The organism is Gordonia sp. CNJ-863 (genome assembly GCF_001942325.1).
Lineage (GTDB): Bacteria > Actinomycetota > Actinomycetes > Mycobacteriales > Mycobacteriaceae > Gordonia > Gordonia alkanivorans.
Map to the genome: position 1 here is coordinate 115344 of NZ_MKKG01000033.1, position 56436 is coordinate 171779.

The following is a 56436-nucleotide window of genomic DNA, read 5'->3' on the forward strand; positions in this document are numbered from 1 at the left end:
CGGCACCTCAGCGGCGCAGTGCTTCAGCCGCCCACTCCGCGAAGGTCTGCCATCCGACGTCGGGGAACCGGCGGTGCAGTTCGGGGATGTCGACCTCGTAGCCGCGTTCGCCGAGGAAGGTGAACATCGCACTCATGTCGGGCGACGGGATGCGTTCGGGATCATAGGATTCCGCGCTGACCGTCGTTCCGAGTGCGTCGCCGACGATCTCCGCCATCTCCAGGGGCGTCGGCTGGTCGGAGGCGATGTCGATCCGTTCGCCGGTGTACGCACCCGGGTTCCGGAACAGCGTCGCGACAAACCGGCCGAGATCGCGGCGTGAGAGTTGTTGCAGCGGTTGGTCCGCAGGCATCGCGATCGGCATGACGCCGGCGGCGAGCGCGTCGGACCCGGCGAGCAGGTTGTCGTAGAAGTAGGCCGGCCCGACGATCGTGTGCGGGATGTCGGTGGCGGCGAGCATCCGCTCGACCTCGAACTTGGAGTCGAAGTGGGGGACGGCGGTGTCGCGGTCGGCGGAGGCCACCGACGAGAAGACGAGGTAGGGGAGCGCGGCCGCGGTCGCCGACTCGATCAGCGCGGTGCCCTGGGCGACCTCTGCGTCGACGCCGGACTCGAAGGGCGTCGTCAGCGCGAAGGCTCCCGCCGCGCCGGTGAACGCATCGGTGAGTCCTACGCCACTCACGATGTCGCCGACGGCGAGTTCGACACCGCGGTCGGCGAGCGCCGCGGCCTTCGACGACACGGCGTCGCGGACGAGGGCGCGCACCGCGAAACCGGCGTCGAGCAGCGCGTCGAGGACGGCACCGCCCTGTCCGCCGGTCGCTCCGATCACGACGATGGGGGAGGAATCGGACATGCCCCGACCCTAGTGCCGACCGAGCGGCCGGCAAGCGGGTTTGGGTGTGGGAGTCCCCGGCGGCTATCATCTCGACGTTGGAGGATTCGCCTAGTGGCCTATGGCGCTCGCCTGGAACGCGGGTTGGGTTAACAGCCCTCAGGGGTTCGAATCCCCTATCCTCCGCCACCGAAGGTCCGTGGTGCACGACCCGCAAGGGAGCGCACCCCGGACCTTCGTCGTATCCGGGAGACGATCACCCGCCTCGCCTGCACGGACCGAGGCCGTCGCGGGGGTGGTGACCACCCGGTGTCACCCGGCTGTGAACCCTCGCTACACTGGACGACGGATCCCGCGCGGCGTGCATCCTGTGAACTCCCCCAGGGCCGGAAGGCAGCAAGGGTCAACGGGCTCTCTCGGGTGCGCGGGGTCCCCTATATCCCCGATTTCCATTTCCAGGTCTGCGTCGTCGGACACTCGCGCCGGCGTCGAGCGCGAGAGGTCTAACGTTGAATTTCCACTCGATGAGTGTCGACCAACTACGAGACACCCAGGCGGATCTGAAGAAGCGTTACGACGAGCTGGCCGCTCTGGGTCTGAAGCTCGACCTCACCCGCGGCAAGCCCGCTCCCGAGCAGCTCGATCTCTCCAACGCGCTGCTGTCGCTCCCCGGCGACGAGTACCGCGACGGCAAAGGCACCGACACCCGCAACTACGGCGGCCTCAACGGCCTGCCCGAGCTGCGCGAGGTCTTCGGCGAGCTGCTCGCCGTCGACCCCGCGAACCTGATCGCGTTCGGCAACTCGAGCCTCGAGCTCATGCACGATCTCACCGTCTTCGGCCTGCTGCACGGCACCGCCGACTCCGACGAGCCGTGGGGCCGCCAGAAGATCAAGTTCCTGTGCCCGTCGCCCGGATACGACCGGCACTTCGCGATCACCGAGAGCTTCGGCATCGAGATGATCCCGGTGCCGATGCTCCCCGACGGTCCGGACGTGCGCCTCTGCGCCGAACTCGTCGCCAACGACCCGAGCATCAAGGGCCTCTGGGCGGTACCCACCTACTCCAACCCGACCGGCGTCACCTTCTCCGAGGCGGTGACCCGCGGACTGCTCGAGATGCCCGCGGCACCCGACTTCCGCATCTACTGGGACAACGCCTACGCGGTGCACACCCTCGTGGAGGCCCCACCGACGCCGCTGCGCGTCCTCGAGATGGCCGCCGAGGCCGGTCATCCCAACCGTGTGTACGTCCTCGGCTCGACGTCGAAGATCACCTTCGCCGGCGGCGGGGTGGCGTTCTTCGGGTCGTCGGACGAGAACCTCGCGTGGTTCAGCAAGTACCTCGGCCTCAAGACCATCGGCCCGGACAAGGTCAACCAGCTGCGTCACCTCAAGTTCTTCGGCGACGCCGACGGCGTGCGCGCCCACATGGCCCGCCACCGCGAGATCCTGGCGCCGAAGTTCAAGCTGGTGCTCGACATCCTCGAAGACCGGCTGGTCGAGTCGAAGGTCGCCTCGTGGTCGGAGCCCGAGGGTGGGTACTTCATCAGTCTCGACGTCGTCGACGGCGCCGCCCGACGCACCATCGAACTGGCGAAGGAAGCCGGAATCGCGCTGACCGGCGCAGGTTCCGCGTTCCCGTACAAGACCGATCCGCACGACCGGAACATCCGTCTCGCACCGACCTTCCCGAACACCGACGACCTGCGGGCCGCGATGGACGGGGTCGCGACGTGCGTGCTCCTCGCCTCGGCCGAGACCCTCCTGGCGGAGCGCAGCTGAGCCACTCGTCTCGCCGACACGCCGCTGTCAAACGCCGGATCGGCGTTAGATAGCTCTCATTCGGCGATGAGTAGCCGGTATGTGCCGACTCTTATGCCACTCTTGTAAATCGTGAATCTGCCCAGGCCGGTTCTTCTCGCATCCGGTTTCGCCATCGTGGGGGTCATCGCTCTTGTCCTCCAGGATGTCGTCGTGCCCTGGGGAGCCCAGTTCTGGGGTCTGCTGAACAACCAGATCGACCTGGCCGTCTATCGGCAGGGTGCTCAAGCGGTCACCGAAGGCGCCAGCCTCTACGACGTCAAGATGATCGGCGACCTCGACTACACGTACTCACCGTTCTCGGCGTTGCTCTTCACTCCGCTCGCGTTGATCTCCTTCGACGTGGCGCGATGGTTGTGGACCGCGGGCATCGTGGTCGCCCTCTATCTCGTCGTCATGCTCAGCTTCCGCAGTCTCGGCCGGCCGGTGACGTGGCCGCTGCGGGTCATCGCGATGTCGCTCGTCGCGGTCGCGATGCTGCTCGAGCCCGTCCGCACCACCATCTGGTACGGCCAGATCAACGTCTTCCTGATGCTCCTCATCCTGGCCGACCTGACCCGTCCCGACACCAGCAGGACCAAGGGCGTGGGCGCCGGCATCGCCGCCGGGATCAAGCTCACGCCGCTGATCTTCGCCGGTTACTACGCGGTGCAACGCAACTGGCGCGCGTTCTTCGGTGTCATCGGCGGCTTCGTCATGACCGTCGCGATCGGGTTCATCGTCCTGCCGCGTGACTCCTGGGCCTACTGGACCGGCAAGCTGTTCCAGTCCGAACGTGTCGGTTCGGCGCAACTGCGCGGCAACCAATCGATCCGCGGAATGCTCGCCAACCACCTCGACACCGACCACCCGTCGACACTCCTGTGGGGAGCCCTGGCACTGACCGCGCTCGTCGCCGGATTCGCGGTCGCCACCTATGCCCACCGCAGGGGCCAGGAACTGCTCGCGATCAGCATCGTCGGCATGACCGCATGCGTGGTGTCGCCGATGTCGTGGGGGCACCACTGGGTCTGGTTCGTGCCGATCGTGGTGATCGGGGTCCACCTGGCCCTCGACCTGAGGCGAACCCAGCTCGAGCGGGGCCTGGCGGCGGTGGGTGTTGCGGCGCTCGTGTTGCTCGCGTTCGCGTGGCCGACGCACGTCCCCGCGCTCGTTCCCGATGGCTACTACACCGGGCTCTACGTGAAGACGCGGGTCACCTGGCTCAACTGGTTCACCGTCAGCCCCTATCTGTTCGCGTTCGTGGGAATCCTGATCGCGACGGTCGTCGCCCTGCGGGTTTTCGGCTCCCGTTCGACCACCGCGGCCGAGCCGGCTGCGGTCATCGCCCCGGGGGTCGCGGCAGCGGTCATCGCCGACGGCGGACTGGCCGGCGAGCCGGCCGAGGGCGGGAGTCCGCGGGTCGTCGAACCGTCGGCACGAGCCGACGCCGAGCGGGTGAACGTGTCCGACGACATGGCCGATGACCTGGTCGGAACCGCCGGTGAGTCGATGGGTGAAGCACCCGAGACGGGGGCGTCGCCCGCAGTGTGAGGCAGGCGCATCCGATGTCACGGGTCGCCGGTACTCTCGACGCGTGGCTCTGTATCGCACCTATCGCCCGGCTACCTTCGCCGACGTCGTGGGGCAGGAGCACGTCACCGATCCGTTGAGCCGTGCCCTCGACTCGGGGCGCATCAACCACGCGTACCTGTTCTCCGGTCCGCGCGGGTGTGGCAAGACGTCGTCGGCGCGAATCCTGGCGCGGTCGCTGAACTGTGTCGAGGGCCCCACCTCGCGTCCCTGTGGCACCTGCACGTCGTGCGTGGCTCTCGCTCCCGGCGGTCCCGGCAACCTCGACGTCATCGAACTCGACGCAGCCAGCCATGGCGGCGTCGACGACACCCGCGAGCTGCGCGACCGCGCGTTCTATGCGCCGGCCGAGTCGCGTTATCGCGTGTTCATCGTCGACGAGGCGCACATGGTGACCAACGCCGGCTTCAACGCGCTGCTCAAGATCGTGGAGGAGCCGCCGGAGCACCTGATCTTCGTGTTCGCGACGACCGAACCCGAGAAGGTGCTGCCGACGATCCGTTCGCGTACGCACCACTACCCGTTCCGTCTGCTCGCCCCGCCGGTCATGCGCGGGCTGCTGGAGAAGATCTGTGAGCGGGAGGGCGTGACCGTCGCGCCCGAGGTCTACCCGCTGGTCATCCGTGCCGGTGGTGGTTCGCCGCGTGACTCGCTGTCGATCCTCGATCAGCTCCTCGCCGGCGCCGACGACCAGGGCGTCGCCTACGAGCGCGCACTCGCGCTGCTCGGCGTCACCGACGTCGCACTCATCGACACCGCCGTCGACGCGCTGGCGTCGGCCGACGGCGCGGCTCTGTTCGGGGCCGTCGAGAAGGTCGTCGACGCGGGGCACGACCCACGACGCTTCGCGGTCGATCTCCTCGAACGGCTCCGCGACCTGATCCTGCTGCAGGCCGTTCCCGATGCCGCCGACCGCGGCCTGGTCGAGGCGCCCGGTGATCAGCTCGCACGCATGCAAAGCCAGATCGAGACGCTCGGCCCCGCCTCGTTGACGCGCTTCGCCGAGATCGTGCACGACGCCCTCGGCGAGATGCGCGGAACCACGTCACCGCGCCTCCTGCTCGAGGTGATGTGCGCGCGCATGCTGCTGCCCGGCGTGTCGAACGACGACGCCGCTCTGCTGCAGCGGCTCGAGCGTCTGGAGTCGGGAATCGGCACCACGTCGATCCCGGTGCCCGCGAAACCCGCTGAGCCCGAACCGGAACCGAAGTTCGTGCGTCCGTCGCAGCGCAAGGTGATGGAAGAGGCGAAGGCGGCCGAGGAGGCACGCCGCACTGCGGCCGAGGTTGCCGAGGCCGACACCCCGGTCGCCGCGCCCGCTCCGGAACCCACCGCGCCCGAACCGCCTGTGCCGGCGGTGAAGCCCGCGGCGGTCGAACCGGCGCCGGCCGAACCCGCCTCTGCACCTGCGGTTTCCGAGCCCGACCCGGCGCCGCCCGACCCGGCGCCGCCCGCCGCGGAGCCGGTCGCTGCCGCACCGCCGGTGGACGTGGTTGCCGCCGTCGAGACCGACGACGCGGACATGCTCGAGGAGCTGGGTGTCGAGCAGCCCGCGCTCGACGCCATCCCCGATCCCGACGCGCTTCCCGACCCCGACGCCCTGCTGGAACCCGAGGCGCTCGATCTCGGGGATCTCGACGCCGCCGACGCCGACACTCCCGACACCGAGACCCTCGACGCCGAGGCTCTCGAAGTCGACGCTGCGGCACCGACTCTCGACCTTCCCGGGGCAGAGCCCGAGGCAGAGAACATCGCGCCGGCCCCGGTCTCGGAACCCGTACGCCCTGGCGTCCGGAACGGCGGCACCCCGACGGCACCGGAACCGCCCTCGCGGGCACCGGTGGCCGAACCGGCTCCGGAGCCGGCCCGGGAACCCGCTGCCGAGCCGGCCCAGCCGTCCTACACCGACGACATCCCGCTGCCGGACGAGCCGGTCGACGAGTACTCGGTCCCGCCGCCCGACGCGATGCCGGTCCGGGCGAAGCGCCCCGAACCGGAGCCAGAACCGGAACCGGAACCAGAACCGGCTCCCTCGGGCGGGCTCGACGCCGACGCGATCCGCAAACGCTATCCGGAGATCCGGGCCGCGGTGCGGGAGCGGTCGAAGAGTCTCGAGCCGATGTTGTCTGCGGCGGTCATCGCCGATCTCGAGGGCACCACGGTGGTGATCGGCCACCCGGTCGAGGTGCTCGTCGGACGACTCTCGGCACCGCACGCGGTGACGATCATCCGGGAGGCGCTTTCCGAGGTCTTCGGCACACCGCTCGACGTGCGCACCGTGCACCAGGCGCCGGGCACTGCGGTCGCGTCGTCGGCGGCCGGTGGCGCACAGTCCGCGAAGCAGCAGGCCAAGCCCCGGCAGTCGTATTCACGCCCGAGCCGGTCTCGTGACCAGTCGGCGGCTGCGCCTCCGCCGCCCGAACCGGTGGCCGAGCCGGAGGAGCCCGAGCCGCCACGCGCGGACGAGGACATCCCCGACGAGGAGCGGGCCGAGATGGTCGCCGACGCACGCACCGGAGCCCCCGAACAACGTCTCGATCCCGATCAGGTCGCGCTCGAACTTCTCAAGTCCGAGCTCGGGGCACGACCGATCGAGTGACCGTCGAGACGAAGGGCTGGTAGAACGCAGAGATGCAGATCCGATCGGTCCTACGTCTGACCACGGCGCCGGCAGCAATGGCTGCGGCGCTGACGTTGTCGATGGCATGTGCCGAGGCGGCTCCCGTCGACTCGCCGTCGCCGACGCCGAGGCACTCCGTCGACCGGCAGACACGCGCGGTCGGCCTCGTCGACGTGAAGAGCGTCGTCGCGGACGCAGTGCTGGATCTGCGCTACGCGACGACCGACAACTTCGTCGGTGAGCGGCTGTATCCGCCGGATGCTCGCTGTCTGGTGCACGAGTCGATGGCGCCGGGTCTGAGGACCGCGGCCCAGAAACTTCGGGCCGGGGGTCAGACGCTGGTGTTCTGGGATTGCTACCGGCCGCATTCGGTGCAGCAGAAGATGTTCCAGAAGGTCCCCGACCCGGCGTGGGTCGCAGCCCCGGGTCCGTACTCGACCAGCCATGAGACCGGTCGTTCGGTCGACGTCACCCTGGCGGTCCGCAGTCCGGGCTGTCCGGCCCCGCGCAAGATCGGCAACCTCTGTCGCGTCGACATGGGCACCGACTTCGACTCGTTTACCCCGCGTGCGAACGCATATGCGACACAGGGGGTCTCGGCGCCGGCGCAGGCTGCTCGGGCGCGATTGCGCCAGGCGATGGCCGACGGAGGACTGACCGTCTATTCCGGCGAATGGTGGCACTTCGACGGCCCGGGCGCGGACGTGCGCCGGCCGATCGTCGACGTCCCCCTGGTCTGAGCCGCCCTGGCCTGAACAATCCCGGGACCTCGACGACGAGACCCCGCCGGGCATCCGACGGGGTCTCGTTGGTCGAGCAGGCTCAGGCGTTCCACCAGGGCCGCAGGGGGACCTGATGGCCGCCGCGGTCGTCGAGCTTGGTCGCCAGCACGTGATGGAGCTGGATGATGTTGCGGTCGAAGCCGATCCGGCATCCCGCCATGTACAGGCCCCACAGGCGGGCGGTGCCCTCGCCGACCTCGGCCACGGCCTCGTCCCAGTGCTCGACGAGGTTGGCGTTCCAGTCGCGCAGGGTCATCGCGTAGTGCTCGCGGAAGTTCTCCTCGTGGAGCACTTCCATGCCGCCGATGTCCTGGAGCTTGGAGATGATCTTGCCCGAGCCGGTGAGCTCCCCGTCGGGGAAGACGTAGCGGTCGATGAACGAACCCGCCTTGCTGCGGCTCGCGTTGTCGGGCCGGGTGATGCAATGGTTCAACAGCATTCCGCCCGGTCGCAGCTTGTCGCGCATGAAACCGAAGTAGGCCGGGTAGTTGCCGACGCCGATGTGCTCGGTCAGGCCGATCGACGAGACCGCGTCGAAACCGGATTCGGTGATGTCGCGGTAGTCGCTGTGACGCACCTCGGCGAAGTCCGAGAGTCCTTCGTCGACGATGGCCTTCTGGGCCCACTCCGCCTGCTCGGCCGACAGCGTCGCGCCGATCGCGTGCACCCCGCGCTTGGCGGCGTAGCGGACCATTCCGCCCCAGCCGCAACCGATGTCGAGGAGCCGGTCACCGGGCTTGAGGCGCAGCTTCTCGAAGATGAGGCGGTACTTGTTGTCCTGGGCGATCTCGAGCGACGCGTCGTGGTCGGGGTACACCGCACACGTGTAGGTCATCGACGGGCCGAGGACCCACTCGTAGAAGGTGTTCGAGACGTCGTAGTGGTAGTGGATGACCTCGGCGTCACGAGCTTTGCTGTGGCGCAGGCCCTCCGCGAAACGGCGCCAGCGCGGTACGGCCTCCTGCGGCGGCGGGGCGATCGGCTTGAAGTGTTCGATGCCGAGCGAGCGCGCGATCTGTGCCAGGGCCAGCGGCGACGGACGGTGGAAGTCCAGATCGCTCGCGAGCGCCTTCAGCGCGGGGTACGGATCGCCGGGGTGTGCGCCGATGAGTTCGAGGTCACCGGCGATATAGGCGCGGGCCAGACCGAGATCGCCGGGCGCCGTGACGAGGTAGGTGGTGCCGCGCGGAGTCTTCAGGTTGAGGCCGTACTGGGCGTCGGCCGGGCCTGCGCTGCTGCCGTCGTACGCCGAGATCCGGATGGACAGGTTGCCGCCCAGGAGGGTCTCGAAGATCTCCGACAGGGACATCTTCCCCGAATGGGAGTCCGCACCGATCGGTGCGTCTTTGAATGTCGTCATTGGCGTTTCACCGCTTTCGCATAGAGGTCCAGAAGGCGGCCGCGGGGGTCGTACCGCTTCTTCAGGAGCCGATAACTCTCTCCGCCGTAGAGTTCGTCGAACTCTTCCGGCTCGTAGAAACTTTCCGAGTACAGCGACTTGTGGCCGTCGAGTTCGGCGACCTTGCGTTCGATGATCTTGTTGGTGTGCCCGGGATCGCCCGGGGTGACCGGCACGGCCGACCAGAAGCCGACGTTGACGTAGGCGCGTTGCGGTTCGAGCGGGTAGAGCGGCCACGGGCGCACCGGATCCGAACCCGGCAGGGCCGGTTCGCGAAGGCGCAGCGGGCACAGCCAGATCGGTTCGATCGGAATGTTGTCCAGGAACCATTCGACGTAGTCGGTGGTGTGCTCGATCGGCACCTCGATGTCCTGCACGACCCGTTCGCCCGGCGGGAGGCCCTTGCGGGCGTTGAGGCGGTCGCCGATGTCCCAGCGCTGGTCGAGTCCGATCAGCTTCCAGTAGAAGCTGCTGCGCAGGTAGCGCTTCGGCCACCAGCGGCGGATCTTCGGATTCTGTGCCCCGAACGCCCGTGAGCACCAGAACCAGTCGGTGTCCCAGCGCCAGAGGTAGTCGTGGATGGTGAGACGGTCGGTGGTCTTGTTCTGAACCGACCGGTAGTAGATGTCCATCCCGGTGTAGTCGCTGACCGGGCCTTTCTCGTCGGTCTGGCGTCCGAGCGTGAGGTAGGACTCGTGGGCGGAGAACACGACTCCGTCGAGGTAGTCGACCTGTTCGCCGTCGTAGGTCTTCTCGGTGACGATCGTCTCCATCGTCGCCTGCAGCTCGGCGATCGAGGTGAATCGCACGTGCCGCAACGCGACGTAGGGCTTCACCGGTTCGAGCTCGATGCGCAGACGGACCGAATAGCCCAGCGTGCCATAGGAGTTCGGGAAGCCGAAGAACAGGTCGGCGTGCTCGTTGGTGGGCGTCGCGGTGATGATCTCGCCGTCGCCGGTCAGGATGTCGATCTCCGACACCGACTCATGCGGCAGTCCGGAACGGAACGACGTGCTCTCGATACCCAGGCCGGTCACCGCGCCGCCGAGGGTGATCGTCTTGAGTTGCGGGACCACCAGTGGTGCCAGACCGTAGGGCAGGGTCGCCGCGACCAGGTTCTCGTAGGTGCACATCCCGGCGACGTCGGCGGTGCGGGCATCGGGATCGACCGAGATCACCCGGTCGAGTCCGGAGACGTCCAGTCCGGGATGTGGATTGGCTGCGCGCTTACGGAAGAGGTTCGACGTCTTCTTCGCAAGGCGCACGGTCGCGTTCGGGGGGATGGCACGATAGCTGGCCAGTAGGGCGGACACCCCCTGGTCAAATGCCTGTCCCCCCATCTCCAAGCCAGAGCTCACCCGGTTAGCCTAGGACTTGATCAGTTCGCCCGCCAATCGTTTCGTCCCGAGGAGTGTTCCATCGTGGGTCAGGTTTCCGCATCGCAGTCGATCGACATCACCGCCGCCCCGGACGCCGTCATCGGAGCCCTCGCCGACTACACCGAGGTGCGTCCGGCGATCCTCCCGGCCCACTACCGCGACTACAAGGTCATCAGCGGCGGCAACGGCGACGGCACCGTCGTGCACTGGATCCTGCAGGCCACCGAGAAGCGGCAGCGTGACGTCCAGGTCACCGTCAGCGTGACCCCGGACACCGTGACCGAGCGCGACGCCAACTCCACGATGGTGACGACCTACACGGTCGCCCCGTCGGGCAGCGGTTCGCGCGTCACGACCACCACCACCTGGAAGGGTGCCGGTGGCATCGGCGGCTTCTTCGAGAAGACCTTCGCGCCCAAGGGGCTCAACCGCATTCAGGCCGAGGTGCTCGGCAATCTCAAGAAGCGCCTCGAGAACTGACCCCGCGCAGGAGGGGGCGGGCGCGGCCTTCGCCGCTCCCGATCCGGGACGGCGTCGACTCGACACGGGTGGTGCTGCGGTCCGGGCCGGAATGCACCGTCGCCGAGGCACTGCTGGCGTCGCCGAGCCTCGCGGATCTCGGGATCGAGGAGTTGCACGCGCGTGCCGCGGCCGGCGAGATCGTCGACGCCGACGGGCAGCCCGTCGACCTCGACGCGCCGTCGCGGGTGAACGTCTCGCTCTACCTGTACCGCGACCTGCCCGACGAGGTCCCGATCCCGTTCGACGTCCCGGTGCTCTACCGCGACGAGAACATCGTCGTCGTGGACAAGCCGCATTTCCTGTCCACCATGCCGCGGGGTCGTCACGTGACGCAGACCGCGCTGGTACGACTCCGCCGCGAACTGGGCAGCGACACGATCTCGCCGGCCCACCGCTTGGACCGGCTCACCGCCGGTGTTCTGCTCTTCACGCTGCGGCCCGAGGTCCGGGCGGCGTATCAAGACCTGTTCGCCTCCCGGCTGGCGCGCAAGGAGTACCGCGCGCTGGCGCCGGTCGACGAGAGACTCACCGAGACCGTCACCGTGCGCGACCGGATCGAAAAAACCGCCGGTGACCTGCGGGCCCGCGTCGTCGACGGGCCGGTCAACGCCATCAGCGACGTCACCCTCGTCGAACAGACCGACCGTGGCGGCGTCTACCGGCTGGTGCCGCACACCGGACGCACGCACCAGCTGCGGCTGCACATGTCGTCCCTGGGTGTGCCCATCGTCGACGATCCGCTGTATCCCGACGTACGCCCCGAGCTCGCGGAACGGGCCGATCACGGGGACTTCTCTTCCCCTCTGCGGCTCGTCGCACACGCCCTCGAGTTCACGGACCCGCTCGACGGGACGGAGCGCCGGTTCGTGAGCCGTCGCTCGGTGGTGTCCTGAAATGCCGCCCCTGGTGGATTTCGGCGGCTGACCTCGGGGCGGGCGGCAGAAGTACCCTGGCGACCGTGACCATCCGCGCGTCGTACGAACGACACCCCGACCTGGGCTGCGAGGCCGTCGTGTTCATCGACGACGAGTCGCTGGCGTGTTTCCAGATCCAGCGAGATCTCACCGGCGGCCCCCGGGCCGACGAACACTGCGTCACCACCGGGGCGAGTGCGCCCATCTACGGCGGGATCGTCGAGTGGCGGCGGGTCGAGGACCGTTTCGAGTTCTCTCTCACACGACGAGCCGGTCATCTGTTCGGCGACGAGGTGCTGTCCTTCGAGATCAGCCCGGTCGACGAGGTGAGCGTCGACGACATCGCCGCGCATGTCGATCGATTGTTGCGCTGACCCGGGGGCTACCCTGGACGGCGTGACGCAACCATTCGATCCCAGCGCATTGTTCGGCGGCGGCCAGGGCGGCGAGAACCCGATGGCGGGTCTGCTGGCCCAGGCGCAGCAGATGCAGGAGAAGCTCCTGTCGGCACAGAACGAGATCGCCGCGGCGGAGATCGTCGGGAGCGCGGGCAACGGCCTGGTCACCGTGACCGGCAACGGCACCGGCGAGGTGACCGCGGTGTCCATCGACCCCAAGGTCGTCGACCCCGAGGATGTGGAGACCCTGCAGGATCTGCTGCTCGGCGCGCTCGCCGACCTGTCGCAGAAGCGTGAGCAGCTCACGAGCGAGAAGATGGGTCCGCTGGCCGGAGGCCTCGGCGGCGGCATCCCCGGGCTCGGCGGCTGATCGCGCCCGCCGCGCGATCCTTCCCACCACACCAGAGAACCCGGGCACGCGATGTATGAAGGACCGATCCAGGATCTGATCGACGAACTGGCCAAACAGCCGGGGCTCGGTCCCAAGGGTGCGCAGCGGATCGCCTTCCATCTGCTCGCGGGGGAGAAGTCCGACATCGACCGGCTGATCGCCGCGCTCGGACGCGTGCGCGACGACGTCGTGTTCTGCGCCGAATGCGGAAACGTGTCGGCGAACCGGCTGTGCCGGATCTGCTCGGATGCGCGACGCGATGCCACCAAGATCTGCGTCGTCGAAGAACCCAAGGATGTGCACGCGATCGAGCGGACCAAGGAGTTCACCGGTCGCTACCACGTGCTCGGCGGGGCCCTTGATCCGTTGTCGGGGATCGGGCCCGACCAACTCCGTATCCGCGAGCTGCTGCGTCGGCTCGCCAATCAGGAGGACGGCGTCGACGTCAGCGAGGTGATCGTCGCGACCGACCCCAACACCGAGGGCGAGGCCACCGCCACCTACCTGCAGCGCATGCTCAAGGATTTCCCCGGGCTGTCGGTGACGCGCCTGGCGTCGGGTCTGCCGATGGGCGGCGACCTCGAGTTCGCCGACGAACTGACCCTCGGCCGGGCCCTGTCCGGGCGCCGGATTCTCGCCTGAGGAACCGAACGCGGGCGTACCTCGTGAGCCCGGCTAAGGTCGGGGAGTGATATCGCTGAAGCGGGGGCGTCGACGAGTCCGGGTGATCGCGGCGGGGGTGGCCGCTGTCGCCGTCGCCGGCCTGGCGGACACGGCACGGGTCGTGGCTCCCGCCGGGGCTGCGGTGCCCGAGCTGGAATGGACGTCATGTCCCGCCGTGCACGGCGTGCCGGCGAGCGTCCGGTGTGCCGCGGTCGAGGTCCCGCTGAATCACGCCAAGCCGAACGGGCCCACCATCGAGCTGTTGGTGAGCCGTGTTCCCGCACGCGATCGGGCGCAGCGCCGCGGTGTCCTGATGGGCAACCCGGGAGGCCCCGGCGGCGACGGGATCGCGATGTTCAGCCAGTTGCGTGTGCCGGACGAGGTGCGCGATCAGTGGGATCTCGTTGCGGTGCAGCCGCGTGGGCTGGTGTCGGGCACTCCGCTCAAGTGTGACCCGATCACCGGATCGGAGCCCGAAACCTTCACCGCCGCAGGGAAACTCAATCGAGATCGGTGCGAACGGCAAACGCCGGGTGTCGGGTCGACCCTCACCACGGAGAACACCGCACGCGACATCGAGGTGGTCCGTCGGACGCTGGGCGAGTCCGCGATCAGCCTGTACGGCATCTCCTACGGGACGTTGCTCTTCGCGACCTACGCGACGCTGTTCCCCCAGCGGGTGGATCGCATGGTCCTCGATTCCGGCTTCGATCCCGGCGTCGTGTGGAACGCACTCCTGGATACGCAGACCCCCGGTTACAAGGCCCGCGTCCACGCCATGATGGCCTGGATCGCCCGGAACGATCGCATCTACCATCTCGGTGCCACTCCGCTTGCCGTGTACCGGAAGTGGAGCAACCGTGTCAGCGCCGAGGCGGGCGTCCCGCCGTCTCTGGTCGCGCCACCGGCACGGGTCGGGGACGTTCCGCCGGGGCTTCGCGCCGTCGCCGACCAGTACATCGCCGGGACCGACCTGACCGCGGATGCGCGTGCACGGTTCGAGAACTTCGTTGCGACGCTGCTGACACCCGGTTCGGTGCAGGCGAACTCGGGACTCCTGATCCTGACGCGGGCGTTTGCGCCCGATCGGAACCTCTGGCCGGTCATCGCGATGATGACGGCCGGTACCGCCCGGAAGTTCGCCGAGCCCCCACCCACGGTTCTCGAAGCTGCGACGGTCTCACAGGACATGCAGGGGATCGTCCTGTGCAACGAGAACCAGGTGCCGGCCGACCCGTCGATGAGCCTCCCGGCGTTCATCACCGGCTACGTCACCGCCGACCCGTTCGAGGCGCCGGGATTCGTCTACCGGTCGGGGATGGCCTGTGCGGGAGCGGCTCCGGTCACCCGCCCGATCCAGATCCGGAATCGGGGCCTCGCCGTACGGCCGTTGCAGATCCAGAGCATCGGCGATCCCCAGACGCCGTACCGCGGAAGCCTGGTCATGCGGCGGCAGATGGACAGCCACCTGATCACCGTCGGCGGGGGAGACCACGGTCAGTTGGGCCGTGCGAACCGGCCGCTCGACGCCGCCATCGCCGAGTACCTGCGGACCGGGCGGACCGCGGTCACCCGTGTCCCGGAGGCGCCGATCACCGCACCACTGACCACGTTCCCGCCGGGTCTGTCCGCGGGTGTGGCGGTGCGGTGACGGCGGCCGACCGCGTCGCCCCCGAGATCGGTGCGCGGGTCGCCGAACTCGCCGGGCAGCTCGACTCGGGCATCGTCGCCATCGACGGACCGTCGGGAGCGGGCAAGTCGACGGTCGCGGATCTACTGGTCGCGCAACTGCGTGAGCGGGGCGCCGGGGTGACGCTGGTGCGCACCGACGACTTCGCCTCCTGGGACGACCCGGTCGCCTGGTGGCCCGAACTGGAAGCCGATGTGCTGCATTCCTTCGTCCGGCGATGGGACTACCGCTATCGGCCTCGGGTGTGGCGCGACGGTGTCGCGACGCCCGGGCCGCCGGTGTGGATCGAGTGGCAGCCGCTGCTGATCATCGAAGGGGTGTCGTCGGCGCGGCGTCGCATCGCCGACCGGTTGACCCACGCCCTGTGGCTCGACGGCGGAACCGAGGCCGAGCGTCTGGAGCGGGCCGTCGCACGGGACGGCGAGGGGTCGCGCGCCCACCTGCAGCAATGGCAGGAGTTCGAACGCGGCTGGTTCGCGGTCGACCGCACGCGCGAACGCTGCGTCGTACTGGACTGATCGCTCCACCGCCGCTCGCGGTTACTGTCGGATATGGGCACCCGACGGCACTCTCGTGATCCGGGATTCCGTGACCTCGCGGAGCTCGATGCGCTGCTGATCGACTGTCGCGCATGCCCGCGGCTCGTCGAGTGGCGCGAACAGGTGGCCCGTGAGAAGCGTCGGGCGTTCGCCGACCAGGAGTACTGGGGACGGCCGGTCCCGGGCATCGGACCGGCGGATGCGCGGTTGCTGATCGTGGGTCTCGCGCCGGCCGCCCACGGCGGCAATCGCACCGGCCGGATGTTCACCGGCGACCAGTCCGGTGACTTCCTGTTCTCCGCCATGTATCTCGCGGGCCTGGTGAGTCAGCCGCACTCGGTGTCGATGGACGACGGGCTGGAACTGTTCGACACCCGGATCACCGCGCCCGTGCACTGCGCTCCGCCGCAGAACAAGCCGACGGTCGAGGAGCGGGACCGGTGCTCGCACTGGCTGCACGGTGAGCTCGAATTGCTCGCTCCGACGGCGCGATCCGTGATCACGCTGGGCGCCTTCGGTTGGCAGTCGACGCTGCGCACGTTCGGCGCGCTCGGCTGGACGGTGCCGCGGCCGGCGCCGAAGTTCGGGCACGGCGCGTCGACGATCCTGACCCGCGGCGACGCGGTCCTCGAGGTGTTCGGGTGCTACCACGTGAGTCAGCACAACACCTTCACCGGACGGCTGACCGTCGAGATGCTCGTGGACGTGCTGAAAGCCGCGGCGGAGTCCGCGGGGATCGTGCCGGGGGAGTGAGTGCCTACCGCCGCCGGCCGGCGGCGAGGCGTTCCTTGCGCAACCGGCTGACCTCCGGGAGGTCCAGCGGCGCAAGCGATTCGACGCCCATCGCGGTCGCGAGTAGGTGGTCGGCGAGCTCCGGGTTGCGAGCCAGCGCCGGACCGTGCATGTAGGTGCCGAGCGCGCTGCCCTGCACGACGCCCTCGGTGCCGTCGCCGACGCCGTTGCCGACGCCGTGCTTCACACGTCCGAGCGGCTTGGCATCGGAGCCCAACGTTGTTCCGCCGCGGTGGTTCTCGAAGCCGGTGAGCGGCTGCGTGAGCGCGGCGAGCGTCGGTTCGGTGACCAGTTCGCCGATGCTGCGCTTCTCCTGCGGTGCGGTGGTCAGGTCGAACAGCGAGATGCCGTCGACCCGTTCACCGGCCGAGGTCTCGTACCAGTGGCCGAGCACCTGGATGGCCGCGCAGATCGCGAGGACCGGGCGTCCCGCCGCCGCGGCCTGCTGCAGGCCGGGGTAGCGGGTCAGGTGTCGGGTGGCCAGACGCTGGGCGTAGTCCTCGGCGCCACCGAGGGTGTAGACGTCGAGGGAGTCCGGTACCGGGTCGTCGAGCGTGATGTGCACGACCTCGGCGTCGATTCCGCGCATGATGGCGCGACGCTTGAGGACGAGGGCGTTGCCGCCGTCGCCGTAGGTGCCCATGACGTCGGGCAGGACCAGCCCGATCCGCAGCGTCGACTCGCTCACTGTTCGGCCTTTCGTGCACGTGCCGCGCGTTCCATGGCGATACCCAGATCGCGGAAGGCGGTGTAGTTGGCGAGCACCTCGACGCGTCCCGGCGGACACGAGGCGATCGCCGCCATCGGGTCTGGGATGGTGGTGTGCTCGGCGCCCGCGTAGAGCAGGCGCACCGACAGGTCGGCGGCCCGCTCGCCGGCGGCGACCACCTGCATCGTCTCGAAGGCCTCGAATCGCACGTCCCACAGCCAGGAGAGGTCCTCGCCATCGGGAACCTGTCCGTTGACCGCGATGACCAGGCCGTCGGCGTCCTGGTCGATCATCGACAGGGCCTCCTGCCAGCCGGCCGGGTTCTTCGCGAGAAGCGTACGGACGGAGTGGTTCCCGACCTGGTGGACGCCGTAACGACCGGCGACCTCGCCGACCGTCCCGACCGCGGCGACGGCTTTGCCCGGGTCCGCGCCCATCGCGACGGCGGCGGCCACCGCCTGCGTTGCGTTACCGCGGTTGGCCCGGCCGGGGACGGCCAGGGTCAGGGGAGCGGAGAAGCCGCCGGGGCCGTAGATGTTCTCGTCGTCGAACCACCAGTCGGGCGTGGGTCGACGGAAGTTCTCGTCTCCGGTCGACTGCCAACCGTCGCCGGACCGCACGATCGGTTCGCCGGTGCGGGGACAGCTCACCGAGTCGCCGACCCAGCCGGCGCCCGCGGCCACCCACACCACGTCGGGCGCGTCGAAGGCGGCCGAGGTGACCAGGACGTCGTCGCAGTTCGCGACCACGGTGGTCGACGGGTGACGGGCGATGCCCTCGCGAAGCCTGCGCTCGATCAGGTTGATCTCGCCGACCCGGTCGAGCTGGTCGCGCGACAGGTTCAGCAGGACCAGCACCTCGGGATCGACCGCGTCGCTGACGTGCGGTACGTGGAGTTCGTCGACCTCCAGCGCGCACAGTGGCGCGGTGCGGCTGAGGGTGAGGGTCGCGATGATGCCGGCGTCCATGTTGGCGCCGTCGGCCTGCGTGGCGACCTCGCCGAGCTCGGCCATCGCGGCGGCGGTCATCCGGGTGGTCGTCGACTTGCCGTTGGTGCCGGTGATGATCGCGGAGCGTTTGCCGGCGGCGAGACGACGCATGATGTCGGGATCGATCTTGGCGGCGACGAGGCCGCCGATCATCGAACCCTTGCCGCGGCCCGCGGTGCGCGATGCCCAGCGAGCCGCTGCGGCCGCGGCCAGCGCGACCGAGGTGCGGGCGGGCACACGGGTGCTCGGGCGAGATGCGGATCCGGCAGACGATGGACGGTCGGGCATGGCCACGAGTGTTCCACAGGGCGGATGCCCGGGTTGCTCGTGCCGACAGGCGACCAGCAAGTAGGCTCGGCGACTGTGAGCCGCGACACTTATCTCCGCCTGTCCCTGCCCGCACGAATCCAACGTGGCGTGCTACTCGCCGCGGCGAGGATTCCCGACGCCGCGATGGCGGTTCTCGGCCGGCGTGCGCCCGTCAACTCCGATGGTGAGCGGGTGGCACCGGAATTCGTCGCGGTCGGCTGGTCCACCGAGCACGTCCCGGGGTCGAATCCGTTCGCGGGTGAGGTCCACCAGTCGCGCGCCAGTACGGATGAGCTCGGCGCCGCGATGGCCGAGAAACTGCCGCCGATGGCCGTCGAGGAAGACCTGGTCATCGACGGTCCGGCCGGTCCGATCCCGGCCACGCGCTACCGCTCGTCGACCGAGTCGGACGGGCTCGTCGTCTACTTCCACGGCGGTGGGTTCGTCACCGGCAGCCGGATCAGCCACGACACCTTCGTGCGTCGGCTCGCGCACGGCACCGGACTCGACGTGCTGTCGGTCGAGTACCGGCTCGCACCCGAGAATCCGTTCCCTGCCGGAGTCGACGACGCCGTCGCGGCCTGGCATTTCGCCGTGGACACGGCACCGCGGTGGGGTCTCGATCCCGCGCGGATCGTCGTCTCCGGGGACAGCGCGGGCGGAAACCTCGCGACCGTGGTCTCCCGACTCGTCCGCGACGAGCCGGTCACACCGGTCTTCCAGCTGCTCATCTACCCGGTCACCGACGCCACCGCGGAGACCCCCTCGCGTCGTGAGTTCGCGAACGGGTACTTCCTGACCCTGGACGGAATCCACTGGTTCAACGACCGCTACGTGCCGGATGTCGCACAACGCAAGGACCCGCGTTGTTCGCCGCTGCTCGCCGACGACCTCAGCGGCCTTCCGCCGGCACACGTCATCGTCGCCGGGTTCGACCCACTCCGCGACGAGGGCCTCGCCTACGCGAAGAAGCTGGAGGAGGCGGGTGTACCCGTGACGCTGCGCCGAGAGGGATCGCTGATCCACGGCTTCATCAACATGACCCTGATCAGCTCCGGCGCCCGCGCGGCGGTGGACCGGATGTGCGCCGAGGTCCGGCGAGCCCTCGACGAGTCGCCCCGCGCTGACCAGGGGTCGATTGCCGGCTAGCGGTCGCGGGCTGCAGTCGCCGCGCACGCCAGGTCGACGTCGGCCGCCGAGTCCGTGTTCGTGGTCGCCGTGCTCGTGGTGGCTGTAGTCGTGGTCGGCGGCTTCGTGGATGCGGCCTCGGCCGCAACCCGCTGACGTCTGCGCGACCGCGGCCGGGCCATCACGCCGACCGCGCAGCCGCCGACGACGATCACCGCACCGACGATCTCACCGACGGTCGGGACCTCGCCGAGGAAGGCGAACGACGCGCTGATCCCCACGACGGGCACCAGCAGCGACATCGGCGACACCCGGCTCGCGTCGTTGCGGCTCAGGAGCACAGTCCACAGGCCCGCGCCGACGAGGGTTCCCAGGGCGGCCAGGTACACGAGTCCGCCGAGGGCGCGCAGGCCGGTCTCCGTGCCGATCGTCATCAGCGCGTCGAAGCCGGCGGACGGTCCCTCGATGATCAGGCTCGCCAGGTAGAGCGGCGGAGTCGCGACGACGGCCATCCACATGGTCATGCGGAAGGAGTCGTCGGGCTGGGCGAGACGGCCACCGATGTTGCCGATCGCCCAGCTGAGGCCACCGAGGATGGTGAGGCCGATCGGGAGGAGCGCGGCCACGCCGATGTCGCTGCCGGTCGCGCGGTCGACGGCGATCAGGCCCATGCCGCCGACTGCGACGATCAGGCCCACCACCTGTGCGACCGTCATCCGTTCACGCAGGAACAGCACGCCGAGAACCACGGTGAAGGGCGCCGACGTCTGCAACACCAGCGAGGCCAGTCCGGCCGGCATCCCCAGGCTCATCGCCAGGAACAGGAACATGAACTGCACGGTCCCGAACCCCGCCACGTAGACGAGGAACCACTTGAGGCGGACCTTGGGAAAACGCACGAACAGGATGACCGGGATCGCCATGACGGCGAAGCGCAGCGCTGCCAGAAAGAACGGCGGGAAGTGTTCGAGACTGAAGTGGATCGCGACGAAGTTCAGTCCCCACAAGAACACGACGCAGAGGGCGAGCAACCGGTCACGAGTGGACATGACCACCATCGTCCGAGGCGGCGCGATGAAGGACAATCGAATTTAAGCGGAAGGATTGTTCAGATCATCTGAACAATCCGTCCCACGTGCATCGTGGGTCACTGCTGTGCTGCGGCGACCTTCGCCCGGACGTCGTCCATGTCGAGAGCCTCGACCGCGCCGATGAGCTCCTCGAGCTGTGCGGCGGGGAGCGCTCCGGGCTGGTTGAACACGAGGATGCCGTCACGGAAGGCCATCAGCGTCGGAATCGACTGGATGCCGAGGCTACCGGCGAGCTGCTGCTCGGCCTCGGTGTCGATCTTGCCGAAGAAGATGTCGGTGTGGGACTCGGAGGCCTTCTCGAACACGGGGCCGAACATGCGGCACGGGCCGCACCAGCTCGCCCAGAAGTCGAGAAGCACGATGCCGTCGGCCTCGATGGTGGGTTGAAAGGTTTCCAGGGTCACGTCTTGTGTTGCCATGATCGGCACAACCGATTCGGGGGCGGAGACATTCCTTGTCGGCGGCTCGGCTCACCTCGCACCTGAGCAGGACCCGACCGGTTTGTCGGTACCTTTGGCCCATGGAGGTCCGCCGACTGCGATTGCTGCGTGAGTTCGCCGATCGTGAGTCGATCGGTGCGGTCGCCGACGCGATGCACATGACGCCGTCGGCGGTGTCACAGCAACTGAAGGTCCTCGCCGACGAGGCCGGCGTCCCGCTGTTCGAACCCGACGGTCGGCGCATCCGGCTGACCGAGGCGGGCCGCGCGCTGGTCTTGCGCGCCGACGAGGTGATCGCCGCCGTCGAACGGGCCCAGGAGGAGATGGCGTCATATCGGTCGGGCCGGGCCCGCGTACGGCTCGCGATGTTCCCGTCGGGTTCGACACTGTTGCTGCCGACCGTCCTCGATCGCGCCGCCGAATCCGGGATCGAGGTGCACGCTTTCCACCTCGACGTCGGATATCCGGATGCGGCACCTGCTCTCGCCGACTTCGACGTCGTCGTGACGCACCGGGACGAGCGGACACCTGCGGTCAACCAGTCGCGCGTGTGGGTTGCCGAGCTGATGCGCGAACCGGTCGACGTGATCGTCCCCGTCGACAGTCCGCTCGCCGATGCCGACGAGGTGGCGGTGTCCGAGCTCGCCGAACACGATTGGATCAGCGTCGAGGGCGGATTCCCGGTCGACGATGTGCTGCAGTCGATCTCGGCGGTGACCGGGGTCGCGCCCCGGGTCACCCAACGCATGCTGGACTTCACCACCATCGAGGCCCTCGTCGCCGGCGGCCACGGGATCGCGTTGATGCCGCGGTTCGCGGTCCGTCACCCGGGTGTGAAGCGGCTGGAACTCAAGGGCGTTCGCGCGGCACGCGTGTACGAGGCCCTCTCGCGGCCCCGCTCCCGGACGGCGGTTGCGCAGGTCGTCGAGCTTCTGATGGCCACGGGCGCCGACCACGGTCAGTGATCGAAAAAGACCGGTGGCCCACGCATTTCGCGTGAGCCACCGGCCTGGTTCGTGTCCTGAGGATCAGACGCCCAGGCTCTTGCCGACGATGTCCTTCATGATCTCGGTGGTGCCACCGAAGATCGTCTGGATGCGGGCATCGGTGTAGGCGCGGGCCACGCGGTACTCGTTCATGTAGCCGTAGCCGCCGTGCAGCTGCAGGCAGCTGTCGATGACACGCTTGGCGAGCTCGGTGCACCACCACTTGTTCTTGGAGGCGTCGATGGCGTCGAGTTCACCGTCGAGCACACCCTGGAGGCAGCGGTCGATGTAGACCTCGGCGATGTCCAGCTCGGTGGCCATCTCGGCGAGCGTGAAGCGGTTCGCCTGGAAGGTGCCGATGGGACGACCGAATGCCTTGCGGTCCTTGGTGTACTGCAGGGTCTCCTCGAAGATCGCGCGTGCGCCGGCGATCGCGCCGATGCCGATCGACAGACGCTCGGACGGGAGGTTCTGCATGAGGTGGTAGAAGCCCATGCCCTCCTGGCCGAGCAGGTTCTCGACCGGGACGCGCACGTTGTTGAAGTGCAGCTCGGCGGTGTCCTGCGCCTTGAGGCCCATCTTGTCGAGCTTGCGACCGCGCTCGAAGCCCTCCATGCCGCGCTCGACGACCAGCAGCGAGAACGCCTTGTGGCCGGCCGCGGGGTCCGGGTTGGTGCGGCACACGACCACCACGAGGTCGGAGTTGATACCCGACGAGATGAAGGTCTTGTTGCCGTTGAGGACGTAGTGATCACCCTCCAGCTTCGCCGAGGTCTTGATGCCGGCGAGGTCCGAACCGGCACCGGGTTCGGTCATCGCTACGGCGAGGATCGTCTCACCGGTGGCGATACCCGGCATCCAACGCTTCTTCTGCTCGTCGTTGGCAAGGTGCACGAAGTACGGTGCGACGACGTCGTTCTGGAGGCTCATGCCGGGTGCAGCGCCGTCGAACTTGGCGAACTCCTCGACGACGACCGCGTTGAAGCGGAAGTCGTCCATCGCGCCGCCGCCGCCGTACTCCTCCGGGATGTTGAAGCCCAGGAGGCCCGCGTCGCCGGCCTTCTTGAAGATCTCACGGTCGACCTGACCGGCCTTGGTCCATTCCTCGTTGTACGGACCGCACTCGCGGATCAAGAAGTTGCGCGCGGTTACCCGCAGGGCCTCGTGCTCGTCTTCGAAGATCTTGCGTTTCATGGACTTTCTCCCTTTCGTGGACCGGAAACAGTGGTGTCAGTCGTCGTTCTTCGTACTCTGCGCACCCACGACCCGCAGTGCGATCAGGGCGTAGGATGCCGCGACCTCTGCGGGTGTGCGAGCACCGGACGGGCGGTACCAGGTGGTGACTGCCTGGCAGGCGCCGAACAGGTAGCGCAGGACGTCCTTGACGTCCTGGTCGAATCGGAACTCGCCCGAGTCCAGGCCTGCCTGGATGACGTCGGCGAGCATGTTCTCGGTCTCGGTCCGCATCGCGATGTAGGGCTCGCGCCGCGGGTCCTCCGGATCGAGATGACGGAACTCGCTTGCGACACTGGCCAACTCGAGATCGCTGGTCATGTGCAGGACGATGGACTCGATCGCGTTCGACAGCTTCTCGCTCGGCGTACGTCCTTCCTCGATCGCTGCTCCGACCCAGGCGAGGACCGACGTCATCGCCGCTTCGAGCAACTCCACGAGGATGCCGAGTTTGTTGTCGTGGTGGTAGTAGAGCGTCGGTAGTGAAACCCCGGCGCGCGACGCGATGTCGCGGATCGAGGTGCCGTGGAACCCGCGCTCGTAGAAGGCGCGCTTCGCCGCGTCCAGGGTGGTCGGCAGTGGCACGTTGTCGCGCCGTCGCCAGTCCAGTCCCTCGGTGTCGACCGTGAACCGTTTCCCGGCAGCGGCTTTCGCTGCGTCAGACACGTTCGATGATGGTGGCGTTGGCCATTCCCGCGCCCTCGCACATGGTCTGGAGACCGTAGCGGCCGCCGGTGACCTCGAGATGGTTGACCAGGGTGCTCAGCAGGCGGGTGCCGGAGGAGCCGAGTGCGTGACCCAGCGAGATGGCGCCACCGCGCGGGTTCAGCTTGGCCGGATCGGCGCCGAACTCCTGGGCCCAGGCCATCGGCACCGACGCGAACGCCTCGTTGACCTCGTAGGCGTCGATGTCGTCGATGGACAGGCCTGAACGTTCGAGGATCTTGTGGGTCGCGGGAATCGGCGCGGTCAGCATGAAGATCGGGTCGTCGCCGGCAACCGAGAACGAGTGGAAGCGGGCGCGTGGGGTCAGTCCCAACTTCGACGCCATCGTGTCGCTCATGATCAGGGCGCCCGACGCGCCGTCGGTGAGCGGCGAGGAGTTGCCCGGCGTGATGTGCCAGTTGATCTCGGGGAACCGCTCGGCCAGCGCCTCGTTGTAGAACGACGGCTTCAGGCCGGAGAGGCCGTCGGCGGTGGTGGAGGCGCGCACGGTCTCGTCGACCTTGTGGGTGAACGTCTTGCCCTCGGCGTCGACCACATCGATCGGCAGGACCTCACGGTCGAAGAAGCCGTCGGCGGCGGCGGCCGCGGCGCGCTGATGCGACCGGGCGGCGAAGGCGTCGAGTTCCGCACGGTCGAATTTCCACTTGGCGGCGACCAGTTCGGCCGAGATGCCCTGGTTGACAAGCCCTTCGGGGTAACGGGCCGCGATGCTGGGACCGTACGGGCTGCGGCCTGCGGTGGAGAAGCCCATCGGCACGCGACTCATCGACTCGACACCGGCGGCGATGACGACGTCGTACGCGCCGGCGATGATGCCCTGCGCGGCGAAGTGTGCCGCCTGCTGGCTCGAACCGCACTGGCGGTCGACGGTCGTCGCGGGGACGGACTCGGGGAAACCGGCCGACAGCAGGGCCGAACGCGAGATGTTGAGAGCCTGCTCGCCGGCCTGGCCGACGCAGCCGCCGATCACGTCGTCGACGATCGCGGGGTCGATGTCGTTGCGCTCGACGAGTGAACGCAGCACGTGGGCGAGCAGCTCGACCGGCTTGGTCTCCGACAGGGCGCCGCCCGGCTTGCCCCTCCCGGATGCAAGGCGGACGACGTCGACGATGACGGCTTCGGGCATAGAGGTTTCCTCCCCGTGTGGTGTCGCGAACCAGTGCGGACCCGGCATGGCGCCCATCACTTTATCTAACGATCGTTATACAGGTCTAGCACGCACCTGTCCGCTGAATCAACAGGCGCGAAGATGCGAACGCCCTCGCCCGGTCGGGATCGGGGGCGAGGGCGTCGTCGGTTCAGCGGGTCAGATCGCGCCCTTGTCGGCGTCACCTGCGGGAACGGCGGAGAACGTCTTCACGTCGAGCGGGCCGGCCAGCAGCGGCCCGATTTTCTTGCCGAGCTCGGTCAGCGCCGGTGCGCCGCCGTGGGTGGCCAGCGCCTCGAAGGATTCCCAGCGCTCGATCATGACCAGATCGGTGGAGTCGCCAGTGGCTTCGTGCAGTGCGTACTTGCCGCAGCCGGGCTCGCTGTGCACCTCGGGGATGGCGGCCAGCACCGCCTCCCGGACGGCCTGTTCCTCGCCGGCCTTGGGCGAGATGGTGGCGACGACGATCACTTCGGACATGGGTGGTTCTCCTCGGGGTGGGGGATGTGCTCGTGACGTTAGGGGAGTGTGGCGGGTTCGCGCGGCGGTTTGGCCGAGGGGTGCCGGGTGCCCCGGGGTGCGCTGTGGAGGGGTCGGCGGCGCTCACCTGGCTGGTTTCGGTGAGCCGAACCCACGGTCACGCGGAAATGAGACAGAGAACACAGTCAAGGGCTCGATGTGACTACACGTGATGTCGGATTTCGGTGACGTGGCGCCCGTGGCCTGGTGATGAACCCGCAGGCCAGGGCCCGTGGGCGCCGAAAAACCGTGTCTCCAAGGCGGTTTGAACGGATGGACGTCCATACCTACTCGATGGTCAGTTTTGGCGGCCAGTGGTTGCGGCACGTGACTCATGTGGTTTGCCCGAAGGAATCACGGCTCCCTATGCTTCGTGCGTTCGGTCACATTTCGTGCCGAGAGAGTGTCATAACGCAGGGTGGCGGGGGTGTCGTGAGCACTGCGAGCATCGGGGTGGGGCGTTCGGGTCCCGTCACCTACGTGCTCGGATCGGTCCGCACGTTCGGCCGACTGATCCGGATGACGACGCGGTCGTCGGCGATCGCCGTCGCCGAGATCGCGACCGGCCGATTCCCCCTGCGCGAGAGTCTCGTTCAAGGCTGGTTCTTCGTGTCGGTCTCGCTCTGGCCGGCGATCCTCATCTCCATCCCGATGGGGGTGGTGATCGCGGTCCAGATCGGTAGCGTCGCGTCCAATGTCGGCGCCAATTCGATGGCCGGCGCCGTCGGCGGCATGGGCGTCATGCAACAGATCGCGCCTCTGGCCACCGCCCTCCTCGTCGGGGGTGCGGGTGGCTCCGCCATCGCGTCGGACCTGGGCGCGAGGACGATCCGCGACGAGATCGACGCACTGCGCACCATGGGCATCGACCCTCATCAGCGTCTCGTCGCGCCGCGGCTCGTGGCGATGTCCGTGGTGGCGCCGGCGCTCTCGGTGCTCGTGATCCTGATGAGTATCTTGTCCAGCTTCGCCGTCGCCGCGCTGGGTCAGGGCGTCGCGCCGGGCTCGTACTGGTTGTCGTTCGGCAGCTTCGCGTCGATCACCGACCTGATGATCTGCCTCGGCAAGGCCGTGGTCTTCGGTTTCGTGGTCGCCGCGATCGCGTGCCATCGGGGACTCGAGGCGAAGGGTGGCCCCAAGGGCGTTGCCGACAGCGTGAATGCGGCTGTGGTGCTGGGCATCCTGGCGTGCGTCGTGATCAACCTCGCGCTGACCCAGCTGACCATGATGTTCGTTCCCATTCGATTCCTCTGACAGGTAGGGCAAGTGATACCGCGAAGAAGTGCTGGGGACGGGGTGGTGGGTAGTTCATGACCACCGAGATCAACGAACCCGCGCTGTACCGGCGCCGCGGGTTGGGCTGGACACGCTCGATCAATCGCGTCTGGGACCCGGTCGACGCTTTGGGTCGCCAGTTCCATTTCGTGTGGATGGCGTTGCGCGGTGTCGGCCATGCGCTGGCCAAGCACCGCCGTCAGACCACTGAGATCTTCACCGATCTCGCCTGGGGCAACGGCCGCGCCGTCATCGTCGGCGGCGGTGTCGCACCGGTTCTCGCGCTGATGGGTGTGGTGTCGGGCGCGATGATCGGCATCATCGGCTTCGAGGTACTCGACATGCTAGGAGTAGGGCCGCTCGCCGGAGCGATGTCGGCGCTGGCCAACCCTCGTGAGCTGGCGCCGCTGATCGCCGCGGTCGGGTTCGCCGCGCAGGCCGGATGCCGGATCACCGCGGAGGTCGGCGCGATGCGGATCTCCGAGGAGATCGACGCCCTCGAGGCGCAGGCGATCGATCCGGTGCCGTACGTCGTGTCCACGCGCGTGATCGCCTCGGTGCTGACCGTGATCCCCGCCTACCTGATCGCGCTCGCGCTCGGCTTCGCGACCACCAAACTCACGGTGACCGCTGTGCAGGGACAGGCGACCGGCGCCTACCAGCACTACTTCGATATGTTCGTGCAGCCGGTCGACCTCGTGTACTCGTTGATCAAGGTCGCGGTTTTCGTGGTGGTCGTCACCCTCGTGCACGCGTACCAGGGCTTCTATGCGTCGGGTGGACCGGAGGGCGTCGGTGTGGCCTCGGGCCGGGCGATCCGCGCGAGCCTCGTCGCCATCACCGTGTGCGACATGGTCCTCACCCTGCTGATGTGGGGCCTCGAATCGTCGATCGATTTCGCGGGGTGATGAAGATGAGCTCTCACCGTGAACCCAGCGTCCGCGGATACCGTATCCGTGGTCTCGTGGTCATCGCGCTGGTCGCGGTTCTCGGAGTCGTGGTGTGGCAGAAGGTCACTCCTGCCCCTGTCGACGGCGTGCGCTTCGCCCTGGTGGTCACCGACCTCGGCGACGGCGTCGGCGAATCCACTCCGGTGCGCCTTCGCGGACTCACCGTGGGCGAGGTCATCGACCACCGTCCGCACGGGCCGGGTCGTCAGCTGATCACCTTATCCGTCGACGACGAGCGATTCGGCGAACTGTCCGACGAACTGGGTGTCCGGTTCATCTCCGGCACCGTGTTCGGCTCGACCGCGGTGGAGCTGGTCCCTGCCGGATCAGGCGCGCCGCTGAGGTCCCAACAGGTTCTCGACCTGGGCAACCGTGCGTCGGACGACACGATCACGACGATCATGCGGGACTCAGGTCGATTGCTGATCGACGTCGTCAACCGCGACCTTGCCACCTCGATGGAGGCCGGAGCCGAACTCACCGACGCATCGGCTCCGTTGCTGGCCTCTGGACTCGTCGTATTACGGACCATGCAGAAGAAGATGAATCTTCCCATGGCTGAACTGCTTCCGAAGCTCGCCAACGCTTCGGAGGGGACTGCGGCCTTCATGCCGTCGTCGCTGGGCATCCTCAAGGCACTCGCCTCGGTGAAGGATCTCGACGACTCCGAGCAGGTCGAGCTCGCCAACGGCACCATCATCGAGGTCTCGAATCTGGTGTTCTCGTTTGCCGGCCGTCTCGTCGGGGCCCTCGCACCGATGGCGGGGCTGATGGACGCCATGCTCGATCTCGTCATCCCGATCAATCAGGGAATGCAAGGCGTGACCCCGCAGAAGGTGGAGCGACTCCTCGACGGACTCGACGGGGCGTTGGACGCCCGCGGCGACCGGGTGGACCTCGACACCGAGATCCTCCTCAAGGGCTTCCCGGCCTTCGGTCAACCGCTCGCGGCTCTCGACCCGGTTGGAGATGGCCGATGAAAACCCCGCGCCAAGCGGCGATCCGGCTCGCCATCCTCGGGGTGGTGGCCGCGGTCATCGTCGCGCTGATCGTGCAGGCCATCCAGCGCCCTGTCGAAGGGGAGACCGTCGACTATCAGGCCACCTTCGGAGACGTCTTCGGGCTCACCCAGAACGCCGATGTCCGGCTTCGCGGTGTGCAGATCGGCAAGGTGACGGGCATCGAACTGACCGATGATGCCCGCGCCGAGGTCGGATTCCACATCCAGGACGAACACCGCCTGCGTGCATCGGACAAGCTGGCGATCCGATTCCAGAATCTCGCCGGACAGCGTTATGTCGAGGTGATCCGCGGTGACGCCTCGGCACCGGTGATCGCCGACGGCGCGATGGTGACGGAGACTGCGGACTCCTTCGACATCACAACGGTGTTCAACGGACTACGACCGCTCCTCACAGCCGCAGATCCGGAGGTCTACAACCGCCTCGCGACCAATCTCGTCGCACTCATCGACGGCGGAAGCGACGACATGACCCCGGTGCTCAAGGACATCTCGGTGCTTGCGTCCTATGCCAACGACCGCGCTGCGGTGATGGAGACCATCGTCGGCAACCTGGAGGCGATCTCGACCGAGATCGGTGGCCGATCGGCTAATCTCTCCGCGGTCCTCAAGGTCTTCCACTCGATCTTCCTTCCCATCGCGACCCGGATGGAAGAGTTCATCTCGCTGATGGACAAAGGCTCGGTCGAACTCGCCGAGATCGCCCGAATCACCGGGGCGCTCAGCCTTTTGGGACTCGGCGCAACTGACATCGAAGACGATCTGACCCGACGGATCGACGAGGTCATCCCCGACACGACCGCTGCAGTTCGATCGTTGTCCCTGTTGCCCGGGCTCCTGGACGGACTGAATCAGCTCATCCCGAACGCCAACCCGGCTCGATCGTGCAGCAACGGTACGTTCGCGATGCCGATAGCCGCCGACGTCCTCATGGCAGGCCGGCAACTCACAGTCTGCAAGGGGGACCGATGAGCGATACGCGCAGCAAGACCCTCATCGGCGCCGAGGACGCATCGTCTCGTTCTCAGATGTGGTGGGCGGTGATCAGCATCGTGGTCGTGGCGGTGATCATCGCCACGACGAGCATCCTGTACCTGAAACCGCCGGGAAATCAGACTTTTCACCTGACTCTCAGCGAGTCGGGCAATCTTCGGGCCGGCGACACCGTTCGCGTAGCCGGTATCCCGGTGGGGAAAGTCCTGGGCCTCGAGCTGCGAGATGATCACGTCGACGTCGAGTTCACCGTGAAATCCGATGTCTTTGTGGGCGATACGACGTCGGTCAGCGTCCGGATGCTGACGCCGGTGGGTGGTCTCTATCTCGCGATGATGCCGTCGGGGGCCAAGCCCCTGCGCGCGCCGATCCCGCAGGACCGCGCCCAGGTGCCGTTTCTCGTCAACGATCTCGTTGCGGACGCCGTCGACGTCACCGATCAGATCGACACCGGCGCACTGCGAAATGCGATGTCGGCAACCGCAGGGTCACTCGACGCTGCGCCCGGTGCGGTGCGGAACACGGTGGGGGACATGCAGAAGATCGTCGAACTGTTCGCCGCTCAGAAGAACCAGATCCAAGACGTGCTGTCGCTGTCGAACGAGTACATGGGGGCGGTACGCGACAACGAGAAACTCTTGACCGAGATCATCCGTGCATACTCGATCCTCGGGCCTAATACCGTCGCCTCCCAAGAGAAGGTGCGAATCTTCGCTGACGCGACCGCGGCTCTGATCGCCGTGATCTTCGATTTCCTCTCTGGCCCGTATCAGGAGAAGGTCGAACCGCTGCTCCCGCCGCTCCTCGAAGCCCGCGACCTCAGTCGCCAGATGATGGAGTGGACGGACCAGATGGCCGCGCAACTGCGGACCACCGTCACGAGTCTCGCGGAGCTCGCCGGTCCGGAGGGCAAGGCCCTCGTCGACCAGAGTGGGCTCACGACGCCGCCGCCCGATGTGTGCCTGCCTGTACCCGGACGGACCTGCTGATGACGACTCCGGAGCAGAACACCGTTCCATCACCAAGGCTGACGACGCGGCGTCGTCGCGGACTGGTGCTCTTCACCGTGCTCATGACGGTGGTCGCGGTCTGCAGTGTGGCGTTCACACGTACCGACAGTGCGCGCGATCAGGCGATCTGCGCCGCATTCCAGGACTCGTTCGGTCTCTATCCCGGTGCCGCAGTCACCATCCGAGGCATCCAGATCGGCACCGTCGACAAGGTGACCCCGCGAGGCTCGCAGGTCCAGGTGGACATGAAGATCGACGACCGGAAGCTCGGCTCAGACGTCGGTGCGGCCATCGTGAACTCGTCCATCCTGACCGACCGGCGCGTCGAGCTGGTGAACAGCGAAGCACATCACGGTGCACCCGGGCACGACGGGACCTGCATCCCCGAATCCCGTACGGCCGAACCGATCAGCGTCCCCGATGCGCTGAACTCCTTCTCCCGCTTCTTCAAGGACCTCACGACTGCCGACGCATCCGGGCAGGCGCCACTGGAGGCGCTGTTGAAGGGCGCGGACCGGGAGGTGGCGGGCCTCGGCCCGGCGATCAACCATCAGCTGAGCGAGCTCGGACGACTGATGGAATCACCCGATACGTTCATGAGGGATTTCGGGACCCTCATCGAGAACAGCGCGGAGCTCAGCAGATTCGTTGCGGCGGACTGGCAGAACATCTCGACGACCATCAAGACATTCGGTCCCGGTCTGTCCCTCATCGAGTACATGCTGGGGCTGGTCAAGACCATCGTCGGCAAACTCGCGGCTGCGCTGGACCCGCTGGACCGGTTGTTCAACGAGCACTTCCCGTTGATCATGGATGCGCTGAATGCGTCGGTTCCGATTGTCAGCAAGGTACGGACCCAGACCGAGGAATCCTCCGAACTGCTCGGACGGATTCCCGGCATCCTGAAGATGCTGCACACGATGATCGAGGCGCCGGGCCGTGGAATGGGAGTCGACTATGAGGCTCCACGGGCCCAGGTGGCGAGTTCGGATGCCGGGCGAATGTGCGCTCTGCTCAATCGGATTCCAGGCAGTCGGTGCGAGGTGACCTCTTCGCAGATGCTCACCGTTCCGCTGCCGCAGCTGTTGCTGACCGACCTGGGAGGTCGACGATGACACCCACCCGCCTCGCCACACGACGACTCAGCGGCTGGCTCGGTCTCCTGATTGCGTCTGTGATCCTTTGCGTCGGATGCTCGTTCAATCCCAGTAGCTACGCCATGCCGGGAACCGGAGTCGGTGGACCGACGTACCGGTTGGACCTCGAATTCTCGTCGCTGCTCAGTCTTCCGGCGGGTGCCGAGGTGCGTAGCAACGGTGCCAAGATCGGATCGCTCAGGTCGATCACGCTGACCGACGCCAGTGCGGTCGCGCACGTCGAGGTGAGCGACGACGTCGAGTTGTTCTCGGGAACGCGGGCCGAACTGAGGCAGACATCGGTCCTCGGAGACATCTACATCGCCCTGATCCCGCCGGCCGCGACAGGCAGTCAGATCCTTGCCGACGGTGATGTCATCCGGCTCGCCGACACCGACCCCGGACCCCAGATCGAAGACGTGCTGAACCGCATGGCCGACTTCGTCAATGCGGGCAGCATGTCACGCCTGCAGGACGCCATCGCCGAACTGAACAAGGCCATGCCCGCGGACGAGGCCGAGCTCCGGGGGATGGCCGAGTTCGGAGCCGCCTCGATGGGGGAGGTCGCCGACAACGTGGACGATCTCGATCGTGCGCTGAAGGCGACCGCGGGACTGACCGGCCGTCTCGACGCCATGCGTGCGGATCTGGGATTCATGTTCTCCGATCAGGCCCGAAGCCGTCTGGAACGGGTTCCGGGGTTCATGACCGCAGTGCTCAACGTGGTCATCGACGTCAACACGCTGACGACCGGTCTCGAGTGGCTGATCCCGCGCCTGCCCCATGTGCGGGCGAACCTGGAACAGCTTGCCCCGCTGATCCGTGAACCATCTCCGAGTGCCAAACAGCTCAACGGCAATGCGGCGACCGCGGTCTCGCTGACCAAGAACAAGCTGGTTCCTTTCCTCCTGGGGCCGAATGTCAACGTCAAGCGCGTCAGCTTCACGAACCAGGACGTGAGCGCCAACGCGTTCATGCTGCTGAAGATGGTGGGAGCGGTCCGATGAGTCGTATCCCGAAGTGGGCGTCGGCCCTGGCGTTGATCCTGACGACCGTGCTGGGCGTCGGCTATCTCGTCATCGGTGTCCTTGCGGTCGATCCGACGCGGAGACACATCAGCGTCACCGTCGACCTCACCGACTCCTCCGGTCTCACAGAGGGTTCCGATGTGGTGTACCGCGGGGTGAACATCGGACAGGTCGACGAGGTGGCCGGACGCCCCGGCGGTGTTCGTCTGCGCCTGACCTACGATGCGGACTTTCGCATCCCGGTTGAGGTGGATCTGAAGGTCGAACAGCTGTCGTCGCTGGGTGAGCCGGTGTTCGCGTTCATGCCGACCACCGACAGTGGCCCGTGGCTCGCCGACAACGCCCACCTCACCCAGGCTGTGGAGGTGCCGACCTCCGTGGCGCAGCTACTCGGTGACAGTTCGGAGATGCTCGAACAGGTTGACCCCGAACGTGTGACCCGTCTGATCGACACCTTCTCGCAATCGGTCACGGGTGTGGAGTCGACGGTGACACCGGCCGTGCGCCGTGGCGCGGATCTACTCCTCATGACGCTGACGTCGAAGCAGGGGCATCTCGACGCTCTGACCGATCACATGACCGACATCCTGTCCAAGACAGACGAACTCAAGCAGGCGATGGTCTCGGCACCGCCTCAACTCGACAAGTTCGGTGAATCGCTGGGCGTCTCGTATGAGTATCTGTTCTTCGCCTCTCGTAAACTTCGCGGACGTGAGGTCATGGGTTCATGGCGTGCCGAACAGCAACAACTCGTCGAGGTGTTGGAGAAGCTCTCACCCGACCTCGATGCCATCGGTGGCGCTCTCCGCCCGATCACCCAGGCGTCCGGTCCGCTCGTCGGCATGATCGATCTGGCCGACCTGCTCGACCATGCCATCCATTCCCTTCCCGGCGACCGGCTTCGAGTCACACTGACCGCGCCTGGATCCTGATCCGCAAACCCCGAGCAGTACAAGGAGTACCGATGAGCCAGCACGACGACACCGCCGCAGGTGCCGATCACGCCGAAGACGCGTCCGCCGTCGATTCATCGTCGGCGGTGGCCCTCGACGAGGCGAAGTCGGTAGAGGTCGACGCCGACGCTCCCAAGGTCAAGAAGGACAAGGGCGCGAAGTCCAAGTCCGGCAAGAACAAGAGCGCTTCTGCCAAGGACCGCAAGAAGAAGAGCGGAAAGAACAAGTCGGGCAGAAAGTCCGCCGCTCCGGCGTCACGTGGTCCGCTCATCGCGGTATCGGCGGTCGCTGCGATCGCTGTCGTACTCGCGGCGGGATTCGGAAGCGTCTGGGCGACAGATGGTTCCGCCGACGAGCTCTCGGCAGTCAAAGCCAAGATCGCGACCGAGGCGGAGGCCGAGAAGGTCGCGGGTGACTACGCGCTCAACGTGTCGAAGGTCGACTACCAGAACATCGACGCGTGGCGGAAGGCGCTCGAGACCGGCGTGACCCAGCAGCTCAAGGAGAAGATGACCACCGCCGTCGACGTCGTCGCGCCGCTGCTCACCCAGATGCAGTACGTCTCCACCGCGGAGAAGCTCGCCGCGACAGTCGCCCACTCGGACGAAAACCAGTACGTGGTCCGCGTTTTCGTCGACATGGACTCCAAGAGCCGCCAGACCCCGGACGGCGTGACCGCGACCGCGAGCTACACGATCACGCTCGACAAGGCCAGCGGCTGGACCATCACCGATGTCGGTGGTCTCGGCGCGGGTCTGCCCGGCCAACCGGGTAACTGACCTCGTAGCGCAGGTCAGCGCCAGCCGAGCGCGGGCGCGACGTGGGTGAGGATCGACTCGATGACATGTGCGTTGTACTCGACGCCGAGCTGGTTGGGCACGGTCAGCAGCAGGGTGTCCGCCGCGGCGATCGCCTCGTCCTCGCGGAGCTGCTCGATGAGCTTGTCCGGCTCGTCGGCATAACTGCGACCGAACCGCGCGACGCTGTTGTCGATGACGCCCACCTGGTCGGACTCGTCGCCCCCGCGGCCGAAGTAGGCCCGGTCACGGTCGTCGACGAGTGCGAAGATGCTGCGGCTCACCGAGACCCGCGGTTCGTGCGGGTGGCCGGCGTCGGCCCATGCCTTGCGGAAACGGTGGATCTGCTCGGCCTGCAACTGATGGAACGGGACGCCGGTGTCCTCGGTCAGCAGCGTCGACGACATCAGGTTCATGCCCTGTTGCGCAGTCCATTCGGCGGTGGCACGGGTGCCGGCACCCCACCAGATGCGGTCGCGGAGGCCGGGTGACTGCGGCTCGATCGGCAGCAGTCCGGGCGGGTTCGGGAACATGGGCCGCGGGTTGGGGCGGGCGAAGCCGCCGCCCTCGATGACGCGGAGGAACACCTCGGTGTGCTGGCGGGCCATGTCGGCGTCGGTGGAACCCTCCGGCGGGACGTAGCCGAAGTACTTGTAGCCCTCGAGGACCTGCTCGGGCGATCCACGGCTGATGCCGAGTTGCAGACGCCCGCCGGCGATGAGGTCGGCGGCTCCTGCGTCCTCGGCCATGTACAGCGGGTTCTCGTAGCGCATGTCGATGACGCCGGTGCCGATCTCGATCCGGCTGGTCTTGGCGCCGACCGCCGACAGCAACGGAAACGGCGACGCCAACTGGCGCGCGAAGTGGTGCACCCGGAAGTACGCGCCGTCGGCGCCCAGTTCCTCGGCGGCCACGGCGAGGTCGATCGACTGCAGCAACGTGTCGGCGGCCGTGCGGACCTGCGATCCGGGCGACTCCGACCAGTGACCGAACGACAGGAAACCGATCTTCTTCATGATCGGTAAATGAAACCACGGTCCGTTTTGTTCCCGCACGAGGGGCATGGGGCGCCGGTACCGGCAGGTCAGTCGCGGGCAACCACCGGTGCCTGGGGGCGCCCATCCGTCGTCACGATCTGGCCGTCACGCCGTTGCCGGGCCGCACCCGCCAGGGACTCGATGAACTGCTCGGCCGCCCACCGCAGGGCCTCACGGTCCTCGGGGAGAGTGGTCTGTTCGTATCCGGTGAGGACGAAGTTGGCCCAGCTCGAATACCGATGGGCGGCGACCCGGTCGTCGAGCAACTCCATCGCGATGTCGAAGACCACGTCGTAGCGCGACCGGTCGGCGGCCTGCTGGACCTCGCGGACGTCCGGGTTCATCGCCGCCCACGTGCGGATCGCGGCCTCCGCCTCGTGGGGGAGGGACACCGCGAACTCGATGAGCTCGATCATCCGGCGCAGCGGATCGGGTTCGGCCTGGACGGCCGCGACCTCCACCTGGGTGCGCGAGTCGAGCCAGTGGTCGATCAGCTGGGTGGTGTAGTCCGACCAGTTCTTGAAGAAGTGATAAAACGAGCCGCTGGTGACCCCGAGTCGGTTGCACACCTCGGACAGCTTCAACGCGCTGTATCCGGAATCGGCGAGTACGGCGAGGCCGGTCTCCAGATACAACTCGCGGGTTGTCGTGGCTACCATGTCGCAACCGTATACAAAATCCTGAAGCGAGGGATATCGGCGTGTGCCGTCTTCGAGGGTCCGCCGGCTCAAAGGTGCGCAAAGGGCCGGGACCCCGGACGAGGATCACCCGTCGACGTGGTCCCGGCCCAGCGGCCAGAGATGTACTCGGTTCTCGGCTACGCGAGGGTCTCTACGGAGCCCAGGTGCGCGGTGCGGCTTCGTCCTCGGCAGCGGGGGTCGAGGTGACGCGGTAGGCGCGGTTGACCGCGGAGACCACGGCACGCAGGCTCGCGGTGGTGATCGACGACGCCACGCCAACACCCCAAACGGTCTCGCCGTTGACCTCGGTCTCCACGTACGCCGCCGCGCTGGCGTCGCCGCCCGCGGTCAGGGCGTGCTCGCTGTAGTCCAGGACGCGGACGTCGTAGCCGACGGTGCCCAGGGCGTCGACGAAGGCGGCCAGCGGACCGTTGCCCGAGCCGGTGATCTCCCGCTCGTTGCCCTCGATCTTCACCACGGCGGTGATGTGGTCCTCGCCGCCGTCGACCTCGGCCGCGTCGACCTTCTGGCGGATGCGCTCCAGCGGCCAGACCGGGTGCAGGTAGTTCTGGGCGAACACATCCCACATCTCCTTGGGATTGACCTCGCCGCCCTCGCCGTCGGTGATCTTCTGGATCTCGCGGCTGAACTCGATCTGCAGACGACGCGGCAGGTTCATGCCGTGGTCGGCCTTCATGATGTAGGCGACGCCGCCCTTGCCGGACTGGCTGTTCACGCGGATGACGGCCTCGTAGCTGCGGCCGACGTCCTTCGGGTCGATCGGCAGATACGGTACGGCCCAGACGATGTCGTCGACGTCGGAGTCGGCGTCGTCGGCGTCGTACTTCATCTGGTCCAGGCCCTTGTTGATGGCGTCCTGATGGCTGCCGGAGAAGGCGGTGAAGACCAGGTCGCCGCCGTACGGGTGACGCTCGGGGACGTTCAGCTGGTTGCAGTACTCGACGGTGCGACGGATCTCGTCGATGTCGGAGAAGCTGATCTGCGGGTCGACGCCGCGGCTGAACATGTTCATGCCCAGGGTCACCAGGCAGACATTGCCGGTGCGCTCACCGTTGCCGAACAGACAGCCCTCGATGCGGTCGGCACCGGCCTGGAAGCCCAGTTCGGCTGCGGCGACACCGGTTCCGCGGTCGTTGTGCGGGTGCAGGCTCAGGATGATCGAGTCGCGGCGGGCCAGGTTGCGGTGCATCCACTCGATCGAGTCCGCGTAGACGTTCGGCGTGGCCATCTCGACGGTCGCGGGCAGGTTGACGATCATCGGCTTCTCGGGGGTGGGAGCGATGATCTCGGTGACCGCGTCGACGACCTCCTTGGCGAAGCTCAGCTCGGTGCCCGTGTAGGACTCCGGCGAGTACTCGTAGCGCCAGTTGGTGTCGGGGTAGTTCTTCTCCACCTCGAGCACCTTGTGGGCGGCGTCGGTGGCGATCTTGACGATGGCCGGCTTGTCGGCACGGAAGACCACCCGGCGCTGCAGCACCGAGGTGGAGTTGTAGAAGTGCACGATCACGTTCGCGGCACCGCGGCAGGCCTCGAAGGTGCGCTCGATCAGTTCCTCGCGACACTGCGTCAGGACCTGGATGGTGACGTCGTCGGGGATCGCGTTGTCCTCGATGATCTCGCGGACGAAGTCGTAGTCGGTCTGGCTCGCCGACGGGAAGCCGACCTCGATCTCCTTGTAGCCCATGCGGACCAGCAGGTCGAACATGCGACGCTTGCGCGCCGGGCTCATCGGATCGATCAGTGCCTGGTTGCCGTCACGCAGGTCGACCGCACACCACAGGGGGGCCTTGGTGATGACCTTGTCGGGCCAGGTGCGGTCGGGCAGCGAGATCGTCTCGACCTCGTCGGCGAACTGACGGTAGCGGTGAACCGGCATCGCGGAGTTGCGCTGCGGATTCCATACGGGCTGGTCGGCGGGAATCGGGCCGTTCGGCTCGACGATTCGGCTGGCGCCGGAGGTGAAGGTGTCTGCTGGTGCCATGAGTGGTCATTCTCCGTGTCTGGAAGGAAAGTGACCGGCGCGTGATTGGGCCCCGCGACGGAGGGCCGGTCGTGTCAGACCCCGCCGCGGCAACCGAGAAGGAGTGCGCGCTGCATGCGCTCGACTGTACTCCTCAGTGCTATCGAGACCAAAGGTGCAGGTGGAAGCCTATTCCTGGTCCGTCGGTCGGTGGCAGGCGGGGCCCGCGTCAGCGGTCCTCGTCGGGGCCGAGGACCTCGTCGTCGAACCTCTCGCGCGCGGCGTCGATGGCCGGCAGATGCGTCGACGCCCACTCCAGGAGTCCGTCGATCGGTTCGCGAACGGTCTTGCCCAACGGCGTGATCCGGTACTCGACGGAGACCGGTCGTGTGCTGAGCATGCGGCGTTCGATGATGCCGTTTCGCTCGAGGCGGCGCAGCGTGCTGGTGAGCGACTTCTGCGACACCGCCGGGATGGCGCGGCGCAGTTCGTTGAACCGAGACGGCGCCTCGCACAGTTCGTTCAGCACGCTCAGGGACCACTTGTCCAGGACCTGACCCAGCAACTCCCGGGACGCGGCGTCGATCCTCAGTTCGTGTTCGCCTCTCGGCGAGGGCGGTGCGGCTGCAGGGGTATCGGGCATGAGACCTGGTTTCGTTGAAGTAACCGAACGGAACCAAGTATACATGCGATACCTACAAAGACCAGGAGGAACACATGTCCGTCACGCTCTCCAGCCCCGAAGGCATGCTGCCGAACGCCCCGTACCACCACGTTGCGGTGGGAACCGGCACCCGACACGTGTACCTCGCCGGACAGGTGGCTCACACCGGTGACGGATCGCCGATCCCGGCCGACCTCGCCGGACAGGTCGCCCAGACGCTGCGGAACGTCGCCCGCGGCTTGCGCGGCGCAGGCGCGGATTTCGGCGACGTCGTGCGTCTGACGGTGTACGTGACCGACTGGGAACCGGCGAAGATCGGGGACTTCATGGCCGGGATCGGAGCCGTGGCAGACGAGGTGGGACTGCCCACGCCGATGCCGCCGGCCACGCTGATCGGCGTGCAGGCGCTGTACGAACCGGAGGTGCTGGTCGAGATCGAGGCGACAGCCATCGTGAACTGACCCCTCCGCGCCCCCTCTTCGGGGGGTGCCGTGCAGGGGCGGGCCCGGTGAAGCTATGACATGCATCTCACCAGGAGCCACGAGTGACCGAACTCATTCCCGCGCCCGGAGGGGTGTACGGGCTTCGCGCCCGGTCTTCGACAGAGCCGCTCAACCGCGACGCGGCCGCCTGCACAGAAGGACGACGCCAGTGACCACGATCCCCGCCGATCCGCCTCGCGCTGACTTACCGCCCGACCCCCAGACGCCGCCCGACGCGAAGCCCACCAGCCTCCGACGCGTCGCGGCCGCCAGCTCGATCGGCACGACCATCGAGTTCTACGACTTCTTCATCTACGGCACCGCGGCCGCGCTGGTGTTCCCGACGGTGTTCTTCCCGGCAGCCGACGAGGTGACCGGCACGATCGCATCCTTTGCGACCTTCGCCGTGGCGTTCTTCGCACGCCCGGTCGGCGCCATGCTGTTCGGGCACTTCGGTGACCGGATCGGCCGCAAGCGGACGCTTGTGTGGACGCTGCTGATCATGGGCGTCGCGACCGTGGCGATCGGACTCCTCCCGGGGTACGAGACCGGAGTCTTCGGCATCGCCGAATCGGGCATCGGGATCGCGGCTCCCATCGCCCTCGTCGTACTGCGATTCCTGCAGGGCTTCGCGGTGGGCGGTGAATGGGCCGGCGCGACGCTGCTCACGGCCGAATACGCACCTCCCGGAAAACGTGGTCTGTACGCGATGTTCCCGCAGCTCGGACCGGCGTTCGCATTCTTCCTGTCGAGTCTGACCTTCCTCATCGCCACGCTGACCCTCGGCGAGACGAGCTCGGCCTTCCTCGACTACGGCTGGCGCATCCCCTTCATCCTGTCGTTCGCTCTCGTCGCCGTCGGCCTCTGGGTGCGGCTCGCCGTCGCGGAGACCCCGGTCTTCCAGGAAGCCCAGCGCCGCAAGGCACTTGAGTCCGAGGCCGCGGACGGGCCCGCCCTGCCCTTCATGGATGCCTTCCGATACCAGTGGAAAGAGATCCTCATCGCCGGCGGTGCGCTGGCGAGCCTGTTCTCCCTCTTCTACATGGGCACGGCCTTCCTCACGAACTACGGCACCAAGAGCCTCGACCTGTCCCGCACGTTCGTGCTGAGCGCGGGCATGATCGCCGCGATCGTCTTCGGCCTGTCGACCGCGGCGTCGGCGATGTGGTCCGACCGGGTCGGTCGACGTCGGGTCATCCTGACCTCGTGCATCATCGCCATCCCGTGGGCGCTGGTCCTGTTCCCGATCCTCGAGATCGGCGGCGGCTTCGCCTTCGTCGTCGGCCTGATCGGAACCCTGCTGATCTTCGGCATCGCCTACGGCCCGGCGGGTGCGCTGCTCCCCGAACTGTTCGAGGCGCGCTACCGCTACACCGGTGCCGGCATGGGCTACAACCTCGCCGGGATCTTCGGCGGAGCCATCCCGCCGCTGATCGCCGCCCCGCTGATCGCCGGACCCGGTGCGATCTGGGTGGGTGTCCTGCTCGCCGGCCTGTCCGCGATCAGTGTGGTCTGCACGATCCTGATCGTGGAGACCAAGGACAAGGCCATGCGCGCCGAGGCCGAGCGGACCGAACAGGAACCCGAGCTCGTCGGCTGAAGTCCCTGAGGCCGAATCGGTATACGGCCGCATGAGAACAAGGACGTCCCCGTCGCGATCATCGATCGCGACGGGGACGTTTCACGCGTCGGGCGCGGTGAACGCGGGCCGTCCCCACCGTCCGGCGAACGCGACCTCGTCGAGCGTCAGGCGGGTCCGCGGGCGCTCGTCGCGGTCGCGGATGTCCTCGGGCAACGACGCGGTGTCCTCGACGAGCGCGCCGATCCCCAGGAGTACGAGAGGCCGCTTGTCGGCGGGGATGTCGAAGGCCGCGGTCGCGGCGGCGGCGTCGAAGCCGGCCATCGGGTGGCCGTTGAAGCCGAGTGCCTCGGCCTGCAGGATCATCTGCGATACGGCGAGACCCACGTCGACCGCCGCGTATGTGTGTTCCTTCGGGTCGTCGGGACGATCCGTGGTGCACACCAGGACCAGCGCGGCCGCCCGCGGCGCCCAGCCCGAGTTCCCCCGGGTCAGGACGCCGGTGAGGGCGTCGAAGGTGTCGTCTCCGCGTCGGCCGACGAGAAACCGGACCGGTTGCATGCGCCCCCAGGTGGGTGCCCACCGCCCGGCGTCGACGATGGTCGTGAGGTCCGCGACGGAGATGGTGACGGCGGGGTCGTAACCCCGCGCGCTCCATCGTCCTTCGATCAGTTCATGCACTTGGTCGAGGGTAGCGGCGAACCCTCCTGCGGTTCGTCGGTCTCGGTCCGGGCATCGGCAGTCCAGGGCGTCAGCGGCTTGCGCATCGCGAAGAACACCCCGATGCCGAGAACGGTCATCGAGATCCCGATCGCGAGCGACGCCGCGTGCATGCCGTCGACGTAGGCCTGGCGGGCCGCGGTCGCGAGTCCGTCGCCCTGCGTACCCATCTCGAGGGCGCGATGGAGCGTCTCACCGAGTGTGTCGCCGAACGACCAGCCGTCGCGATGTCCGCGGAACACCAGCGTGGCAAGCGAACCGAACAGGGCGAGTCCGAGCGCGTTGCCGAGTTCGAAGCTGGTTTCCGAGATCCCCGACGCCGAGCCCGACCGCTCCGGTGGGACCGCGCCCACGACGACGACCGACACCAGGCTGAACTGGATGCCGTAGCCGATACCGGCGATGAACGTGAAGACGAGGTACACCCAGATCGGCGACGACGTGGTCAGCGCGAGCAAGCCGAAGTTGCCGGCCGCCGCCAGCACGATCGACCCGAGGAACGCCGCGCGGGTGCCGACCACCGTAGCGATCCGGGAGGCGCCGATCGAGAACACCGCCACCGCGACCGCCATCGGGAGTCCGGCCACCGCCGCGGCAAGGACGTCATGCCCCATCACCGACTGCAGGTAGACACCGGTCAGATAGGACATCCCGCCGAGGGCCATCATGCCGACGAGCGCCACCGAGATCGCGCCGACGTAGTGGGCGTTCCGGAACAGCTTGAGGTCGAGGAGTGGCGCCGAGGAGCTGCGTTGCTGGACCACGAAGCCCGCGAGAAGTGCCAGGCCGGCGAGCCCGATGACGATGACGCCCGCGTCGGCGCCGTCGCTCGCGATGGTCTTCACCGCGTAGACGACGGGCAGGATGCCGGCCATCGACAGCACGACGCCGAGCACGTCGAACCGTGCGGTCGAGGGTGCCTTGTACTCGGGGATGAGTCGGGGGCCGAGGATGAGGAGGGCGGCCAGCACCGGCACGTTGATGAGGAAGGCCGAGCCCCACCAGAAGTGGTGCAGCAGCACGCCGCCGATAACCGGGCCGACCGCGGCGCCACCGGCGAAGGCTGCCGTCCAGACGCCGATGGCGCGGCCGCGCTCCCGGTCGTCGGAGAACATGTTGGCGATCAGCGACAGGCTCGACGGCATCAGCGTCGCCCCGCCGACACCCATCAGGGCGCGAGCGGCGATGAGGATTCCGGCCGTGGGTGCGAAGGCGGCGAGGATCGACGCCGCGCCGAACACCGCGCTCCGGCGAGCAGGATGCGACGCCGTCCGATGCGGTCGCCGAGATTGCCCATCGTGATCAGCAGGCCGGCGATCAGGAAGCCGTAGATGTCGAGAATCCACAGCTGCTGGGCCGCCGACGGCGCGAGCGCGTCGGTGATCGAGGGGATCGCGAGATAGAGGACGGAGACGTCCATCGACACCAGGAACACGGGCAGCGTGAGCACCGCGAGTCCCAGCCAGGTTCGTCGGTCGGCGGTACCCGGAAGTTGCCGATCCGACGGGCCGAGACGGGTGGACACGATGTGCTCCTCGATGGTTTCGCAGATGGGGTTTCGACAGGGTTCGTCGCAGCGGTCCTCATCTGCTCGTCCAGCGAGGGCGCGTACGGTGTACGCGGGCAAGCGTACGCCAGGTGAGTACGCTGTACGCAATCCGTTTATTCCCGCGGAGGACCAGGAGGGGCGAGCAGGTGACATCTGGCACGACCAAGTTGTCGCCGGCGGTCATCGTCGACGCCGCTATCCGGATCGCCGACGCCCGGGGACTGAACGGTCTCTCGATGCGGCGGGTCGCCGACGAGCTCGGGGTCGGGGCGATGTCGCTGTACCGGCACGTCGCCGACAAGGAGGCCCTCCTGCTGGCGATGTCCGAAGAGGTCACGCAGCGCTATCCCTACCCCTACGAGGACGCGCCGTCGTGGCAGGAGCGGGTCCGGATCGCCGTCGACGTCGACTGGGAGCTGTACCGGCGTCACCCCTGGGTGGTGCTGGCCTATTCGTCACCTCGGCTCAGTTACGGCGAGGCCTCGCTGGAATGTCTCGACTGGCTGTCCGCGGGTTTCCTGGAACTCGGTGTCGGCATCGAACGTGCCACCGACATGGCGCTGACGGTGTGGAGCTTCGTCCACGGCGTCGCGCTGATGGCCGTCGGCGACAAGCTCATCGACGATCAGGTCCAAGGTGACTCCGAGGCGTCGTCGGTCCGGCTCTCCGACGTGATCGCCGGACGGTCCGACGCCGCGGTGCCCGAACACCTCGCCCGTCTCGCCGGACGCCCCGACGCCACACACCTGTTGGACCCGCGCGCCCGGCTCGACGCCGGGATCGGTTATCTCTGTTCGGGTTTCGAGGCCTCCGCGCACTGAGCCGCCGGAACCGCGGTCACATCGCGTGCGGGAACACCGTCAGCATGTGCGCGCCGAACCACGAACTGCCGACGACGATCGGAACGACGACGAGGCCGGCGACCACCGGCCGCGCCCGGGCGAGGGCCATCGCGAGCGGGATGAGAAGGACGAAGGCGGGCAACAGGAGTCGCGGTCTGCTCATCATCAGGCCGCTCGACAGCACGATCTGGGCGACGAGCAGCGAACCGAACAGCAACACCGGCCACGGCAGCCGCGCCCAGACCGCCACACCGAGCATCACCAGGGTGCTCAGGACGATCCACGACGTCGCGGTCGGGGCCACCTCGGCGGAATTGACCAGCTGTTCGTTGACAAAGTTGAATGCGGCCACACCCCAGTCGAACTCGGTGTCCCAGCCCTCGGTCTGGATGCGGAACCATCCCGTCGGCGAACCGGTGTGGGCCCAGACGACGCCCAGATAGGTGAGGTATCCCAGCGGACTGAGGACGATCGCAGCGACGGCACGCGCACGGTCCGCGCCGGTGACCCCGGTGGAGCTGCGGCCGGTCCACAGGAACACCAGCGCGGCGAGGACCACCACGCCGATGACGACCGCGGCGGTCGGCCGGCAGAACCCGCAGAGGCCGGCCATCACCCCGGCCAGCAGCCAGCGTTTCTCGAGGATCCCGATGAGTGCCCACGTCGCGAGGGCACAGAACATCGCCTCGGTGTAGGCCATGTTGAGCACGATCGACATCGGGGTCGCCGCGAAGAGCACCACCAGGAACAGTCCGGTGGCGCGCTCGGGGGCGGGGCCGATGGGGGAGCGACGGGCCATCAGCCGCGCGCACTCCATGCCGAGCCGGGCCGCGCCGACCGCGGCGATGCATCCGAGAACGAGATTGAGGGTCAGCGCCGCACCGAACGGCGTCACACCGGGCAGCTTCGCCAGGAACCCGACCAGGTACGGGTACCCGGGGAAGAAGGCATATGCGGTGTCGGCGGTGTGGATTCCGCGCGCATCGGTCAGGCTCGCCGGCACCCCGTCGTATCCGTGGGTGGCGATCGCCAGCATCCACTGCCCGTCCCACACGGTGAGCGCCTTGCCGAGCGTGATGTCGCGCAGGTCCGCGAACCGTGCGAGCGTGAGGATTCCGATCGCGCGGATGACCAGATAGACGACGAGGGCGTCGAGGCACCAGCGATACCGGCGGACCCAGTCGGCGAACGGGGGTCTCGGGTCGGCGGGGCGTCGGGCCGGCGTCGAGCCGCCCGGAGAGATCGGCCGGCCGTCGACTCCACCCGTGCCCGGGTCGGGGTCGGGACGACGGCCCGGATCGTCGACGTCGGTAGGGGTGGCCACCCGTGGAATCCTAGGTCGTCGCGGACGACCACCGGCGACGTGCCGTGTGCGACGGATCACAGAACGTCGGTGACCAGGTCAGAGCTGCAATCTGCTGCCCGGTAAGGTTGTCCGAAGCAAGCTGACGTCTATCGAACCGGCGCACGAGCCGGCGGGAGGTAACTCGACGTGGCCCTCGTGGTGCAGAAGTACGGCGGATCCTCGGTCGCAACGGCCGAACGCATCCGTCGCGTTGCCGAGCGCATCGTCGAGACGAAGAAGCAGGGCAACGACGTTGTCGTCGTCGTCTCGGCGATGGGCGACACAACGGACGAACTGCTCGACCTCGCCCAGCAGGTCAACCCGGCGCCCCCGGCGCGCGAGATGGACATGCTCCTGACCTCGGGTGAGCGCATCTCCAACGCGCTGGTGGCGATGGCCATCAGTTCGCTTGGTGCACATGCTCAGTCGTTCACCGGCTCCCAGGCCGGCGTCATCACGACGAGCTCACATGGCAAGGCCAAGATCATCGACGTCACGCCGGGACGCGTTCGCAGCGCACTCGACGAGGGCAAGATCGTGCTGGTCGCCGGGTTCCAGGGTGTCTCACAGGACACCAAGGACATCACCACCCTCGGCCGCGGCGGCTCCGACACCACCGCCGTCGCGCTGGCAGCGGCCCTCGAGGCCGACGTCTGCGAGATCTACACCGACGTCGACGGCGTGTACTCCGCCGATCCGCGCATCGTCCCCGACGCCCGCCGCCTCGACAAGATCTCCTTCGAGGAGATGCTCGAGCTCGCGGCCTGCGGCGCGAAGGTCCTGATGCTGCGGTGCGTGGAATACGCCCGCCGGTACAACGTTCCCGTTCACGTGCGCTCGTCGTACTCGACCAAACCCGGCACCGTGGTGACCGGATCGATGGAGGACATTCCCGTGGAAGAAGCCATTCTCACCGGCGTCGCACACGATCGCAGCGAAGCCAAGATCACCGTCGTGGGTCTCGACGACAAGCCGGGCTACGCCGCCAAGGTGTTCCGTGCCGTCGCCGACGCCGAGATCAACATCGACATGGTGCTGCAGAACATCTCGAAGGTCGACACCGGCAAGACCGACATCACCTTCACCCTGCCGCGCGAGCTCGGCCCGCTGGGTGTCGAGAAGCTCACCAAGCTGCGCGAGGAGATCGGCTTCACCGAACTGCTGTACGACGACCACATCGGCAAGGTCTCCCTCGTCGGCGCCGGCATGAAGTCGCACCCGGGCGTCACCGCCACCTTCTGTGAGGCCTTGAGCGAGGCCGGCGTGAACATCGAGCTGATCTCCACCTCGGAGATCCGCATCTCGGTGCTGTGCCGCGACACCGAACTCGACGACGCCGTGCGCGCACTGCACGCCGCCTTCGATCTCGGTGGCGAAGAAGAAGCCGTCGTCTACGCAGGAACGGGTCGCTGATCATGGGTGTACGTATCGGAGTCGTCGGCGCGACCGGTCAGGTCGGTGCCGTCATGCGAACCCTCCTGGAAGAGCGCAACTTCCCGGCCGACGAGGTGCGCTTCTTCGCATCGCCGCGTTCGGCGGGCAAGAAGCTGCCGTGGGGTGACGGGGAGATCGTGGTGGAGGATGCGGCCACCGCCGATCCCGCCGGTCTCGACATCGCCCTGTTCTCCGCGGGCGCCACGATGTCCCGCGAGCAGGCGCCGCGGTTCGCCGCCGCCGGTGTCACCGTGATCGACAACTCGTCGGCGTGGCGCAAGGATCCCGATGTGCCGCTGGTGGTCTCGGAGGTCAACGGGGAGCTGGCGAAGAACCCGCCCAAGGGCATCATCGCCAACCCCAACTGCACCACCATGGCCGCCATGCCGGTGCTCAAGCCGCTGCACGACGAAGCCGGACTGCAGCGTCTGATCATCTCGAGCTACCAGGCGGTCTCCGGTAGCGGTCTGGCCGGCGTCGAGGAACTCGCCGGACAGGTGCGCGCCGTCGTCGGCGACGCCGAGAAGCTGGTCCACGACGGCTCGGCCGTCGACTTCCCGGCCCCGAACAAGTACGTCGCGCCCATTGCGTTCAACGTTGTGGCACTTGCCGGTTCGCTCGTCGACGACGGCACCGGCGAGACCGACGAGGATCAGAAGCTGCGTAACGAGTCGCGCAGGATCCTCGGTCTCCCCGAGCTTCTCGTCAGCGGAACCTGCGTGCGTGTGCCCGTGTTCACCGGACACTCGCTGTCGATCAACGCGGAGTTCGCCGAGCCGCTGTCGGTTGCTCGTGCCCAGGAGATCCTCGGTGCCGCAGCCGGAGTCGAGCTCACCGACGTGCCGACGCCGCTCGCCGCGGCCGGCAAGGACAACTCGCTCGTGGGTCGTATCCGCCAGGATCCGGGTGTCCCGGACGGTCGCGGCCTCGCGCTGTTCGTCTCGGGTGACAACCTCCGAAAGGGCGCTGCTCTCAACACCATTCAGATCGCCGAGCTGCTGGTCTAGGCCTTCGAGGCTCGCACCTCAGGCAGCGAGGGGGAGACGGCTGCTGCCGCCTCGGTGATGATCTCGCGCATCGACGCCTCCGCGGCCTTCGGGTCGCGGAGGCGTATTGCTCTCGCCACGTCGTCGTGCAGTGCGATCGCGGCCGGGTTCGGGGTCGGCGGCATCATCCCGTGATGGGTTCGACCGGCGAGCACCTCGCCGACGACGTCGGCCAGCGACCGGAACATCTCGTTGCCGCTCGCCTCGAGCAGGGTGCGGTGAAAGACCTTGTCGGCCAGCAGGTACGACTCGAGGTCGCCGGTCCGTCCGTGGACGGACATGTCCGACACCGCGGCCGCCAGGATGCGACAGTGGTGCTCGTTCGCCCGTTCGGCCGCCAGCGCGGCCGCCACGGGCTCGAATCCGCGTCGTAGCTCCGACAGGGTCGCGAGAAACTCCGCACGGTCCGCGCCGTCGAGACGCCACCGGATCAGTCGCGGGTCGAACACGCTCCACCTGGTGCGCGGCTGGATGGTGATGCCGACCCGGCGTCGCGACTCGACGAGTCCCATCGATTCGAGGACCTTGATCACCTCGCGCGCCACGGTCCGCGACACCCCGTGCTCGGTGCAGATGGCGTCGAGCGTCAGCACGCTGCCCGCCGGCTGTGCCCCCGAGACGATGCGCCTACCGATGGCGGCAAGGGTCTCGTCGTGGCGCTCCGTGGTCCCGCTTGTGCTCTGACTCACGGTTTCATCTTCTCATTAGCGGCGCAAAGAGCGAATGTGCGTACTTATTGCTCATGAGACTTGCATAAGTATGACTATTGAGGCAGTCTCCGTGATCAGCAGCACAGCGATGTGGAGGAGTTGGCATGCGATCACCGGTGGTCGTGATGGGTGTTTCCGGGTCGGGGAAGTCGACAGTGGGAGCCGCGTTGGCGCAGCGTCTTCGCGTTCCGTTCGCCGACGCCGACGACTTCCACTCGGAGAAGAACATCGCCAAGATGTCGGCGGGTCGGCCGCTCGACGATGACGACCGCCGTCCGTGGCTGGAGTCCATCGGCGCCTGGCTCGCCGAGCACGGTGACGGCGGGGTGATGAGCTGCTCCGCTCTCAAGCACGAGTACCGTGACCGTCTGCGCGGGCACGAGTCCTCGGTGCTGTTCGCGCACCTCGCCGGCTCGGTCGAGGTCATCGCCCGCCGGCAGGCATCGCGGCCGGGGCACTTCATGCCGACGGCGCTGCTGAAATCCCAGTTCGAGACCCTCGAACCCCTGACCCCCGATGAGCGCGGACTGACCGTCGACGTGGACCAGAGTGTGGACGCCATCGTCGACGAGCTCGTCGCGTCGCTCCCCGACGGCGAGGAGAACTGAACATGTCGTCGACCACCACGATCCTCGCCGCGAGTGCGGAGCTGCCCGAGCCGGTCGCGCCGGGCTGGCAGCTCGTCGTCGCGGCGCTGACCGGTATCGCGGTCATCGTCATCGCGATCACCGTCGCCAAGGTCCACCCGTTCCTCGCGCTGGTCGGCGGCGGTGCCACGGTCGGCATCGTCGCGGGGGAGTCGATCCCGACGGTGCTGGATTCGTTCACCACCGGATTCGGTTCGACCGCAGCCGGTGTGGGCATCCTGATCGCGCTCGGTGCGATGTTCGCGAAGCTGCTCGCCGATTCCGGGGGCGCCGACGAGATCGTGGACACGATCGTCGGCCATGCCTCTCCGCGGATGCTGCCGTGGGCGATGGCGCTCGTCGGCGCGATCATCGGTCTTCCGATGTTCTTCGAGATCGGCCTCGTCCTCCTGATGCCGGTGATCTATCTGGTGGCCAGACGCTCGGGCCTGGGGTTGATCCCGATCGGCATCCCCGCGCTGGCAGGTCTCTCGGCCATGCACGGCTTCGTGCCACCGCATCCGGGCCCGCTCGTGGCGATCGACGCCCTCGGCGCCGACCTAGGCCTCACCCTCGCACTCGGTGTGGGCGTGGCGATCCCGACGATCATCGTCTCGGGCCCGCTGTTCGCCACCGTCGCCGGAAAGTGGGTGACGGTCGAGGCGCCTCACACCTTCGACGTCGACCCCGACGACGGTCCGACCACCAAGAGGCCCTCCTTCGCCGTCACCATGTTCAGCGTCCTGCTGCCGGTCGTCCTGATGCTGGGCAAGGCGCTCGCCGAGATCTTCATCTCCGACGAGGACCAGCTCCTGCGTCGCGTCCTCGACATCCTCGGTACGCCGCTGATCGCCCTGCTCATCGCCGTCGTCGTCGCTATGTTCACCCTCGGCCGCGGCTCGGGGATGGACCGCGAGACGATCTCGAAGTGCACCGGTGCGGCGCTGCCCGCCATCGCCGGCATCCTGCTGATCGTCTCCGCCGGTGGCGGTTTCAAGCAGGTCCTCGTCGACACGGGAATCGGCACGCTCCTGGCCGACTGGGCCACCGGTGCGAACGTCCCGATCCTCGTCCTCGCCTGGGTGCTCGCCGCGCTGATCCGCCTGGCCACGGGCTCCGCGACCGTCGCGACGATCACCGCGTCGTCGCTGATGCTCGGACTCGTCGACGGATTGAGCTCGGGTGAGGTCTCGCTGGTCGTCCTCGCGATCGGTGCCGGCTCGGTCTTCCTGTCGCACGTCAACGATGCCGGCTTCTGGCTGGTCAAGGAGTACTTCGGCATGACCGTCGGCCAGACCTTCAAGACCTGGTCGATGATGGAGACCCTGCTCTCGGTGAGCGGGCTGGTCGTCGTGCTGGCGCTCGGTCTGGTGATCTGACTCCACCAGGACTTCGAGGCTCGTCGCCGGTGCTCCTCGTACCTCGGCATCGAGGGTTACAGTGCGCGCGCTACCCTTCCGCGCTTCGGTTTGTCCCGGTAGCTTGACCACCCATGAAGCGAACCCGGCCGTGGATGGTCGCCCTCGCGCTGGTCGCGTCCGTGGCCGTTGCGTATCCCGCAGCAGCCCAGCCTGATTCGCCGCCAACCGGCCTCGGCCCGTCGGACACTTCGCTGATGCACGGAGACCTGGCGTCCACCGACACAACCGGGCATCGAGGGCCGGGACGCGGTGCGCGACTCGCCGCGTCGTCGATCCCCGGCGGTGCCTGCGCGGCGACCTTCGTCGGCCGCGACGGGATGCCGGTCGCGCTGTGCACACAGTTCGTCGCGGTGGCGCCGCCGGCGTTCGCGGCACCGACGGTGGTCCTGTTCGACCCCCGCACGGCGCAACCGCTGGCGTCGACGCAGCTGACGAGGGGTGGACTGCTCGGCGGCGTGTACGGCTACCTCGACGACCGCGACCGTGTTGTCGTCGCCGACGGGTCCGGTTCGGTTCTCCGTGTGGCGCACCGGAAGACGGCATCGGGCTGGCGGGTCTACGTCGATGACCGCGTCGATGTCTCGGAGCACATCCCGGCCGGTGATGCGATCACCGGTCTCGCTCCGGATTTCGACGGCCGGATCTGGTTCGCAACGACGCGCGGGGTCGTGGGGACGGTGGACGGGGACAAGCGGGTCCGATCGACGCGCCTGCCGACAGGGGAGGGGCTCGGCAACGGCCTCTCCATCAGACGATCGGGCGCGTCGATCCTCACGACCCACGCGCTCTACGAGATGCGCGCCGAGCCCGGAGCTGCGCCGAAGGTCGTCTGGCGCCGCGGATATGACCGTGGTCCGGGGCGCAAACCCGGTCAGCTCACCTGGGGATCTGGCACCACGCCAACGTATTTCGGACCCGGTGGGGATGGGTGGGTCGCGATCGTCGACAACGCCGACCGGCCGGACCTTCGGGTCTTCCGCAGTGACGACGGGTCCGAGGTGTGCCGCATCCGCGCCTTCGGCCGATCGGGGCCGGGTACGGAGAACTCGCCGATGGCCTGGGGGAATTCGCTCGTCATCCCCAGCACGTACGGTTACCAGTATCCGCCGATGGCGGTCACCGGCCCCGCGGTGCCCGCGGACGCCCCGTTCGTCGGTGGCATGACCCGCATCGACGTCGACGACGGCGGGTGCGAGCGGGTCTGGGAGAACTCCGACCGGATCGCGACGCTGCCCAAGCTCTCGCGCGCCGACGGCCTGATCCACGCCCTCGGTTACGGCCCCCTGATGCGGGGGCTACCGCAGCAGTTGGGCCCCGTCGACTACGTCGCAACAGATTTCGCGACGGGACGACGCGTCGAGACCCGCCGAGTCGGCATCGCACCGCTGGACGAACCGCTCGAACTGACCGGCACCATCACCTTCGGCGGAGTCATGTGGCAGGCGACCGTCGGGCGGATGCTCAAGATCGCGCCGCCGGGTCGGTGACGGTCGGCAACCGTCAGGTCACCGGTGGGTCATAGCCGCGAGGGGAGGTGGAGGTCGAGCTGGACGCAGCCGGATCGCGTTCGGGCTCGGCGGCTGAGGGGACCTCGGTCGTGGACTCGGTTGTCGACCTGGATCCCCCGGTTGTCGCCGTGGGTTGTTCCGGCGCCGGGGGCTCCTCGATCGAGGTCTCCGGGCGTCGGGACGTCTCGCTCGGCGACGGTTCCGTCGTAGACGACGATGTCGGCCCCGTCGTCTCGGTGGAGGACGGGCCGGTCGAGCTCGGCGAACCCGATGGCGACGTCGACGGCGCGGTACGAGCCGCTGCTGCCCCAGTCGCACCGTTGTTTCCGGGTGTGGTGGTGGTGCCGGTGGGCTGGCAGGAAGACTGCCCCGCACCGACCAGTATTCGTCGCATCATCGGAGGCGCAGGTGAGACGAAGTTGTCGCCGAGGAGTGTGTACACCTCCACGGTGTAGTAGCCCACGGAGAGTTCCACAGCTGCACGGGGATTGACAGTGATGGTGCCCGACGCCTGCGCTGCGACGGTCTCGGTGTACGGGACCGCCCCCACATAGTTCAACCGGTAACGCGCGGTGGGGCTGACCACCGGCCAGCTGATGAGGCCGGCGATCCCGGGGAAGAACGAGTTGGTGCAAGTGATGCTCGACGGCCGAGGGACCGTGCCGATGGGTACGTTCACCTGTCCGACGGTGACATCGGTCAGGGCCGCCCGAGCGGTAGGCGGGTGCGCGAGAGCCACACCACCGACGAGGGCGATCGTCGCGACGACAGCGGGCCATCGGGGTGCCTCGTGGCTGAGTGCCCAACGCCCCTCGCGAGGCTGCGGCCTCGGGAAGGTCGAAGCCGATGGATCGGGTCGATGACGAGCGATACGCGGATGGCTGTCGTTGCCTGCGGGGTCTGGTCTGCGTGGCCGGCGTCCGGGCCAGAATGCCACGGCGAGAAGCCATCCGGTGAGGATGACACCGGCCGCGATCGCAGTGGGTGTCGACAGCCAGGCAACGACGTATCCGAGATACGGTACGTCGATCGTCACACGGGCCACCTCGGTGACCACATACGGACTCGCGTCGGCGACGGCGTTGGCGTCCCCTTTGAGCATCAGGGGGACCGAGTTGCCGGTCGGTTCGCCGACATCGACCACCCGGTGGGTGATGCGGGTGCCGTTGTCGGCGACGACGCTGACGACATCGCCCGGGACCGCCTGGGTCGCCGGGACCTCGCGAGCGAGCGCGACCGACCCGGTGGTGATGGCCGGCGCCATCGAGCCTGATCGGAACACCAGCGGGGTGATCCCGAAAACCAGTGCTGCAGTCGCCATGAGCATGCATAACACACCACAGACCGCGGCGACGGTCAGTGCGGTGTCGACCACTCGTGAGGGGGCTCGGCGCGGTGTATCACGTCGTGGTACGGACGTTTCGCGATGCTCAGACACCGGCGACCGCCGATCCGGTGAAGGTGAAGATCACTGTGCCCGTGGTGCTCTGGACGGCGTTGGGGGCCGAGGTCGGCAGTGTGAACTGCAAGCACAAGGAGTCGGAGCCGGAGGTGGCGGCGAGGGGGCCGCGAGTACCCAGAAGCGATACGTTGGTTGCGGTGAGCGCCAGATTGGACACCGACGGGGTTCCCATACAGGTCGATCCCGACACACTTCCGCCGACCACGATGCTGAGCCGCACGGCTTGTCCGGCGGCATTGGTCGCCCTGGCCTGCGTTGTGTAGTTACCGGCGGAGATCCCCCGGTTCTGAACGTTGATGATCACGGCTCCGGATTGACCTGGGAGCAGGGAGGATCCGAGCGGAATGGTGAGCGGTGCAGTCGTCGTCGCATTGACGTCGTTGAGCCACAGATCGACCGAACCGGTGGTGAACGTGCCCGATGTGGTGGTGTTGGTGGCCGACCACGCGGCCATCGTGCCGACGGTCCCGAGCCCGAAGACGATGCCGCAGGCGAGAACCGCTCGAACCCGCGTCGACCGCAGGACGGTGGAGACCCGGCGCACCACGTCGGTCATGGACTCGGCCTCGCACGTGCACGCCTGACCTCGACCACCGCGCCGACGAGTTGGAACAAGGCGTACAACCCGAGGGCGCCGGCGAGAACGGACACGACCAGAACCCGGGTGTCGCCGGTCAGCCAGTTGTTGACGTATCCGAGATAGGGGATCGAATACCACACGGTGCCGCGGATCTGTTCGGGTTTGACCGGTGCGGCGTCGGCCCGAGGATTGTTGTCCCCCTTGGTGATATAGGTGCGCGTACCGTCGCTGTTCATTCCCGACGCGGTGATCCGATGCGTCACGACCTCCGGTTCGCCCGACCGGAGTTGGTAGGTGACGACCTCTCCGGTGGCCAGCCGGTTCATGTCCCCGTCGCGGGCGACCACCAGGGTTCCGGGCGGGTAGGTCGGGCGCATGGATTCGGTCAGCACGGTATACGGCTGCGCACTACCGAGGAACGGTACGACGATGAGCGCGAAAACGAAGGCCGTGGTGATGATCAGGAGCATCCACGTCACGATCGTCGAGACCCACCACCAGGGGCCGGTGCGCTCGGATTCGTCGGTGGACGGGCCGGCCGGGTGGGCGTCCCTCATACGCATTGGGTTGGCGCTCATAACTGTTCCGCTCGGAAGACGAAGGTGTGCGTGTAGGTCGCCGGTTGGGCGCCGGTCACCGTGTTCAACGTGCTCCGGATGCACCAGGTCTCCTGGGCGCCGGGGCCCAGTGTCCGGAACGTCGACGTCACCGCGGTGGGTCCGGTGATCGCGGACAACGTGCTGAACGCAGTGACCGGCCCGAGCGTCGACGTGGCGGTGCAGGTTCCGCCGACCGCCCCGGCGAGTGTCACCCCAACCGTCGACGCCGTCGACGGTTGGGGCCCGGCAGAGGTGAGCCGATACTGCAGGCGGGTCGTCCCAGTGTTCACGATGACGAGTGGCGCCTGTTTGAACTGGCCTGGGATCAGTCGCGCGCCGGTGAGTTCGGGGAACGTGTACGTGCTACCGGAACCGGACCCCGTCGACAACGACAGTCGGCCGGTGGTGACCTGACCGGGGGCCGCGGATGCCGTGTCGGTCCAGTAGGCGCCGGTCGACCGCACCGATGCGGCGATGAGAATCACCACTGCGACGAGAACGGCTGACCCGGCAACGGGACCGAGAAGGTGACGCCTCATTTCGGGCGCGAGGTCGGCGAATCGAGGCCTAGGCGCGTTCCTGCTGCAGTGTCACCTGCAGTTGAGACAAGTTGATGGTCTCGTTGATGCCGACCTGACCCGGTGTGTCCCGGCTGAAGTTGACGGTGACCGTGACGTCGACGGTCTTGCCGTTGTCGTCTTCGGTGATCAGATTGGAGGGGATGGCCTCGCCGTCGAAGGTGGCGGTGTTCGTGATTGTGACGTGCGGTATCAGAGCCGCAGGAATCACATTCTGACCCTGATTGGTAGTCGTGATCCGCGCCGCCAGATTGTCTCCGTCGGCGGACACGAGGTAGCTGGCGGTGTACTGGAGAACATCGCCCGGCACCATCCGGAACGTGACCGGATCAATGGTGACCGGAGTGGTGGGATTCGAGATATCCTGCCACTGTCCGGCATTCACTGCTTCCAGATCCAGTGTGCCGGTCTGGACGTCACCGGAGTCGGTGGTCTCACTGTCGCTCCAGAGCGCAAAAGTTCCGAGGCCGCCGAGTAAGAGCAGGACGGCCGCGACGGCGGCAATTATCCCGTTACGAGCTTTCTTGTTCATGTCACACCTCTGGTCGATTGGTTCATCGATTCCGAGAGGCAACCTGTGCTCGATTGTCGGAATCACCGCAATGCGGGCTGAATCTGCGGCCAATGGTATTGGTTAGCGGTGCGTCAGAGAAGGTAAACGACGCTAAATTTCGCACTATCACGTCACACTCAGATCCCTCTATAACGGATTTGTAACGTTATTCCCTAATGGATGACAAAAAGGCGTTGTTAGTTCTTGTTTCGCCGATCGTCGCACCCGGCCCGGGCGATGAGGTGCCACCGCGCGGCCTGGCTGCACCCATCCCTGATCAC

Annotated in this window: 54 protein-coding genes, 1 tRNA gene, 1 other RNA gene and 1 pseudogene; 33 read left to right on the forward strand and 24 right to left on the reverse strand. The window is 67.5% G+C overall.

Annotated features, from left to right (window positions below; genetic code table 11):
• Positions 1-7: 7 nt before the first annotated feature.
• Positions 8-856 carry an NmrA/HSCARG family protein gene (locus tag BJF87_RS16320; RefSeq protein ID WP_006358954.1) on the reverse strand — a complete coding sequence of 283 codons (849 nt, stop codon included), beginning with the start codon at positions 854-856 and terminating at the stop codon, positions 8-10.
• Between the two features lie 79 nt (positions 857-935).
• Between BJF87_RS16320 and BJF87_RS16325 the strand changes: the two genes are divergently transcribed.
• The 6 genes from BJF87_RS16325 to BJF87_RS16350 all read left to right on the forward strand — a co-directional run bounded on the left by BJF87_RS16325 (position 936) and on the right by BJF87_RS16350 (position 7590).
• Positions 936-1024, forward strand: a tRNA-Ser gene (locus BJF87_RS16325).
• Positions 1025-1179: 155 nt separating this feature from the next.
• An RNA gene (gene ffs, locus BJF87_RS16330) (signal recognition particle sRNA small type) lies at positions 1180-1274 on the forward strand.
• Between the two features lie 70 nt (positions 1275-1344).
• On the forward strand, positions 1345-2619 hold the full coding sequence (locus BJF87_RS16335; RefSeq protein ID WP_035754406.1) for an aminotransferase class I/II-fold pyridoxal phosphate-dependent enzyme: 1275 nt from the start codon (positions 1345-1347) through the stop codon (positions 2617-2619).
• 111 nt (positions 2620-2730) lie between these two features.
• A complete protein-coding gene (locus BJF87_RS16340; RefSeq protein ID WP_035754412.1) occupies positions 2731-4191 on the forward strand; it encodes a glycosyltransferase 87 family protein in 1461 nt (486 codons plus the stop codon).
• A 43-nt stretch (positions 4192-4234) separates the two neighbouring features.
• Positions 4235-6829, forward strand: a complete 2595-nt coding sequence (locus BJF87_RS16345; RefSeq protein WP_075863558.1) for a DNA polymerase III subunit gamma and tau — start codon at positions 4235-4237, stop codon at positions 6827-6829.
• Between the two features lie 32 nt (positions 6830-6861).
• The gene (locus BJF87_RS16350) at positions 6862-7590 is read left to right on the forward strand and encodes a M15 family metallopeptidase (protein WP_006358958.1); all 729 of its coding nucleotides are present in this window, start codon (positions 6862-6864) and stop codon (positions 7588-7590) included.
• A gap of 82 nt (positions 7591-7672) precedes the next feature.
• Here BJF87_RS16350 and BJF87_RS16355 read toward each other — a convergent pair whose 3' ends face one another.
• Together BJF87_RS16355 and BJF87_RS16360 are read right to left on the reverse strand one after the other, a co-directional pair.
• Positions 7673-8992, reverse strand: a complete 1320-nt coding sequence (locus tag BJF87_RS16355; protein ID WP_075863559.1) for a class I SAM-dependent methyltransferase — start codon at positions 8990-8992, stop codon at positions 7673-7675.
• A complete protein-coding gene (locus tag BJF87_RS16360) occupies positions 8989-10371 on the reverse strand; it encodes an FAD-binding oxidoreductase (RefSeq protein WP_075863643.1) in 1383 nt (460 codons plus the stop codon). The genes BJF87_RS16355 and BJF87_RS16360 overlap by 4 nt, the downstream gene beginning before the upstream one ends.
• An 81-nt stretch (positions 10372-10452) precedes the next feature.
• Here BJF87_RS16360 and BJF87_RS16365 point away from each other — a divergent pair, with 81 nt between their 5' ends.
• The 8 genes from BJF87_RS16365 to BJF87_RS16400 all read left to right on the forward strand — a co-directional run bounded on the left by BJF87_RS16365 (position 10453) and on the right by BJF87_RS16400 (position 16280).
• Positions 10453-10890, forward strand: coding sequence for an SRPBCC family protein (locus BJF87_RS16365; protein WP_075863560.1), 438 nt, complete (start codon positions 10453-10455; stop codon positions 10888-10890).
• A 68-nt stretch (positions 10891-10958) separates the two neighbouring features.
• The gene (locus BJF87_RS16370) at positions 10959-11825 is read left to right on the forward strand and encodes a pseudouridine synthase (RefSeq protein WP_035754418.1); all 867 of its coding nucleotides are present in this window, start codon (positions 10959-10961) and stop codon (positions 11823-11825) included.
• Positions 11826-11890: 65 nt separating this feature from the next.
• The gene (locus tag BJF87_RS16375) at positions 11891-12220 is read left to right on the forward strand and encodes a hypothetical protein (RefSeq protein ID WP_006358963.1); all 330 of its coding nucleotides are present in this window, start codon (positions 11891-11893) and stop codon (positions 12218-12220) included.
• Entirely contained in the window at positions 12198-12614 is a 417-nt protein-coding gene (locus BJF87_RS16380; protein WP_005199059.1) for a YbaB/EbfC family nucleoid-associated protein, read from the forward strand. Before BJF87_RS16375 ends, BJF87_RS16380 begins: the two co-directional genes overlap by 23 nt.
• Positions 12615-12665: 51 nt before the next feature.
• Entirely contained in the window at positions 12666-13277 is a 612-nt protein-coding gene (gene recR / locus BJF87_RS16385; protein ID WP_006358965.1) for a recombination mediator RecR, read from the forward strand.
• An 82-nt stretch (positions 13278-13359) separates the two neighbouring features.
• A complete protein-coding gene (locus BJF87_RS16390) occupies positions 13360-14949 on the forward strand; it encodes an alpha/beta fold hydrolase (protein ID WP_075863561.1) in 1590 nt (529 codons plus the stop codon).
• On the forward strand, positions 14946-15506 hold the full coding sequence (locus BJF87_RS16395) for a uridine kinase (RefSeq protein WP_006358967.1): 561 nt from the start codon (positions 14946-14948) through the stop codon (positions 15504-15506). Before BJF87_RS16390 ends, BJF87_RS16395 begins: the two co-directional genes overlap by 4 nt.
• A gap of 33 nt (positions 15507-15539) precedes the next feature.
• A complete protein-coding gene (locus BJF87_RS16400) occupies positions 15540-16280 on the forward strand; it encodes a uracil-DNA glycosylase (protein ID WP_035754425.1) in 741 nt (246 codons plus the stop codon).
• A gap of 4 nt (positions 16281-16284) precedes the next feature.
• Here BJF87_RS16400 and BJF87_RS16405 read toward each other — a convergent pair whose 3' ends face one another.
• Positions 16285-17007, reverse strand: a complete 723-nt coding sequence (locus BJF87_RS16405; protein ID WP_035754427.1) for a type 1 glutamine amidotransferase — start codon at positions 17005-17007, stop codon at positions 16285-16287.
• Positions 17004-18305, reverse strand: coding sequence for a MurT ligase domain-containing protein (locus BJF87_RS16410; protein ID WP_075863644.1), 1302 nt, complete (start codon positions 18303-18305; stop codon positions 17004-17006). The genes BJF87_RS16405 and BJF87_RS16410 overlap by 4 nt, the downstream gene beginning before the upstream one ends.
• 75 nt (positions 18306-18380) lie before the next feature.
• Here BJF87_RS16410 and BJF87_RS16415 point away from each other — a divergent pair, with 75 nt between their 5' ends.
• Positions 18381-19475: an alpha/beta hydrolase gene (locus tag BJF87_RS16415; protein WP_006358971.1), complete on the forward strand. Its 1095-nt coding sequence runs from the start codon at positions 18381-18383 to the stop codon at positions 19473-19475.
• On the opposite strand, the gene BJF87_RS16420 is transcribed toward BJF87_RS16415, so the two are convergent.
• Both BJF87_RS16420 and trxA read right to left on the reverse strand, forming a co-directional pair.
• Positions 19472-20503 (reverse strand): EamA family transporter, encoded by a 1032-nt coding sequence (locus tag BJF87_RS16420; protein ID WP_035754491.1) that lies wholly within the window; start codon positions 20501-20503, stop codon positions 19472-19474. The two genes, BJF87_RS16415 and BJF87_RS16420, sit on opposite strands and share 4 nt — an antisense overlap.
• A gap of 98 nt (positions 20504-20601) precedes the next feature.
• Positions 20602-20964: a thioredoxin gene (gene trxA, locus BJF87_RS16425; protein ID WP_006358973.1), complete on the reverse strand. Its 363-nt coding sequence runs from the start codon at positions 20962-20964 to the stop codon at positions 20602-20604.
• A 101-nt stretch (positions 20965-21065) separates the two neighbouring features.
• Between trxA and BJF87_RS16430 the strand changes: the two genes are divergently transcribed.
• The gene (locus BJF87_RS16430) at positions 21066-21950 is read left to right on the forward strand and encodes a LysR family transcriptional regulator (RefSeq protein WP_075863562.1); all 885 of its coding nucleotides are present in this window, start codon (positions 21066-21068) and stop codon (positions 21948-21950) included.
• 63 nt (positions 21951-22013) lie between these two features.
• On the opposite strand, the gene BJF87_RS16435 is transcribed toward BJF87_RS16430, so the two are convergent.
• The 4 genes from BJF87_RS16435 to BJF87_RS16450 form a co-directional block, all read right to left on the reverse strand.
• A complete protein-coding gene (locus BJF87_RS16435; RefSeq protein ID WP_075863563.1) occupies positions 22014-23165 on the reverse strand; it encodes an acyl-CoA dehydrogenase family protein in 1152 nt (383 codons plus the stop codon).
• 36 nt (positions 23166-23201) lie between these two features.
• Complete coding sequence (locus BJF87_RS16440; protein WP_035754431.1) at positions 23202-23870, reverse strand: TetR/AcrR family transcriptional regulator; 669 nt, start codon at positions 23868-23870, stop codon at positions 23202-23204.
• On the reverse strand, positions 23863-25056 hold the full coding sequence (locus BJF87_RS16445; RefSeq protein ID WP_035754433.1) for an acetyl-CoA C-acyltransferase: 1194 nt from the start codon (positions 25054-25056) through the stop codon (positions 23863-23865). The genes BJF87_RS16440 and BJF87_RS16445 overlap by 8 nt, the downstream gene beginning before the upstream one ends.
• A gap of 180 nt (positions 25057-25236) precedes the next feature.
• Positions 25237-25557: a putative quinol monooxygenase gene (locus BJF87_RS16450; protein ID WP_075863564.1), complete on the reverse strand. Its 321-nt coding sequence runs from the start codon at positions 25555-25557 to the stop codon at positions 25237-25239.
• Between the two features lie 471 nt (positions 25558-26028).
• On the opposite strand from BJF87_RS16450, the gene BJF87_RS16455 reads away from it, so the two are divergent.
• Genes BJF87_RS16455 through BJF87_RS16495 form a run of 9 tightly spaced genes read left to right on the forward strand, consistent with a single transcriptional unit; the run spans position 26029 to position 34741 of the window.
• A complete protein-coding gene (locus BJF87_RS16455; protein WP_187346516.1) occupies positions 26029-26850 on the forward strand; it encodes an ABC transporter permease in 822 nt (273 codons plus the stop codon).
• 56 nt (positions 26851-26906) lie between these two features.
• A complete protein-coding gene (locus tag BJF87_RS16460; RefSeq protein ID WP_075863565.1) occupies positions 26907-27779 on the forward strand; it encodes an ABC transporter permease in 873 nt (290 codons plus the stop codon).
• 5 nt (positions 27780-27784) lie between these two features.
• A complete protein-coding gene (locus BJF87_RS16465; protein WP_075863646.1) occupies positions 27785-28801 on the forward strand; it encodes an Mce family protein in 1017 nt (338 codons plus the stop codon).
• Entirely contained in the window at positions 28798-29814 is a 1017-nt protein-coding gene (locus tag BJF87_RS16470) for an MlaD family protein (RefSeq protein ID WP_075863566.1), read from the forward strand. The genes BJF87_RS16465 and BJF87_RS16470 overlap by 4 nt, the downstream gene beginning before the upstream one ends.
• Positions 29811-30824 (forward strand): MlaD family protein, encoded by a 1014-nt coding sequence (locus BJF87_RS16475; protein ID WP_075863567.1) that lies wholly within the window; start codon positions 29811-29813, stop codon positions 30822-30824. The genes BJF87_RS16470 and BJF87_RS16475 overlap by 4 nt, the downstream gene beginning before the upstream one ends.
• Positions 30824-31960, forward strand: a complete 1137-nt coding sequence (locus BJF87_RS16480) for an MlaD family protein (RefSeq protein WP_084813219.1) — start codon at positions 30824-30826, stop codon at positions 31958-31960. Before BJF87_RS16475 ends, BJF87_RS16480 begins: the two co-directional genes overlap by 1 nt.
• A complete protein-coding gene (locus BJF87_RS16485) occupies positions 31957-32988 on the forward strand; it encodes an MlaD family protein (RefSeq protein ID WP_075863569.1) in 1032 nt (343 codons plus the stop codon). The genes BJF87_RS16480 and BJF87_RS16485 overlap by 4 nt, the downstream gene beginning before the upstream one ends.
• Entirely contained in the window at positions 32985-33941 is a 957-nt protein-coding gene (locus tag BJF87_RS16490) for an MlaD family protein (protein WP_075863570.1), read from the forward strand. The genes BJF87_RS16485 and BJF87_RS16490 overlap by 4 nt, the downstream gene beginning before the upstream one ends.
• Positions 33942-33973: 32 nt before the next feature.
• On the forward strand, positions 33974-34741 hold the full coding sequence (locus BJF87_RS16495) for a hypothetical protein (RefSeq protein ID WP_075863571.1): 768 nt from the start codon (positions 33974-33976) through the stop codon (positions 34739-34741).
• Positions 34742-34755: 14 nt separating this feature from the next.
• Here BJF87_RS16495 and BJF87_RS16500 read toward each other — a convergent pair whose 3' ends face one another.
• The 4 genes from BJF87_RS16500 to BJF87_RS16515 form a co-directional block, all read right to left on the reverse strand.
• Positions 34756-35775 carry an LLM class flavin-dependent oxidoreductase gene (locus tag BJF87_RS16500; protein WP_075863572.1) on the reverse strand — a complete coding sequence of 340 codons (1020 nt, stop codon included), beginning with the start codon at positions 35773-35775 and terminating at the stop codon, positions 34756-34758.
• 68 nt (positions 35776-35843) lie between these two features.
• Positions 35844-36455: a TetR/AcrR family transcriptional regulator gene (locus BJF87_RS16505; protein WP_035754691.1), complete on the reverse strand. Its 612-nt coding sequence runs from the start codon at positions 36453-36455 to the stop codon at positions 35844-35846.
• A 172-nt stretch (positions 36456-36627) separates the two neighbouring features.
• Positions 36628-38478, reverse strand: coding sequence for a 2-isopropylmalate synthase (gene leuA, locus BJF87_RS16510; protein WP_035754692.1), 1851 nt, complete (start codon positions 38476-38478; stop codon positions 36628-36630).
• A gap of 208 nt (positions 38479-38686) precedes the next feature.
• Complete coding sequence (locus tag BJF87_RS16515; protein ID WP_006358988.1) at positions 38687-39100, reverse strand: helix-turn-helix domain-containing protein; 414 nt, start codon at positions 39098-39100, stop codon at positions 38687-38689.
• 74 nt (positions 39101-39174) lie between these two features.
• On the opposite strand from BJF87_RS16515, the gene BJF87_RS16520 reads away from it, so the two are divergent.
• Both BJF87_RS16520 and BJF87_RS16525 read left to right on the forward strand, forming a co-directional pair.
• Positions 39175-39582 (forward strand): RidA family protein, encoded by a 408-nt coding sequence (locus BJF87_RS16520; protein WP_075863573.1) that lies wholly within the window; start codon positions 39175-39177, stop codon positions 39580-39582.
• A gap of 190 nt (positions 39583-39772) precedes the next feature.
• Entirely contained in the window at positions 39773-41203 is a 1431-nt protein-coding gene (locus BJF87_RS16525; RefSeq protein WP_075863574.1) for an MFS transporter, read from the forward strand.
• A gap of 81 nt (positions 41204-41284) precedes the next feature.
• On the opposite strand, the gene BJF87_RS16530 is transcribed toward BJF87_RS16525, so the two are convergent.
• Both BJF87_RS16530 and BJF87_RS16535 read right to left on the reverse strand, forming a co-directional pair.
• Entirely contained in the window at positions 41285-41863 is a 579-nt protein-coding gene (locus tag BJF87_RS16530; RefSeq protein ID WP_075863575.1) for a nitroreductase family protein, read from the reverse strand.
• Positions 41851-43427: pseudogene (locus tag BJF87_RS16535) on the reverse strand (MFS transporter). Before BJF87_RS16535 ends, BJF87_RS16530 begins: the two are co-directional and overlap by 13 nt.
• Before the next feature lie 170 nt (positions 43428-43597).
• Here BJF87_RS16535 and BJF87_RS16540 point away from each other — a divergent pair.
• Positions 43598-44272, forward strand: a complete 675-nt coding sequence (locus BJF87_RS16540) for a TetR/AcrR family transcriptional regulator (RefSeq protein ID WP_075863576.1) — start codon at positions 43598-43600, stop codon at positions 44270-44272.
• A gap of 16 nt (positions 44273-44288) precedes the next feature.
• Here the strand turns inward: BJF87_RS16540 and BJF87_RS16545 are convergent, their stop codons facing one another.
• The gene (locus BJF87_RS16545; protein WP_075863577.1) at positions 44289-45617 is read right to left on the reverse strand and encodes a hypothetical protein; all 1329 of its coding nucleotides are present in this window, start codon (positions 45615-45617) and stop codon (positions 44289-44291) included.
• 168 nt (positions 45618-45785) lie between these two features.
• On the opposite strand from BJF87_RS16545, the gene BJF87_RS16550 reads away from it, so the two are divergent.
• Both BJF87_RS16550 and BJF87_RS16555 read left to right on the forward strand, forming a co-directional pair.
• Positions 45786-47051 (forward strand): aspartate kinase, encoded by a 1266-nt coding sequence (locus BJF87_RS16550; protein WP_075863578.1) that lies wholly within the window; start codon positions 45786-45788, stop codon positions 47049-47051.
• Between the two features lie 2 nt (positions 47052-47053).
• Positions 47054-48079, forward strand: a complete 1026-nt coding sequence (locus BJF87_RS16555) for an aspartate-semialdehyde dehydrogenase (RefSeq protein ID WP_006358996.1) — start codon at positions 47054-47056, stop codon at positions 48077-48079.
• Here BJF87_RS16555 and BJF87_RS16560 read toward each other — a convergent pair.
• Positions 48076-48807 carry a FadR/GntR family transcriptional regulator gene (locus BJF87_RS16560; RefSeq protein WP_075863579.1) on the reverse strand — a complete coding sequence of 244 codons (732 nt, stop codon included), beginning with the start codon at positions 48805-48807 and terminating at the stop codon, positions 48076-48078. The genes BJF87_RS16555 and BJF87_RS16560 overlap by 4 nt on opposite strands.
• Before the next feature lie 125 nt (positions 48808-48932).
• Here BJF87_RS16560 and BJF87_RS16565 point away from each other — a divergent pair, with 125 nt between their 5' ends.
• The 3 genes from BJF87_RS16565 to BJF87_RS16575 all read left to right on the forward strand — a co-directional run bounded on the left by BJF87_RS16565 (position 48933) and on the right by BJF87_RS16575 (position 52362).
• Positions 48933-49436, forward strand: a complete 504-nt coding sequence (locus tag BJF87_RS16565) for a gluconokinase (protein WP_075863580.1) — start codon at positions 48933-48935, stop codon at positions 49434-49436.
• Between the two features lie 2 nt (positions 49437-49438).
• Entirely contained in the window at positions 49439-50833 is a 1395-nt protein-coding gene (locus BJF87_RS16570; protein ID WP_075863581.1) for a GntP family permease, read from the forward strand.
• A gap of 113 nt (positions 50834-50946) precedes the next feature.
• Entirely contained in the window at positions 50947-52362 is a 1416-nt protein-coding gene (locus tag BJF87_RS16575; RefSeq protein WP_075863582.1) for a hypothetical protein, read from the forward strand.
• Positions 52363-52375: 13 nt separating this feature from the next.
• Here the strand turns inward: BJF87_RS16575 and BJF87_RS16580 are convergent, their stop codons facing one another.
• The 5 genes from BJF87_RS16580 to BJF87_RS16600 all read right to left on the reverse strand — a co-directional run bounded on the left by BJF87_RS16580 (position 52376) and on the right by BJF87_RS16600 (position 56134).
• Entirely contained in the window at positions 52376-53821 is a 1446-nt protein-coding gene (locus BJF87_RS16580; RefSeq protein ID WP_316042972.1) for a signal peptidase I, read from the reverse strand.
• Positions 53814-54401: a SipW-dependent-type signal peptide-containing protein gene (locus tag BJF87_RS16585; RefSeq protein WP_075863584.1), complete on the reverse strand. Its 588-nt coding sequence runs from the start codon at positions 54399-54401 to the stop codon at positions 53814-53816. Before BJF87_RS16585 ends, BJF87_RS16580 begins: the two co-directional genes overlap by 8 nt.
• Positions 54398-55003 carry a signal peptidase I gene (locus tag BJF87_RS16590; protein ID WP_262339030.1) on the reverse strand — a complete coding sequence of 202 codons (606 nt, stop codon included), beginning with the start codon at positions 55001-55003 and terminating at the stop codon, positions 54398-54400. Before BJF87_RS16590 ends, BJF87_RS16585 begins: the two co-directional genes overlap by 4 nt.
• A complete protein-coding gene (locus tag BJF87_RS16595; RefSeq protein WP_139319536.1) occupies positions 55000-55509 on the reverse strand; it encodes a hypothetical protein in 510 nt (169 codons plus the stop codon). The genes BJF87_RS16590 and BJF87_RS16595 overlap by 4 nt, the downstream gene beginning before the upstream one ends.
• An 82-nt stretch (positions 55510-55591) precedes the next feature.
• On the reverse strand, positions 55592-56134 hold the full coding sequence (locus tag BJF87_RS16600; protein ID WP_075863586.1) for an alternate-type signal peptide domain-containing protein: 543 nt from the start codon (positions 56132-56134) through the stop codon (positions 55592-55594).
• Positions 56135-56436: the final 302 nt, after the last annotated feature.

What these genes read in the sequence shown, in the direction of transcription:
- leuA (WP_035754692.1), bottom strand. Translation starts at nt 38,478, where the DNA reads ATGGCACCAGCAGACACCTTCACCTCCGGCGCCAGCCGAATCGTCGAG.
- BJF87_RS16575 (WP_075863582.1), top strand. Translation starts at nt 50,947, where the DNA reads ATGAAGCGAACCCGGCCGTGGATGGTCGCCCTCGCGCTGGTCGCGTCC.
- BJF87_RS16420 (WP_035754491.1), bottom strand. Translation starts at nt 20,503, where the DNA reads ATGTCCACTCGTGACCGGTTGCTCGCCCTCTGCGTCGTGTTCTTGTGG.
- BJF87_RS16380 (WP_005199059.1), top strand. Translation starts at nt 12,198, where the DNA reads ATGTCGATCGATTGTTGCGCTGACCCGGGGGCTACCCTGGACGGCGTG.
- BJF87_RS16320 (WP_006358954.1), bottom strand. Translation starts at nt 856, where the DNA reads ATGTCCGATTCCTCCCCCATCGTCGTGATCGGAGCGACCGGCGGACAG.
- BJF87_RS16585 (WP_075863584.1), bottom strand. Translation starts at nt 54,401, where the DNA reads ATGACCGACGTGGTGCGCCGGGTCTCCACCGTCCTGCGGTCGACGCGG.
- BJF87_RS16350 (WP_006358958.1), top strand. Translation starts at nt 6,862, where the DNA reads ATGCAGATCCGATCGGTCCTACGTCTGACCACGGCGCCGGCAGCAATG.
- BJF87_RS16555 (WP_006358996.1), top strand. Translation starts at nt 47,054, where the DNA reads ATGGGTGTACGTATCGGAGTCGTCGGCGCGACCGGTCAGGTCGGTGCC.
- BJF87_RS16410 (WP_075863644.1), bottom strand. Translation starts at nt 18,305, where the DNA reads ATGCCCGACCGTCCATCGTCTGCCGGATCCGCATCTCGCCCGAGCACC.
- BJF87_RS16505 (WP_035754691.1), bottom strand. Translation starts at nt 36,455, where the DNA reads ATGGTAGCCACGACAACCCGCGAGTTGTATCTGGAGACCGGCCTCGCC.
- BJF87_RS16430 (WP_075863562.1), top strand. Translation starts at nt 21,066, where the DNA reads ATGGAGGTCCGCCGACTGCGATTGCTGCGTGAGTTCGCCGATCGTGAG.
- BJF87_RS16495 (WP_075863571.1), top strand. Translation starts at nt 33,974, where the DNA reads ATGAGCCAGCACGACGACACCGCCGCAGGTGCCGATCACGCCGAAGAC.
- BJF87_RS16565 (WP_075863580.1), top strand. Translation starts at nt 48,933, where the DNA reads ATGCGATCACCGGTGGTCGTGATGGGTGTTTCCGGGTCGGGGAAGTCG.
- BJF87_RS16515 (WP_006358988.1), bottom strand. Translation starts at nt 39,100, where the DNA reads ATGCCCGATACCCCTGCAGCCGCACCGCCCTCGCCGAGAGGCGAACAC.
- BJF87_RS16500 (WP_075863572.1), bottom strand. Translation starts at nt 35,775, where the DNA reads ATGAAGAAGATCGGTTTCCTGTCGTTCGGTCACTGGTCGGAGTCGCCC.
- BJF87_RS16570 (WP_075863581.1), top strand. Translation starts at nt 49,439, where the DNA reads ATGTCGTCGACCACCACGATCCTCGCCGCGAGTGCGGAGCTGCCCGAG.
- BJF87_RS16470 (WP_075863566.1), top strand. Translation starts at nt 28,798, where the DNA reads ATGAAAACCCCGCGCCAAGCGGCGATCCGGCTCGCCATCCTCGGGGTG.
- recR (WP_006358965.1), top strand. Translation starts at nt 12,666, where the DNA reads ATGTATGAAGGACCGATCCAGGATCTGATCGACGAACTGGCCAAACAG.
- BJF87_RS16360 (WP_075863643.1), bottom strand. Translation starts at nt 10,371, where the DNA reads ATGGGGGGACAGGCATTTGACCAGGGGGTGTCCGCCCTACTGGCCAGC.
- BJF87_RS16600 (WP_075863586.1), bottom strand. Translation starts at nt 56,134, where the DNA reads ATGAACAAGAAAGCTCGTAACGGGATAATTGCCGCCGTCGCGGCCGTC.
- BJF87_RS16435 (WP_075863563.1), bottom strand. Translation starts at nt 23,165, where the DNA reads ATGAAACGCAAGATCTTCGAAGACGAGCACGAGGCCCTGCGGGTAACC.
- BJF87_RS16520 (WP_075863573.1), top strand. Translation starts at nt 39,175, where the DNA reads ATGTCCGTCACGCTCTCCAGCCCCGAAGGCATGCTGCCGAACGCCCCG.
- trxA (WP_006358973.1), bottom strand. Translation starts at nt 20,964, where the DNA reads ATGGCAACACAAGACGTGACCCTGGAAACCTTTCAACCCACCATCGAG.
- BJF87_RS16490 (WP_075863570.1), top strand. Translation starts at nt 32,985, where the DNA reads ATGAGTCGTATCCCGAAGTGGGCGTCGGCCCTGGCGTTGATCCTGACG.
- BJF87_RS16590 (WP_262339030.1), bottom strand. Translation starts at nt 55,003, where the DNA reads ATGAGCGCCAACCCAATGCGTATGAGGGACGCCCACCCGGCCGGCCCG.
- BJF87_RS16400 (WP_035754425.1), top strand. Translation starts at nt 15,540, where the DNA reads ATGGGCACCCGACGGCACTCTCGTGATCCGGGATTCCGTGACCTCGCG.
- BJF87_RS16460 (WP_075863565.1), top strand. Translation starts at nt 26,907, where the DNA reads ATGACCACCGAGATCAACGAACCCGCGCTGTACCGGCGCCGCGGGTTG.
- BJF87_RS16450 (WP_075863564.1), bottom strand. Translation starts at nt 25,557, where the DNA reads ATGTCCGAAGTGATCGTCGTCGCCACCATCTCGCCCAAGGCCGGCGAG.
- BJF87_RS16485 (WP_075863569.1), top strand. Translation starts at nt 31,957, where the DNA reads ATGACACCCACCCGCCTCGCCACACGACGACTCAGCGGCTGGCTCGGT.
- BJF87_RS16445 (WP_035754433.1), bottom strand. Translation starts at nt 25,056, where the DNA reads ATGCCCGAAGCCGTCATCGTCGACGTCGTCCGCCTTGCATCCGGGAGG.
- BJF87_RS16475 (WP_075863567.1), top strand. Translation starts at nt 29,811, where the DNA reads ATGAGCGATACGCGCAGCAAGACCCTCATCGGCGCCGAGGACGCATCG.
- BJF87_RS16355 (WP_075863559.1), bottom strand. Translation starts at nt 8,992, where the DNA reads ATGACGACATTCAAAGACGCACCGATCGGTGCGGACTCCCATTCGGGG.
- BJF87_RS16465 (WP_075863646.1), top strand. Translation starts at nt 27,785, where the DNA reads ATGAGCTCTCACCGTGAACCCAGCGTCCGCGGATACCGTATCCGTGGT.
- BJF87_RS16480 (WP_084813219.1), top strand. Translation starts at nt 30,824, where the DNA reads ATGACGACTCCGGAGCAGAACACCGTTCCATCACCAAGGCTGACGACG.